Source organism: Sphingopyxis sp. 550B, assembly GCF_057401805.1.
The window spans coordinates 2,177,000-2,234,670 of the sequence record NZ_CM171610.1; the positions used below are offsets into that span (position 1 = coordinate 2,177,000).

At 61.7% G+C, this 57,671-nt stretch carries 45 protein-coding genes, 1 tRNA gene and 4 pseudogenes (2 of these 50 running past the window's edge); 29 read left to right on the top strand and 21 right to left on the bottom strand.

All coding sequences use genetic code 11. From position 1 onward, the window contains the following. From AC2S9W_RS10205 to AC2S9W_RS10220, 4 genes are all read left to right on the top strand, one after another. Positions 1-437 carry the 3' portion of an alpha/beta fold hydrolase gene (locus AC2S9W_RS10205; RefSeq protein ID WP_486570710.1) on the top strand. Its footprint begins 316 nt before the window's first position, so the window shows 437 of its 753 coding nt (coding positions 317-753); its start codon lies beyond the left edge, outside the window; its stop codon occupies positions 435-437. Positions 438-664: 227 nt separating this feature from the next. Next, on the top strand, positions 665-1,156 hold the full coding sequence (locus AC2S9W_RS10210; protein ID WP_486570711.1) for a 2'-5' RNA ligase family protein: 492 nt from the start codon (positions 665-667) through the stop codon (positions 1,154-1,156). Between the two features lie 53 nt (positions 1,157-1,209). Further along, positions 1,210-1,286 (top strand) — tRNA-Met (locus AC2S9W_RS10215). 177 nt (positions 1,287-1,463) lie between these two features. Then, positions 1,464-2,717, top strand: a complete 1,254-nt coding sequence (locus AC2S9W_RS10220) for a tyrosine-type recombinase/integrase (protein ID WP_486570712.1) — start codon at positions 1,464-1,466, stop codon at positions 2,715-2,717. 9 nt (positions 2,718-2,726) lie between these two features. Here the strand turns inward: AC2S9W_RS10220 and AC2S9W_RS10225 are convergent, their stop codons facing one another. Together AC2S9W_RS10225 and AC2S9W_RS10230 are read right to left on the bottom strand one after the other, a co-directional pair. Next, positions 2,727-2,924 carry a DUF5818 domain-containing protein gene (locus AC2S9W_RS10225; protein WP_486570713.1) on the bottom strand — a complete coding sequence of 66 codons (198 nt, stop codon included), beginning with the start codon at positions 2,922-2,924 and terminating at the stop codon, positions 2,727-2,729. 11 nt (positions 2,925-2,935) lie between these two features. Further along, positions 2,936-3,598, bottom strand: coding sequence for a lytic transglycosylase domain-containing protein (locus AC2S9W_RS10230; RefSeq protein WP_486570714.1), 663 nt, complete (start codon positions 3,596-3,598; stop codon positions 2,936-2,938). Between the two features lie 124 nt (positions 3,599-3,722). On the opposite strand from AC2S9W_RS10230, the gene AC2S9W_RS10235 reads away from it, so the two are divergent. The 8 genes and pseudogenes from AC2S9W_RS10235 to AC2S9W_RS10270 all read left to right on the top strand — a co-directional run bounded on the left by AC2S9W_RS10235 (position 3,723) and on the right by AC2S9W_RS10270 (position 13,851). Next, positions 3,723-4,652 carry a DUF7146 domain-containing protein gene (locus tag AC2S9W_RS10235; protein WP_486570715.1) on the top strand — a complete coding sequence of 310 codons (930 nt, stop codon included), beginning with the start codon at positions 3,723-3,725 and terminating at the stop codon, positions 4,650-4,652. A gap of 40 nt (positions 4,653-4,692) precedes the next feature. Continuing rightward, positions 4,693-7,164, top strand: coding sequence for a strawberry notch-like NTP hydrolase domain-containing protein (locus tag AC2S9W_RS10240; RefSeq protein ID WP_486570716.1), 2,472 nt, complete (start codon positions 4,693-4,695; stop codon positions 7,162-7,164). A 145-nt stretch (positions 7,165-7,309) separates the two neighbouring features. Next, positions 7,310-8,855 (top strand): annotated as a pseudogene (locus AC2S9W_RS10245) (tyrosine-type recombinase/integrase). Next, a complete protein-coding gene (locus tag AC2S9W_RS10250) occupies positions 8,849-9,763 on the top strand; it encodes a tyrosine-type recombinase/integrase (RefSeq protein ID WP_095687466.1) in 915 nt (304 codons plus the stop codon). Before AC2S9W_RS10245 ends, AC2S9W_RS10250 begins: the two are co-directional and overlap by 7 nt. After that, a complete protein-coding gene (locus tag AC2S9W_RS10255; protein WP_155188124.1) occupies positions 9,760-10,764 on the top strand; it encodes a tyrosine-type recombinase/integrase in 1,005 nt (334 codons plus the stop codon). Before AC2S9W_RS10250 ends, AC2S9W_RS10255 begins: the two co-directional genes overlap by 4 nt. Positions 10,765-10,967: 203 nt before the next feature. Then, a complete protein-coding gene (locus AC2S9W_RS10260; protein WP_486572075.1) occupies positions 10,968-12,659 on the top strand; it encodes a strawberry notch C-terminal domain-containing protein in 1,692 nt (563 codons plus the stop codon). A 53-nt stretch (positions 12,660-12,712) separates the two neighbouring features. After that, positions 12,713-13,126 carry an MbcA/ParS/Xre antitoxin family protein gene (locus tag AC2S9W_RS10265; protein WP_486570717.1) on the top strand — a complete coding sequence of 138 codons (414 nt, stop codon included), beginning with the start codon at positions 12,713-12,715 and terminating at the stop codon, positions 13,124-13,126. After that, on the top strand, positions 13,123-13,851 hold the full coding sequence (locus AC2S9W_RS10270) for an RES family NAD+ phosphorylase (RefSeq protein WP_120219138.1): 729 nt from the start codon (positions 13,123-13,125) through the stop codon (positions 13,849-13,851). Before AC2S9W_RS10265 ends, AC2S9W_RS10270 begins: the two co-directional genes overlap by 4 nt. Before the next feature lie 65 nt (positions 13,852-13,916). Here AC2S9W_RS10270 and AC2S9W_RS10275 read toward each other — a convergent pair whose 3' ends face one another. The 5 genes from AC2S9W_RS10275 to AC2S9W_RS10295 all read right to left on the bottom strand — a co-directional run bounded on the left by AC2S9W_RS10275 (position 13,917) and on the right by AC2S9W_RS10295 (position 22,376). Further along, positions 13,917-14,429 (bottom strand): DUF6933 domain-containing protein, encoded by a 513-nt coding sequence (locus AC2S9W_RS10275; protein ID WP_486570718.1) that lies wholly within the window; start codon positions 14,427-14,429, stop codon positions 13,917-13,919. 216 nt (positions 14,430-14,645) lie between these two features. Further along, on the bottom strand, positions 14,646-15,794 hold the full coding sequence (locus AC2S9W_RS10280; RefSeq protein WP_486570719.1) for a restriction endonuclease: 1,149 nt from the start codon (positions 15,792-15,794) through the stop codon (positions 14,646-14,648). Between the two features lie 99 nt (positions 15,795-15,893). Beyond that, positions 15,894-18,020 (bottom strand): hypothetical protein, encoded by a 2,127-nt coding sequence (locus tag AC2S9W_RS10285; RefSeq protein ID WP_486570720.1) that lies wholly within the window; start codon positions 18,018-18,020, stop codon positions 15,894-15,896. A 271-nt stretch (positions 18,021-18,291) separates the two neighbouring features. Beyond that, positions 18,292-20,286 (bottom strand): UvrD-helicase domain-containing protein, encoded by a 1,995-nt coding sequence (locus tag AC2S9W_RS10290; RefSeq protein ID WP_486570721.1) that lies wholly within the window; start codon positions 20,284-20,286, stop codon positions 18,292-18,294. Between the two features lie 5 nt (positions 20,287-20,291). Next, positions 20,292-22,376 (bottom strand): ATP-dependent nuclease, encoded by a 2,085-nt coding sequence (locus AC2S9W_RS10295; protein WP_486570722.1) that lies wholly within the window; start codon positions 22,374-22,376, stop codon positions 20,292-20,294. A gap of 362 nt (positions 22,377-22,738) precedes the next feature. Here AC2S9W_RS10295 and AC2S9W_RS10300 point away from each other — a divergent pair, with 362 nt between their 5' ends. From AC2S9W_RS10300 to AC2S9W_RS10330, 7 genes are all read left to right on the top strand, one after another. After that, positions 22,739-24,727, top strand: coding sequence for a ParB/RepB/Spo0J family partition protein (locus AC2S9W_RS10300; RefSeq protein WP_486570723.1), 1,989 nt, complete (start codon positions 22,739-22,741; stop codon positions 24,725-24,727). A 167-nt stretch (positions 24,728-24,894) separates the two neighbouring features. Beyond that, the gene (locus tag AC2S9W_RS10305; RefSeq protein ID WP_486570724.1) at positions 24,895-25,848 is read left to right on the top strand and encodes an ArdC family protein; all 954 of its coding nucleotides are present in this window, start codon (positions 24,895-24,897) and stop codon (positions 25,846-25,848) included. A gap of 11 nt (positions 25,849-25,859) precedes the next feature. After that, positions 25,860-26,282: a hypothetical protein gene (locus tag AC2S9W_RS10310; protein ID WP_486570725.1), complete on the top strand. Its 423-nt coding sequence runs from the start codon at positions 25,860-25,862 to the stop codon at positions 26,280-26,282. 303 nt (positions 26,283-26,585) lie between these two features. Then, positions 26,586-27,539 (top strand): DUF2493 domain-containing protein, encoded by a 954-nt coding sequence (locus AC2S9W_RS10315; RefSeq protein WP_486570726.1) that lies wholly within the window; start codon positions 26,586-26,588, stop codon positions 27,537-27,539. Between the two features lie 121 nt (positions 27,540-27,660). After that, positions 27,661-28,122: a DUF6878 family protein gene (locus AC2S9W_RS10320; RefSeq protein WP_486570727.1), complete on the top strand. Its 462-nt coding sequence runs from the start codon at positions 27,661-27,663 to the stop codon at positions 28,120-28,122. A 10-nt stretch (positions 28,123-28,132) separates the two neighbouring features. Continuing rightward, on the top strand, positions 28,133-28,561 hold the full coding sequence (locus tag AC2S9W_RS10325; RefSeq protein WP_486570728.1) for a DUF6915 family protein: 429 nt from the start codon (positions 28,133-28,135) through the stop codon (positions 28,559-28,561). A gap of 302 nt (positions 28,562-28,863) precedes the next feature. Continuing rightward, positions 28,864-29,253 carry a single-stranded DNA-binding protein gene (locus AC2S9W_RS10330; protein ID WP_007688363.1) on the top strand — a complete coding sequence of 130 codons (390 nt, stop codon included), beginning with the start codon at positions 28,864-28,866 and terminating at the stop codon, positions 29,251-29,253. A gap of 114 nt (positions 29,254-29,367) precedes the next feature. Here AC2S9W_RS10330 and AC2S9W_RS10335 read toward each other — a convergent pair whose 3' ends face one another. Then, on the bottom strand, positions 29,368-29,598 hold the full coding sequence (locus AC2S9W_RS10335) for a DUF6437 family protein (protein WP_231750040.1): 231 nt from the start codon (positions 29,596-29,598) through the stop codon (positions 29,368-29,370). A gap of 323 nt (positions 29,599-29,921) precedes the next feature. On the opposite strand from AC2S9W_RS10335, the gene AC2S9W_RS10340 reads away from it, so the two are divergent. Beyond that, positions 29,922-30,158, top strand: coding sequence for a hypothetical protein (locus tag AC2S9W_RS10340; protein ID WP_476231422.1), 237 nt, complete (start codon positions 29,922-29,924; stop codon positions 30,156-30,158). 102 nt (positions 30,159-30,260) lie between these two features. Here the strand turns inward: AC2S9W_RS10340 and AC2S9W_RS10345 are convergent, their stop codons facing one another. Next, a complete protein-coding gene (locus tag AC2S9W_RS10345) occupies positions 30,261-30,455 on the bottom strand; it encodes a hypothetical protein (protein ID WP_020820072.1) in 195 nt (64 codons plus the stop codon). Between the two features lie 443 nt (positions 30,456-30,898). Between AC2S9W_RS10345 and AC2S9W_RS10350 the strand changes: the two genes are divergently transcribed. From AC2S9W_RS10350 to mobF, 3 genes are read left to right on the top strand one after another with little or no spacing between them, the layout of a single operon-like run. Further along, positions 30,899-31,231 carry a hypothetical protein gene (locus AC2S9W_RS10350; RefSeq protein WP_486570729.1) on the top strand — a complete coding sequence of 111 codons (333 nt, stop codon included), beginning with the start codon at positions 30,899-30,901 and terminating at the stop codon, positions 31,229-31,231. Next, positions 31,221-33,617 (top strand): type IV secretion system DNA-binding domain-containing protein, encoded by a 2,397-nt coding sequence (locus AC2S9W_RS10355; RefSeq protein WP_486570730.1) that lies wholly within the window; start codon positions 31,221-31,223, stop codon positions 33,615-33,617. Before AC2S9W_RS10350 ends, AC2S9W_RS10355 begins: the two co-directional genes overlap by 11 nt. A 37-nt stretch (positions 33,618-33,654) precedes the next feature. Then, positions 33,655-36,582 (top strand): MobF family relaxase, encoded by a 2,928-nt coding sequence (gene mobF / locus AC2S9W_RS10360; RefSeq protein WP_486570731.1) that lies wholly within the window; start codon positions 33,655-33,657, stop codon positions 36,580-36,582. Positions 36,583-36,642: 60 nt separating this feature from the next. Here the strand turns inward: mobF and AC2S9W_RS10365 are convergent, their stop codons facing one another. The 6 genes from AC2S9W_RS10365 to AC2S9W_RS10390 all read right to left on the bottom strand — a co-directional run bounded on the left by AC2S9W_RS10365 (position 36,643) and on the right by AC2S9W_RS10390 (position 39,657). Beyond that, positions 36,643-36,789 (bottom strand): hypothetical protein, encoded by a 147-nt coding sequence (locus tag AC2S9W_RS10365; RefSeq protein WP_486570732.1) that lies wholly within the window; start codon positions 36,787-36,789, stop codon positions 36,643-36,645. A gap of 126 nt (positions 36,790-36,915) precedes the next feature. Further along, entirely contained in the window at positions 36,916-37,113 is a 198-nt protein-coding gene (locus AC2S9W_RS10370) for a DUF6961 family protein (RefSeq protein WP_486570733.1), read from the bottom strand. Beyond that, positions 37,113-37,448, bottom strand: coding sequence for a DUF5818 domain-containing protein (locus AC2S9W_RS10375; protein WP_486570734.1), 336 nt, complete (start codon positions 37,446-37,448; stop codon positions 37,113-37,115). The genes AC2S9W_RS10370 and AC2S9W_RS10375 overlap by 1 nt, the downstream gene beginning before the upstream one ends. After that, positions 37,412-37,837 carry a thermonuclease family protein gene (locus AC2S9W_RS10380; protein WP_486570735.1) on the bottom strand — a complete coding sequence of 142 codons (426 nt, stop codon included), beginning with the start codon at positions 37,835-37,837 and terminating at the stop codon, positions 37,412-37,414. The genes AC2S9W_RS10375 and AC2S9W_RS10380 overlap by 37 nt, the downstream gene beginning before the upstream one ends. 12 nt (positions 37,838-37,849) lie before the next feature. Further along, the gene (locus AC2S9W_RS10385; protein WP_031286149.1) at positions 37,850-38,491 is read right to left on the bottom strand and encodes a S24 family peptidase; all 642 of its coding nucleotides are present in this window, start codon (positions 38,489-38,491) and stop codon (positions 37,850-37,852) included. Between the two features lie 626 nt (positions 38,492-39,117). Next, the gene (locus AC2S9W_RS10390; protein WP_486570736.1) at positions 39,118-39,657 is read right to left on the bottom strand and encodes a hypothetical protein; all 540 of its coding nucleotides are present in this window, start codon (positions 39,655-39,657) and stop codon (positions 39,118-39,120) included. Between AC2S9W_RS10390 and AC2S9W_RS10395 the strand changes: the two genes are divergently transcribed. Continuing rightward, a complete protein-coding gene (locus AC2S9W_RS10395; protein ID WP_486570737.1) occupies positions 39,649-40,593 on the top strand; it encodes an IS630 family transposase in 945 nt (314 codons plus the stop codon). The genes AC2S9W_RS10390 and AC2S9W_RS10395 overlap by 9 nt on opposite strands. Here AC2S9W_RS10395 and AC2S9W_RS10400 read toward each other — a convergent pair. From AC2S9W_RS10400 to AC2S9W_RS10415, 4 genes are read right to left on the bottom strand one after another with little or no spacing between them, the layout of a single operon-like run. Continuing rightward, on the bottom strand, positions 40,578-43,265 hold the full coding sequence (locus tag AC2S9W_RS10400) for a helicase-related protein (protein WP_486570738.1): 2,688 nt from the start codon (positions 43,263-43,265) through the stop codon (positions 40,578-40,580). The genes AC2S9W_RS10395 and AC2S9W_RS10400 overlap by 16 nt on opposite strands. Before the next feature lies 1 nt (position 43,266). Next, a complete protein-coding gene (locus AC2S9W_RS10405) occupies positions 43,267-46,173 on the bottom strand; it encodes a DUF1156 domain-containing protein (RefSeq protein WP_486570739.1) in 2,907 nt (968 codons plus the stop codon). Positions 46,174-46,178: 5 nt separating this feature from the next. Then, positions 46,179-46,628, bottom strand: coding sequence for a DUF7680 family protein (locus AC2S9W_RS10410; RefSeq protein WP_486570740.1), 450 nt, complete (start codon positions 46,626-46,628; stop codon positions 46,179-46,181). 34 nt (positions 46,629-46,662) lie between these two features. Next, entirely contained in the window at positions 46,663-49,731 is a 3,069-nt protein-coding gene (locus AC2S9W_RS10415; protein ID WP_486570741.1) for an ATP-binding protein, read from the bottom strand. Between AC2S9W_RS10415 and AC2S9W_RS10420 the strand changes: the two genes are divergently transcribed. Further along, on the top strand, positions 49,730-50,017 hold the full coding sequence (locus tag AC2S9W_RS10420) for a hypothetical protein (RefSeq protein WP_486570742.1): 288 nt from the start codon (positions 49,730-49,732) through the stop codon (positions 50,015-50,017). The genes AC2S9W_RS10415 and AC2S9W_RS10420 overlap by 2 nt on opposite strands. A gap of 191 nt (positions 50,018-50,208) precedes the next feature. On the opposite strand, the gene AC2S9W_RS10425 is transcribed toward AC2S9W_RS10420, so the two are convergent. Next, a complete protein-coding gene (locus AC2S9W_RS10425) occupies positions 50,209-50,403 on the bottom strand; it encodes a hypothetical protein (protein ID WP_486570743.1) in 195 nt (64 codons plus the stop codon). A 210-nt stretch (positions 50,404-50,613) separates the two neighbouring features. Here AC2S9W_RS10425 and istA point away from each other — a divergent pair. Both istA and istB read left to right on the top strand, forming a co-directional pair. Beyond that, a pseudogene (gene istA, locus AC2S9W_RS10430) lies at positions 50,614-51,869 on the top strand (IS21 family transposase). Next, positions 51,866-52,722: pseudogene (istB, locus tag AC2S9W_RS10435) on the top strand (IS21-like element helper ATPase IstB). Before istA ends, istB begins: the two co-directional pseudogenes overlap by 4 nt. Before the next feature lie 81 nt (positions 52,723-52,803). Here istB and AC2S9W_RS10440 read toward each other — a convergent pair. Next, positions 52,804-52,959 carry a hypothetical protein gene (locus AC2S9W_RS10440; protein WP_486570744.1) on the bottom strand — a complete coding sequence of 52 codons (156 nt, stop codon included), beginning with the start codon at positions 52,957-52,959 and terminating at the stop codon, positions 52,804-52,806. Positions 52,960-53,205: 246 nt separating this feature from the next. On the opposite strand from AC2S9W_RS10440, the pseudogene AC2S9W_RS10445 reads away from it, so the two are divergent. Both AC2S9W_RS10445 and AC2S9W_RS10450 read left to right on the top strand, forming a co-directional pair. Next, a pseudogene (locus AC2S9W_RS10445) lies at positions 53,206-53,475 on the top strand (IS66 family transposase); the annotation flags it as partial. Positions 53,476-53,658: 183 nt separating this feature from the next. Beyond that, positions 53,659-57,671, top strand: the 5' portion of a protein-coding gene (locus tag AC2S9W_RS10450) for a sacsin N-terminal ATP-binding-like domain-containing protein (RefSeq protein ID WP_486570745.1). Its footprint extends 3,154 nt past the window's final position; 4,013 of the gene's 7,167 nt are visible here — the first part of the coding sequence; the start codon lies at positions 53,659-53,661; its stop codon lies beyond the right edge, outside the window.

Sequence of the window (57,671 nt, forward strand, 5' to 3'; positions counted from 1 at the left end):
TCGACCCCGATTATCGCGGCCACCGTATCGCGCGGGTCTGGAACACGCCGCTGCTCGGCGAAATCTTCATGGCGCTGAGCCGTCCGGCGGCGCTGGCGAAGGGACTCGTCGCGCAGGGGCTTCCCGCCGCCATTGCGGAGGAAGAGGCGCGGCAATGGGCGGGCAGGGACAAGCGCCGCGCGATCCTGCGCCTCTACCGCTCGGCGAAGGGGCTCAGCTTCCGGCACGACTGGGCGCGCGACCTTCCGGACCTGCGCGCGCGGGGCGCGCTGATCTGGGGCGCGAACGATCCCTATGTCGCTCTGGCGGTGGCGCAGCGCTACGCCGCCCGCACCGGCACGCCGCTGACGGTCATCAAAGATGCGGGGCATTGGGCGATCGCCGAACGCCCGCAAGCGGTCGCGGCGGCGCTGCATCGCTTCTGGAACACATTGTAACGGGGCGCTTTTTCGCTCTCATCGGCGCAGGCGATCATTGTGACCCAGGAAATCGATTGGATTGCCGCAAAGGATTGGCCGAAAGCGCCCGACATCGAGAAAGGGCGTCCCATGGACGATGGCCATCCCCCCTCCCGCCGCGCCCATCCCTTCTCTTGACTGGCGACCCGGGCAATCCCCCTCCCGTCCGGGCCTCTGGCGCCGCGCCCGTCGTCGTTACCGCAACGATGGGCGCGGCCGACCAGCGCTTCTTCGACGCGCTGCGGACCGCCCATTATCCGCCGGGACGCAACCGCGTAGCGGCGCATATCACGCTGTTCCATCATCTGCCGCCATCGGCCCTCGACGAACTCGCCCGGCTGATCCGCGCCATCGTCGCCGACACGCCGCCGCCGGTGGCGCGTGTTTCGGACATCTACCTGCTCGATCGCGGCGTCGCCTTTCGCGTCGAAAGCCCCGACCTGCTGGCGATCCGGGCGCGCATCGCGGACCGTTTCGCGGGCCTGCTCGCCGCGCAGGACCGCGGCACGCCGCGCCTGCACATCACGGTGCAGAACAAGGCCGATCCAGCAGCGGCGCGGGCGCTGCTCGCCGAACTGCGGCGCGATTTCCGCGCCCGGCCGCTGGCAATCGCGGGCCTCGCCGCCCACCATTACCGCGGCGGGCCGTGGGAAACGGCGTTCGAAAGGAATTTTCGCGGCATGCGCGGACGATATTGACCGGCGCAGACCGCCTGCTTATAGGCGCGGCTCGCCCACGGGCGGCCTTTCGGGGCGGAGTAGCTCAGCCGGTTAGAGCAGCGGAATCATAATCCGCGTGTCGGGGGTTCGAGTCCCTCCTCCGCTACCATCCCTTTATCCGGAAGCTTCCGACAGCTTCCGCATTTTTCCAAAAATCGAAAGAAAAGCAGAGGGTTGCGGGTGATTCGCGTCCGCATGCGCCCATGGCCTTCCACATGCAGCCAGATTTGGTGTGGGGGTATTTTGGGGGTAGTTTTGCGGAGTATCGGAAAGGAGCGATACCCCCATGCCTCTGACGGAGACTCAAGCCAAAAATGCCAAGCCCCGCGAGCGCGCTTATAAGCTTGCCGATAGCGAGGGTTTGTTCCTGCTCGTCCAGCCAAACGGCACGAGGCTTTGGCGGATGAAATACCGCTTTGCAGGTAAGGAAAAGCTGCTGTCGTTTGGAGCTTATCCGGCGCTGGGGATCGCAGCGGCCAGGGATAAGCGCAAAGCCGCTAAGGCGCTGCTTGCCGAGGGCAAGGATCCGATGAAGGCCAAGGGCGAGGTAATCTCGGAAAACGGCGACACCTTCTACATGGTGGCGAAACGCTGGCATGAGAACCGCCAGTCGGCATTGAATCCGGCCCATGCCGAACGTGTATGGTCGAGAATGGAGAGGGACGTATTCCCCGAGATCGGCCAGAAACTCATCCACGAGATTACAGCTCCTGATGTTCTGGAGATGATCCGCAAGATCGAGGGGCGCGGTGCCCTCGATATTAGTCGACGCGCCAAGCAAGGGGTGGGGCAGGTCTTTCAGTTCGCGATTGCGTGCGGGCTGGCATCCAGTGATCCCACAGCTCATCTCCGCGGCGCTCTAAAGCCCCGGCCCAGGGTGAAGCACATGAGCCGTCTCCCTTTGGTTGAATTACCTGCCTTCCTCGAAAAGCTGCGAGCCTACCAGGAGGAAGGTGACCGACGCTCGGCTATCACCCGCGATGCGGTACTGTTCGCCTTGCTGACTTGGGTCAGGACAAAGGAGCTTCGGCTTGCCGTCAAATCCGAGTTCGAAGATCTCGATGGGACGGACCCGGTTTGGCGCATTCCAGCTGCGCGCATGAAGATGGGGCGCGAACACCTTGTTCCACTTTCCGCTCAAGCCGCGCAAATTGCTAGAAACATGGTATCCAGGGCCACCGGTAATTACTTGTTTCCCGGGACCCACCCAGACAAGCCGTTGTCTGAAAATACGATGATCTATGCGCTGTACCGCCTCGGTTATCATAGCCGGCAGACCGTCCACGGCTTTCGAGGGCTCGCCAGCACTTGGGCGAACGAGCAGCTGGTTGAGTTTGGCAAGCCGGCGATGTGGATCCGGAAGTACCATGAGGATTGGGTTGAAATGCAGCTCGCTCATTCAGAGAAGAATGATGTCCGAGGTGCCTACAACGCTGCGGAGTATCTCGCCCCTCGTCGGCGGATGATGCAGGATTGGGCTGACTTTCTGGATGGAAGGAAGGTTGTGGACATCAGCAAGGGACGCAAGCGGGCTGCTTGAAGCACTTGGTCAGACAGGGCCGATCCAGTCGGCCCGCAAACGGTAAATACCTGACATGGCTCCATCCACGATGACGGTGGAGTCAATAAGTTCATCGCATGGCTCGTCGTACTCGATGACCCAGACCTCATTGATCTCTGTCGTAAGGATCAGGCCGCGCTGGGTCCGGCCCAGTAGCCCGGCAACGCGCCGTCGGCTCGTATTCACTGCTTTCCTCGCTAAAAGCGCCAATGGCGGAGGACATCGCGAACGTATCCTGGCGTCTCGTCGTTCCGCGGGATACCGCCCGCGCGTTCGACTGCACCTGGACCGGCATTGTAGGCCGCCACGGCCAAGTGGACCATGCCGAATTTGTCGAGCATCTGTCGCAGATATCGGGCAGCGCCGAAGATGTTAGCCATTGGGTCAAAACGGTTGGAAACACCGAGTTCCCGGGCCGTCGCCGGCATCAGCTGACCGAGGCCAGCTGCGCCCGCCTTGCTCACGGCGAGTGGATTGTATCGGGATTCTGTCCAGACAAGTGCATCGAGTAGGCCGGTGGGCAAAGAGTACTTTGCTTCAGCGGCATAGACGTGAGGCAGAAAGCTTGCTCGTCGAAAGCCGGATGGACCCGCGCCAGTCTTGGGTTGGTAGCGATAGGGAAGGTGGACCCGGCCTACAGCGCCGATCTCGGGATTCGATGGTGTCGAATTCAGCGCCGATTGCCAGAGTCCATGCTCGACCAACTGGAACCCGTTCGATGCCTCTGCAATCCGGATGCCATCGGAGCGGCTGTCACTTTCTTCGGGCATGTAAGGAGCCGGCAGGTCTTGCGCGCTGGCAGGAGTGGCAAACGCGATGGCGAGGCCAATGCTGCCGATCATCAGGGTTTTCAGTGGCATTTCTCGATCCTTCTATAGCCGAATCGAGACGGAACATATAAAGAACATAGGGCGTAGGAAAATGGTTTGGCGCTGGTGCAGAGCGGAGGCTGCACGGGCAGGGCACCTCAATCGGAGAAGGTCGATGCCCCAGATAAAGAATAGTCATCAACTCGAACGCCGCGCCCGCACGATTGTCGAACGCCTCAACGGAACATGGCGCCAGGGCAAGGGCATGTGCTGCTGTCCCGCCCACGACGACCGCACACCGTCGCTCAGCGTGACCTTGGGGCGAAAGGCCATCCTGTTCCATTGCTTCGCCGGATGCTCGAATGAGGACGTCATTGCAGCATTGGATCGCCAGGGCGTTCGCAGCCGCGAGCTCTTTGATGGTTCTGGCGCTGGGACAGCCAATCAGCAAAATCAGGGTGACTTCAGTCCCAATGCGCGACGCTTGTGGCAATCGGCCACGTTGATCTCCGACAGCCCCGTCGAACGATATCTCGCACAGCGTGGTCTCCAGCACGCATCTGACCGGCTCCGTTACCTGGAACGTACGCCGCTTGGGCCACGCGGGGCTGTCCAATTTCTCCCGGCGATGCTGGCGGCAGTCACAACCGACATCGGGATAATTGCGGTGCACAGGACGTTCCTTGACCGCGCCTCCGCAAGGTTGGCGGGCTTCGAGCGGCCCAAGCGCGCGCTGGGCAGCCTCGGCGTCGGTGCCGTCAGGCTTGCGCCGGCAGTGCAGGGGCGTCTGGGTCTTGCCGAAGGTATCGAGAGCGCTCTGTCAGCAATGCAGCTCTTCGGGATCCCGTGCTGGGCGACGCTTGGAAACGAGCGGTTTGGTCTCGTTTCGGTCCCGGAAAGCGTGCGCGAGCTCTACCTGTTCATCGACAATGATGCCGGAGGCGCTCTCGCCGAGGAGCGAGCGCTGAAGGCCTACGCTGCGCCTAATCGTGTCATCCACTCACGCGCACCAGCCTCGCCCGGTTTTGACTGGAACGACGAATTGAAGTCGCGGCTCGCCCGACAACCCGATCCGTCTAGCAGAGGGGAGGGTGCCTTCGGCTGATTGAGGCCTGCCCGACGCAGGACCTCGTCAGGAGGTTCCCATGTCCAATTCTTCCCTCGCCTTCGCATTCGATGAACCATCACCGCCCGCAGTTGTGATGGCGGCCCAGTCCATGGCTTCCGAGCTGGCGGCAGGCCGCGTGCTCTCGCGCAGTGACGTCACGCGCATTATGACCAATCACTTCGGGGGCAGCGATGCGTGCGGACGCTGGTCCGTCCGTGACGCTCATGCAGCCCTTGAGGTGGCACAGGTTCAGTACCTGAAAGCCTTCGATCAGATTTCGCTTTCGACTTCGGCCGACGATGCAGATCAGTTCTTCTGCTCTCTCGAAGCCCGGCTTCTGACCCAAAGCAATCGCAGTGACGAGCAGATCGAATGGCAGCAGTTCGCAACGCCGCCGCGCCTCGCTTGGCTTGCCGCCCGGGCTTGTGCGCTGGCCACCGGTGAGCTTGTGCTCGAACCCTCGGCCGGAACGGGGATCCTGGCAGTCTGGGCCGCCAAGGCTGGCTCACGATTAGCCCTCAACGAGATCTCGCCGCTCCGCCGTGATTGCCTGAATGTGGTGTTCCCGAGCGCGGGTGTGGCCGGCCACGACGCCGAGCTGATCGACGAACTGCTCGATCCCGCCATCAATCCGTCTGTGGTGTTGATGAATCCTCCCTATTCGCACGGCATCGAGCGAGGGCACGATAGTCGCACCGGTTCGCGCCACCTGCGATCGGCCTGGAACCGTCTCGCATCCGGTGGTCGCCTTGTCGCGATCATGCCCGAATGGTTCGATTGCGCGAAGTTCATGGCGGGGTTGAAGGGACCGGTGTCGCTGCGGCTCGATGCCGCGGTCGAACGTGCGTTCGTCAAGCATGGCACCGGCATCACCACGCGGCTGCTGGTCCTCGACAAGGTGGGCGGCTCCCATGAGCCTGTCGTTATCCGCACAAGCGACTTTTGCCAGCTGGTCGAGCTTGTCGATGCCTTGCCCGCTCGCAGCAGTCTGGACGCTGTTCCAGACCAGGCGAGCCTTCCGGCCCTTGCGCCGTTTCGCTTGGTGGCGGCACCGCGCAGGCCGCTGCCGATACCGAGCAGGGTCATTCCTGTAGCCACCGCTATCGGGTCGCTCACCTACCAGTCGCTCGAAACCCCTGCGCCGCTTGCCCCTCAGGTCGGCCACTATCTGCCCTATCGCCCGAGCAGGATCGTGATCGATGGCGCGGCCGAGCATCCGACGCCGCTCGTTGAGTCCGTCGCCATGGGGTCGATCGCCGCGCCGATGCCCGAAGCTGTGCCGCAGCTGCCCGACGGGCTGGTTGCCAAGGGGCTGCTGTCTGCTGCCCAGGCTGAGACCCTCATCTATGCTGCAAGCGCCCACGGGCGCGATCTTCCCGGCCGGTTCGAGCCAGAGGACAAGGGCTGTTCGCTCAAGGCATCGGCGGACGGTCTGACTTACCGGCAGGGCTATTTCCTCGGGGACGGAACGGGCGCCGGGAAGGGCCGTCAGGTTGCGAGCGTCATTCTCGACCGCTGGGTGCGCGGTGAACGCCGCCATATCTGGATCTCCAAGAATGAGGCGCTGCTGGAAGATGCCCGGCGCGACTGGGCTGCACTTGGCGGCCTTCCGATCGACATCCAGCCGCTTGCATCCTGGAAACTCGGCACCCCCATCGCCATGCGCGACGGCATCCTATTCGTGACCTACCCGACCCTGCGCTCAGGCCGAAGTGATGCGACCCGCCTCGACCAGATCCTCGCCTGGGCGGGCGATGACTTCGACGGCGTCATTGTGTTCGACGAGGCGCACGCCATGGCCAATGCCGCTGGCGGAGAAGGATCACGGGGCAAGGTCAAGGGCTCGGAGCAGGGTATCGCCGGTGTGCGCCTGCAAAACCTCCTGCCCCGCGCGCGGGTGCTCTATGCCTCGGCGACCGGCGCGTCCGACGTCAACAACCTGGCCTATGCGACGCGCCTTGGCCTGTGGGGACCTGAGACCGCCTTCGCCAATCGCGAGGCCTTCGTGGCCGACATTCGTGACGGCGGGATCGCAGCAATGGAACTGGTTGCGCGGGACCTCAAGTCGCTCGGCATCTACACCGCGCGCGCATTGTCCTTCGCCGGCGTCGAATACGAGATCCTCGAGCATCGCCTTAGCGAGGATCAGATCGCGGTCTATGATGCCTACGCTGAGGCCTGGGCGATCATTCACGCCAACCTGCGCGAAGCGCTGGAGGCCACGCGGATCGTCGATAGCGAAACTGGCGGGACGCTCAACTCGGGCGCCAAGTCCGCAGCAATGTCGATCTTCGAAGGAACCAAACAGCGCTTTTTCGCGCAGCTGCTTCTTTCGATGAAGCTGCCCAGCCTGTTGCCAGCCATCGACGCCGCGATTGCCGAGGGGAACGCCGTTGTCGTCCAGCTCGTCTCCACCGCAGAAGCCATGCTCAATCGTCGGCTTGCCGACCTGTCGGACGAGGAACGCGAAGCGCTGGAGATCGATCTGTCCCCGCGGGAACTGGTGTAATGTTGAGCTCAACATTACACCAGTTCTTTGCAGTCGCAGTTTATGTCGAGCGTGGCGGCAGGAGGCGCAGGTTTCCTTCGGTTTTCCATGATTTCACTCCAGATAATTACGGTTCCCTCGACCTCAACAAGTCGAAGGAACCAACATGCGATCAAGATCATCATTGCCGTTTCGAGCGGCCCCGCTCCGGGTCGACGACCCGCCCAGTCACGACGCTCTACTCACCGCATTCCTCTCCTCTCTGTCGCTCGACGAGAGGTCAGGCAGTGCGGTTCTGTTTGGCGCTGCGGCCCGTCATTTCCTGCATTGGATGGAACTGCACGGGATCGCGATCCGCACGATCGACGATCGGACCGTTCGGCGGTTCGAGAAGCATCGGTGCCGTTGCCACCGGTATTCGGCGCAGCAGCCAGTTTATAAGGCGGACATTGCAGCGCGGGTCAGGCGCTTCGTCCGCTTCCTGGAAGATCAAGGCTACGTCGATGTCGACGACGGGATGGACGATCTGCCACGGTACCTCGCCGACTATTTCGATGGGATCGATCGCTTGCAACTCGCGCAAGGACCGGCCCAGTCCTATCGATCCGAGGCCGAGCATTTCGCGGCCTGGCTTCGCATTGTGCGGCGGCGGTGGGCCGATATCGACGACACGATCATCGACCAGTACGGCGCGCATGTTTGTCGCTGTCCGGTCTGGCGCAAGCGAGGCAAGCTCGTTGCATCAGGTGCGAAGCGTCGACGGCGGTGCGCTCGGCACTTCGTCGAGTTTCTGCGGCGGCAGGGTGCCATCCCACCAGTCGAACCGGTGGCGGATGCTGACCCGCACATGGCGGCTTACCTTGCCTGGCTTCGGCAACATCGCGGCGCCACCGAAGAGACGATCCGCCGCTACCGGGCCGACATTCGTCGGCTCATGCCCATGCTGGGCGAGCCTTCGCAATGGGATGCGGCGGCGCTCAGGCGGGCGTTTGAACGACGAAGCAAGGAGACGCCGGGATCCGTCTCGCTGATCGTCACGATCATGCGGAGCTACATCCGCTTTTTGATTGGGCAAGGCGAGTGTCGACCGGCACTGTTGCACGCGATCCCTTCGGTCCAGCGATACCGCCTGTCGACGCTGCCCCGCCACGTCGACCCGGCAACGGTCGAGCAGATCATCGACGCCTGTCCGACAGGCCGCCCAGTGGAAGTTCGGGACAAGGCCATCATTCTTCTGCTCGCCGGCTCGGCCTGCGTGCCGGCGATATTCAGGATATGCACCTCGAAGACATCGACTGGCGGTCCGGTCATCTGACGGTCAAGGGCAAGACCAGACGGCCAGACCGGCTGCCGTTACCCCAGGATGTTGGCGACGCGATCCTGGACTACATTGCCACGGCCCGTCCCAAGGCCGCCGATCCGCACTTGTTCGTACGCGCGCAAGCCCCGTTCCGGCCATTCCGTTCGTCCGCCGAGATTGCCGGCATAGTTGCGCGCACGCGTGAACGCGGCGGGATCCGGGCGTGCCGACCGGATCGCACATCTTCCGGCATTCGCTTGCCACCAACTTGCTGCGCGCAGGCGCGGGGCTGGAGTCCGTCGGGACCATCCTGCGCCACAGCTCACCCGAGACCACCGCCATCTACGCCAAGGTCGATCTGCCGATGCTCATGAAGATCGCCCAGCCATGGCCAGGAGAACCGTCATGCTGAACACGCACATTTCCCGCTACGTTGCACTGCACCGCAGTCTTGGCCGGAAGTATGACGAACAGGATCGGCTGCTCCGCCTCTATGCAGCCTACGCAGGGCATTTCGGTGACCAACACACCCAGGTCCAGCGCATCTACGACTGGTGCCACACGGCGAGCTCGCAATATGTGGCACAGACCCGCTTCGACACCGTTCGCAACTTCAGCCTTTTCGCCCATGCCGAGGAACCCGCCCACGAAGTGCCTCCTGCTGGCGTCTTCGGCCGGGGTAAGCGTCCACGCCCGACCCCGTATATCATCGAGCCCGAACAGATCCGCGCCATCATGGCCGCGGCGCTGGACCTGCCGCCCAAAGGCACAATCAGCCCCCACACCTACCATTGCCTGTTCGGATTGCTGGCAGCGACTGGCCTGAGGATTTCCGAAGCCCTCGCGCTACAGTGTGACGATCTGGGCGAAGACGGGTTGATCATTCGCAATGGCAAGTTCGGCAAGCAGCGCCTCGTCGCGTTGCAACCGTCGACCCGGCAGGCGCTCGAAGCATATCTCGCGACCCGAGCGAGGCTCGGCGCCACGGGCAATGACCTGTTCGTCACCATCCGAGGACGGGCACCCCACAAGGTTCGCGCCCACATCGTGTTCGTCCGGTTGGCACGACAGCTTGGATACCGCGGACCGACCGGAACAGCGGGTATGCGGATGCACGATTTGCGCCATACCTTCGCCGTGCGCTCGCTGGAGTCCTGTCCGCCGGACAGGGAGGCCGTGGCACATCACATGGCCGGCCTCAGCGTCTATCTGGGACACGCGTCGGTCGCCAACACCTACTGGTATGTCGAGGCCACCCCGGTGTTGCTGCGCGACATCGCGGTCGCCAGCGAACACCTTTACCTGGGAGAAGCGGCATGACGGCACTCGCCCCTTATCTCTCGGCGTACCTGCGCGAACATCTTCCGCGCGACCGCGCCGTCAGCCCGCACACGGTGAAGACCTACGCCAACTGCTTCGTGCTGCTGGTCCGGTTCGCTGCCGACCGGTTGAAGCGTCGGCCAACCGATCTTGAGGTCGAGGATCTCGGCACGGACCTCATCCTGGCCTTCCTCGACCATGTTGAGAACGGACGCGGCAGCTGCGTGAGGACCCGCAATGGCCGATTGGCAGCGATCCGATCATTCTTCCGGTACATCGAGTATCGCGTGCCTGCCTGTCTCGATCAGGCCCTGCGCATTCGTGCGATTCCAACCAAGAAGACCGACAAGGCACTGATCGACTACCTCGACCGGGCAGAGATCAAGGCTTTGCTTGATGCACCTGATCCCCGGACCCGCCTCGGCACTCGTGACCGCGCTATGTTGCACCTGGCCTATGCTGGCGGGCTCAGGGTGTCGGAACTCGTATCGCTGCAACAGCGCGATTTCCCGGACCGTTCGCTGTCCACCATGCACATCATGGGAAAGGGCCGCCGCGAACGGGTCTTGCCGCTCTGGAAAGAGACCCAGATCGCATTGCGCGCATGGCTTGCGATCCGCCCCGAAGCGCAGGTTTCCGAGATATTTCTCAACGCGAACGGGCAGCCCATGACGCGTGACGGGTTCGCATTCCGACTGGCCGAACACGTTAAGATTGCCGGAATCAAGCAGCCTTCGATCCTCGGAAAACGGGTCACGCCGCACGTGCTGCGCCATTCCTGCGCCATGCACACGTTGGCGGCGACAGGTGACATTCGCAAAGTCGCGCTGTGGCTCGGCCACGCCAGCATCCAAAGTACCGAGGCCTATCTGCGCGCCGATCCCGAGGAGAAGCTGCAGATTCTCGCGGCCCACGGCGCCCCCGCCATCATGCCCGGACGCTTCAAGCCGCCATCCGACGCTCTGATCACCATGCTTACCGACGTTCGAAGACTGGCCTGACCCGTCCCCAGACATTCCCCTGATCCTCATATATTATCTGGAGTGAAATCATGGAAAACCGAAGGAAACCTGCGCCTCCTGCCGCCACGCTCGACATAAACTGCGACTGCAAAGAATATGTGATCGACTATCTCGCCAAGAGCTTTCCTGTCCGGCTGATGGCCGTCTTTACCGATGAAAACGGCAATCCTCGCTCCGAGCCGATGAGCGACGAACACGGCGCGCCGGTACTTTGCCGATCGGCACTCGCCGCGCGCGACCGGATGATCGAGCAGCTTTGCGCTTTGCCGCCCATCGCGACCGCGCTTGATGCCATCATCGAACGCTTCGGCGTGGACCAGGTGGCGGAAGTGACCGGCCGGACACGCCGGCTCATCGTCGGCCGCGATGGCTGTCAGAAACTCCAATCCCGGTCGCCGCGCGCCAATGTCGCTGAAACCCAGGCCTTCATGGACGGCAACAAACGCATCCTCGTCTTTTCCGATGCCGGAGGAACCGGACGCAGCTACCATGCCGATCTGGCCGCCAAGAACCAGGCTCGCCGCGTTCACTTCCTGCTCGAACCGGGCTGGCGCGCTGATGCCGCAATCCAGGGGTTAGGGCGGACCAATCGTACCAATCAGGCATCAGCCCCGCTGTTCAGGCCAGTGACGAGCGATGTGCGCGGTGAGCGCCGGTTCATCTCGACGATTGCTCGGCGGCTCGACAGCCTCGGAGCTCTGACGCGCGGGCAGCGCCAGACCGGCGGACAGAACCTGTTCGACCCGGCCGACAATCTCGAAAGCATCTACGCCAAGGAGGCGCTCCACCGCTGGTTCGGGCTTTTGTTCACCGGCAAGCTCGAAGCGGTCAGCCTCGGACGCTTTCAAGAACTGACAGGTCTCAGGATCGAAGCCCCTGACGGGTCGATGGTCGATGACCTGCCATCGATCCAGCGCTGGCTCAATCGCATCCTCGCGTTGCCGATCGCCCTGCAGAACGCGATCTTCGATGAGTTCATGGGGCTGGTTGAGGCGCGTATTGATGCCGCCCGCCGGGCCGGGACGCTCGATCTCGGCCTTGAAACCATCGCGGTCGAGGACTTCACAGTCCTGTCGGACACGCTGCTACGCACCGATCCTGCCTCGGGCGCAACAACCCATCTGCTGGAACTGGAAATCGCCCGGGCCGTGAAGCCGTTTACGCTGAAGCGACTCGAGGAGCTCCACGGCCTCGCTGGGCAACGGCAGCGAACTGTTCGGAACGCCCGCTCGGGCCGGGTCGCCTTGCTCGTGCCCGCCCGCAGCATTCTTGCCGATGACGGCACCCGCGTGTCCCGCTTCGAATTGCTGCGCCCGCTGAAGCGCAGCCACATCACCGAGGATCAGCTGGCTGAGAGCAGCTGGGAAGGCATTTCGGTCGACGCTTTCCGCGAAGCCTGGGTAGCCGAAGTCGAGGAGGCGCGGTCCAGCCACAAGCGCGAGCGCCTCTATCTCGCGACGGGCCTCCTGCTCCCGGTCTGGGACAAGCTCCCTTCGGATTTCGTGAGGGTGAGCCGCATCTCGGCGGCGGATGGCCGGTCGCTCCTTGGCCGGGAGGTTCCTGCCCATTGTGTTCCGGAACTGTGCCGGGCGCTGGGTCTGGAACGCGAGCAAACGCTTTCCGCCGAAGACATCGTCCAGACCGTCCTGGCGACCGGCCGAGCCATGGAATTCGCCGGCCGTGAGCGGCTTGTGGTGAAGCGCAGCCTGGTCAATGGCTCACAGCGAATTGAATTGACCGGATGGAGCGTAGCCCGCCTTCACTGGTACAAGGCCCAAGGCTGCTTTACGGAAATCATCCGCTACCAGACGCGGCTGTTTGTGCCGATCGAGGGCGCGGCGAGCGTGGTTGCCAGATTGGCATCATCCGCATAGGCGATTGCCAAATGGCATTGAGTGGCATATATGATGCCATATGGAGATTTGCCATGCTGGCTCTGCAACCCGTTGATACTGCCGTTGCCGCTTTCCGTCCCGATCCGATTACCCAGGACGAGGCAGCTGCCATGTTCCGGGCAGTCCTCAATCTGTTCGGCAAATGGGAGCTGACCGACGACCAGGCGGCAACGCTGCTCGACATGCCATTGCGCTCCTATCGCCGCTGGAAGGCTGAAGGTGCCGGGCGCGTTTCGCGCGACGGACGCGCTCGTCTTTCTAACCTGATGGGCATCCACAAGGCGCTCCGGACCATCTACTCGGAGGCGACGCGGGGATATGCCTGGATCAGGGCAGCCAATGACGCGTTCGGTGGAGCCAGTGCGCTCGATGTGATGCTCGGAGGCGAACTCACCGACATCATGCGGGTGCGTCGCTACCTCGACGCCGAGCGTGGTGGCTGGTGAGCAAAACCGCGGATGTCCCGGTTTCTCGAGTTGAGTGGAGGGGCGCTGTCAGGATCATCCGCAGCGCCTTTCCGCCGATCGACCTGTTCGAGGACATCGCTGATCCAGCCGACTGGCCGCTGCTGATCTCGGCAGAGCAGAAGACCAATCCCCGCATCATGGCGACGATTGGCAATCTCGACCTCGTTCCAGTCGACCGACGCGTCGGCGGCAATGGGGCATCCTACCTCATGGCGCCATTCACTCATGTCAGCACTGACCGGCCGAGCCGATTTACCGATGGCAGCTATGGTGTTCTCTATGTCGGGGACCGGTTTGAAACCGCGTTGTTCGAGACGATCCACCACCATGCCCGCTTCATGGCACGGACAAAGGAAGCGCCTGGCTGGACCTCGCAGTTCCGGGAGATCGTTATGTCAGTCGATGCTGACCTCCATGATCTCAGAGATGTAGAACTCGCGCCGGCCCTGGATCCTGAAAGTTACGCAGCATCCCAAGCTCTGGCTGCGAATCTCAGGGGTGCGGAATCCGACGGCATTGTCTACCCGAGCATCCGACATCCTGGCGGGGAGTGCGTCGCACTCTTCTACCCGGACTGCGCGTCAAATCCTTTGCAGGGGCGCCACCTCGACTATCACTGGGATGGCGAGCGGGTTGACCTTGTCCGCGATGCCGGTTCGGGAGCTGTTTTCCGCATCGTCGATTTGCCCATCGATCCTGTCTGACCGCATGAGTTGGGCTTCCAGCGGAGTGCTGTAGGATCTCCGAGCACAGTTGCCGGCCAGCAGACTCATGTCTGCGCACCAGCCTTCACGAGTTCATGAAGGGCTTTGTCCGGCGAAACCGGACCCTTGTACAGCGGTCCACACGGTGTCTCCGCTAGCTTGGCGGAAATCGCTAGGAGGTCGTCATCATCACCCTTTTCATAGGCATAAGCGGCCAGCCAGAATTCGGTCTGCTTGACGAACTCATTGATGATGCCCACGACGCTCCGGTTCGCAGTCTTTGCGTACTGGACCTTGTCCATCCGCCAGATTTCCTGAGCGACGAATTCGCTTGGGACGCCGTGCTCCTTCAGAACCAGCGCCAAATGTGCCGGGAACCGTCGAGCAAGCGTGGCCGCTGGGGCTAGCGGCATAAGCACGGGAAGCAGCGTGCGCTCAGAAACCAGCAAAGCGACTTGCGGCTTCCAGAACAGCACCGTGGCATACCAATTGCCCAGCGCGGTGTCGCTTTGTCCGGGCTCAGCGATCTCGGGTTTGATCCGATCTAGCAGTTTCTTGGTGCAGAGGAGGTGAAACATGGCGGCTTAGGATAGTGCTCGCTGTCAAGCGCGTCCACTGACGCTACCGGCCAGGCCGCTGGAATGGTTGGAATTGAAGGGACCGACCAGGTCAAGACATTCAACATCGTGAATATGAGCGTCAGCTTTTGCTGAAATCCGTCATTCGGGTCGCTTACACCCTCCGGTCATTTTGTCACACAAGCGGCGTGCGGGAATCGAACGGTCTTGGCCGCCTCAATCGCAGAGGTCGAAGTAGGCTGGCACCCCGTTCCAAGGCGAGAACAGGGTGCTACCCGTCCAGTAGCTGACTTCGCCGTTGCGAACGGATCGCTTTGCACGAAAGACCGTTTCCGCCGTAAGTCGATCAAGGCAGGCGGGACCAATGTCGGGAACTTCCAGACCCCTCTGGCCATAGCCATCGTCCGATATCGTTCGAGCGGGTATGGCCATCAGAAGCGCCGCGTGCTTAGTCTGCTTCAGCACGATCGCGAATTGGTTCATGATTGCCGAGTAGCCTGTATTCGCTTGAACGATGCGGGGATCGTTCGCTGCTAGGTCCTGGATCAAACGTGAGACCGTTTCGGGCGAGATCAGCTTAGATTTGTCGCGGATGATCCCGTCGCTCGCGTTCCGGCACCAGTCCCGCACATGCTCGGACGTCGCGAGCGTCATCGGGATCTTGGTTCTGCTGGCGAATTTTCGCGCTGACGGCAGATAGTCGGAGGTCGTGACGAAGATGCTTCTCTGCGCGGCCTCTACATCAGCGACACCGTGAAGTGCCGCTACGGCGGAGAGGTCGATCTTATTCTTTGGCGCGTAGTGCTTGGCCTGGACGAGGGTTAATATGTCGCCAAGCGGATCACGCTGCAGGATCCGAATGTCGACGCCACCGTCGTTAGTGCCTGGGCCGAGTTCACAGGCGAACCCCTGGCTCTGGAAGATCCTGAAGAGAAGTATCTCATACTCTCTCCATGTCAGGCGCTCGAGATCAGCCGGACGCTTCGCGAAATGAGAGTACAGCTCCTCGTAAACGTCTGCCACGTCCTGCTGGACGAGGCTGCAGACCCACTGCCAGTTCGCCTGGTCGAGGAACGGCTGGAGCAGCGGGCTTTCGTCCGCGGGATATATGTGTGCGCTGACAGCGTCGTTTCGCTCATACCAGAAGCCATGGCGCTCGAGCAGCTCGTGGAATTCGACGTCGAGGCCATCGAATTCGCCGTCGAGCGCTCGGCCTAGGTCGCCGTCGAAGTGGAGGATCGTGACGACGGGCGTGTTTCCGGGTTCTCCGTCGATCCGTTCCGCGTAGGACTGGAAGCCGCAGTCAAACCAGAGTTCGTGCCGGGAGGCCCACTCTTGGACCGAGCGCTGGAGATTTGCGACCACGGCGTCGAGCTCCCCGTCGGACGGTAGTCGCGGCACACCGGTATTTTCGGCTTGCCTGGGCTTCATAGATCACATCGCTTGTTGGAAGTGGACGACATGCTACTTCTTTGAGAAGTCGATCTGTAGCTTTTCCCGGTACACCCCGATACGCTTGCTCGCCCGATCCACGATGTCCTCGTAAAGGAGGGTTTCGGCGTACAGCTCGCCCAGCATGCGTCCGGTGTCCGGATCTTCTAGAGCGCTAGTGTGGAAGAAGCTGCGACCGGACGCGAACTTCTTCCAGCCGATCATTCCCAGCGGATCGAGCGTATCTCCGACCAGATAGCCGTAGAACTTCTTGAGCCGTCCGTTCGACTTCGCTGCAAGTAGGTGCGCGTAGCGCGACAGGTCGCCGATGTGCTCGTCTAATGGAACGCCCGGCGCCTTGAATTCTATGATGATAGCCGAGCCCTCCTCTCCGAAGATCGCGATGTCGGGCCGCTTGGCGGAATGATCCTTGGTCCGGCGGCGCAGGGTTTCCGCTAGCTCGGTGTCGATGGTCGGATCGAACAGCTTCTCTCCGTCGTCCCATTCGATCTGGGAGAGCGGTTTATCGGACGCGATGTATTCGTAATATTGATACTCTTCGCTCAGGAGCCAGATGTCGTGGTCGGTCGTCTCACGGCTGTCCTTTCGCATCGGGAAGAAGATGCTGTGGATGATCTGCTCGTCCTTGCGACGCTGGCCATCTTCGACGGCCTGCACGGCGAGGCCCCGTCCGCAGGCGAGCTTTAGGACTTCGACGATCGCTGCCCGACGGACGACGAGCTGGGAGAGGTTCGCCATGTCGAACGTCTTGAGGTACGAAGTATACTTCCACGACAGCTCGTTAATCTTGTGGCGGAAGTCGGCGGTGTGCGGCTCAGCTGCCTCGATCTCCGCGCGCAGGTCGAAGATCTCGGCGGTGTCGGCGACGATGCGTTCCTGGTACTTCTTCAGCACGCGCTCGGCGACGGACTTTGCAGTGTCGCCGTAGATGACCCGCGTGTCGGTGTCGGTAAGCATCGCCTGGATCACGCCGAACTTGTCAGCTACGTCCCTGATGACGTCGTCCTTGCTCCAGCCGGAGGGGGTGACCATCTCCGCAATGATAGGATCTATTTGTTCGTAGATGTCGGCGAATGCGACGGTCGCGTCGGTGAAGAGGTCGCAGACCGGCAGTTCGTCAGGAATCTCGTGGAATCCGTCGCGCTGCTCGTTGACGCGCCGGTCGAGGAGGTCGGCCTCGATCAGCACGATGTGGTGGAAGCCTTCGACCGGGCGGTTCTGCTCGGCAACCGTCTTCAGGTATCTCTTGGTTATGTCGAGCACCGGCGAGGATCTGGCGCAGAACGAGATCGCGTTGCGAGGAAGGTCGTAGGTCTGGGCGTCAAGCCGGTAGTGCGAGAGGGTGAAGGTCTGCGTCGTCCCCAACAGGTCGCCGGACTTGGGATCGCGTTCGGCGACCTCGGTCGACCTGACCACTGTCACTTCCGGCAGATCCGCCGCTGTCAGGCTGCTCCGTTCGACGCCACCATTGGAATGTCGGGTCTCAAACGCGATGACGAAGTCACCCAACTGCGACTTGAGGCTCACAAGGCGCTGCAGGAACGCGATCAGCATGTTGCGGCGCATGTTCGCCGCCGAGAAGACGTCGGACAAGGCTTCGGTCCTGAAGAGCTTTGCCCGCGTCGCGTCCCTGAGTCCCTCGAGCCTGATCGCGGTGCCTATCTGTCGTTCGTCGCCGTTGGTGCTGATGAAGTCGGCGACGTCGATCTTCTTGCGTGCAGCGTCGGGCACGAGTGTGCGGGTGGCGACCCCCGTCTCGTTGCGAAACGTGCTCTGCACCCCCACGCGCTCGAAGTGGTGAAAGTACTGAATGCGGCCCGAACCCTTGCACTTGCCGATCCCGGCGATGGCGAGGTCATCCTTGTACGAAGTGTCCTTGGTCACGAAGGCGTCGGCCTGGTCGTTACCGAAGCCGCAGCCATTGTCTTTGCAGGTGATCGATATGTCTGTGCCATCGGCAAGCAGACCAGACGAAGTGATGTCGGCCTCGATCGAGACCGCAAGACTCCGCGCCCCTGGATCGGTGTGCTGCCGGATCAGGAAGGCGTCGATCGAGTTCGAGATGAGTTCTTCGAGGACAACGTATCTGTCCGAACTTATCTTGGTGTTTTTCAGACTTCCACGAATATCGAGCGTCATTTTGAATCCGTCGGAAGGCTTACTTTAATGAGGCAGTCTTGCGGGCGCGGATGGCCCGAAGTCAAGTGTCTTGGGGAGCCGGGGCGGCTCCCAAGTTCGGTCTCATAGATCAGTCGCGGGTTCTGCTAAGGGAGCCTTATGCCGGGGAATCCCGATCAGCGGCCGGGGAAGATCTTGTTCTGATGGTCCACCGGGTCCGCGTTGGGGGCGACGATCACTGTCGGTCATTCGACCTAACAGTCGACAACCCTGAAAGCTGTCATCCGGATGCTCAGGTCTGCGTAGGCGCGCAGCAATCGATGACCATCCAGCCGCGCCCGGTGAGAATGTCGAGTTCTCCCGCGGCAAAGACATCCTTGCGCATCGCTAGGCACAGGAGATGGGTGGGGCGCGTCATCGCGACATAGTGCAGTCGCAGCCTACCGAGCATTCGCGAACCTTCGGTGACCACGTTGCCTCGGCCATTCAGGCGCGACCCGCCCGCCTTAGCACCGAGGAGCCAGGGTTTGAGCTCGCTCAGGTGATGCGCGAAGTAGAAGCTGTCAAGCACCAGTGTCGCAGTGTGGGACTCGCCCTTCACCGAATGGATGGATCCCAGCCGGACGTGGACCTGCGGAGCGCCCTCGGGATAGGCGAACAGATTGTCGGTTCGCGCGATAGCCGCAGCCCCGGCGTGGAGCGCGGGTTTGCCTTCCGGCCATGCGAGGAATGCTGCCGCATTGCCGAGCGCCTCGGCGCCGCTCAGCTGAAAGACGATCGTCTCCGAGTGCAAACGTACTGCCGCCTGCCAATCGGCTTCCGCGATCTCGCCGCGGCTCGCGAGTATGCGCTCAACCAGGGCGAGATATGCGGGGTAAGCCTCGGTGCCGGTGAGGAGATCGACTACGCGGCGATGCGGCGACTTGCGCGCCATGCGCCCGTGCGTCCCGCCGGCCAGTTCGCTCGCTGCGAGCAGCGCCGATGCCGCCGCATTAACCAACTTGTCGCTGTTGCCGCTGCCTGCCATCTCGAACCGCGCGCGTGCCAGATATTGCCTGAAGCTGGCTGGCGCCGCTTCCTTGCGCGCGCAGGCCGGATCATAGGTCGGGGCGTAATGGCCCATCGCGTGCGGCACCCGACCAGCTTCGTCGAGATCGTGCACTCCCGCCACCGCGGTGAATACGCCGCGTTCGAGCACATGGGCGTCGAAGGTCGCGAGCAGATGCGCGCCATAGCGGGGCAGCACCGACTGCACGCTGGCGTCGTCGAACAGGAACAGCGTGGGCGACTGGTGCGCGACGCCGTGCTCGGGTGGCGGCCCCGCACCGACCAGGTCCTGGGGCGCGACTCCGAGCGCCTTCACTTCATCGGCGAGCGGCTGCGCGAAACGGTAGCTGCGTGGTATCGCCTGGACCTCGGCGCCGGGAAAGGGATCGGTCGCAGCGCCCTCGGCGCCGGCGCGTGCATAGATCGCTTGGTTCGAGTCACCGAAGCGCTGCCGGCGCGACGGCGCGTCACCCGCGCAAAAGATCCGGTGCAGGAGCGCGGACTGCTCCTCGCTATTGTCCTGCGCTTCGTCGATGAAAACCAAGGGGAAGCGTTGCCGGAGGTCCGCTGCGGCCTCGGGCCGCTTGTCGAGCAATTCGTTCGCCCAGACGAACATCTCGTCGAAGCAGAAATAACCCTGTTCGCTGCCCGTGCGGCGCGCTTCGAGGAGCGCCTGGTAGGTCGGCGTCTGCGGCCCGAACTTGCCGGTGCTGCCGCCCGTATAGTCGGGGCAGGTGTAGATCAGGCATCCTTCGCTGAGCCGTGCCTTTTGGATTGCCCAGCGTGTATTTCGGGGCAGAAGCCCCCAGCGCTTGGCGAGCGCGATTTGCGTATCGATACACCGGACCTCGAGACCCTTGGAGCGCAGCCAGGGTAGCGCCAGATACTCGTTCACGAACGCGTGGATCGTGCCGACGAAATGCGGGTAGCGAGTCAGCGACATTCCCGCAGCGGAATTGCCGAGCTTGGCACCGATCTCGTTGCGCGCTGCATTGGTGTGCGAGAGCACGCAGATGCCTTGCTGCCGCTGAGACCAGCGCGTTGCCAACACGGCGAGCTTGGCGACGAGCAGCGTGGTCTTGCCGCTCCCGGGGCAGGCCTCGAAATCGACCGTGTTGAGATTGAGCATCGCCCGGAGTCGGCTGTCGTCATTACCGACCGGCGCGAAGCCGTCCGGTCCCAGTCCCATGAGCGCTGCCGCCCAAGCGACGTCCTGCTCCCGGATAAGATCGTCGAACATTGGCTTCAGGCCGCTGCCGCCGGCCCCGGCGCCCCGGCGCCGTTCGGTTCAGGCGCTGGGAAGGGCGCGGTGACGTGCGCAATTGCCGCTACGACATAGGGCGGCAGTAGCTGCCGCAACGCTAGAGCAGTGAGCGTTCCGGCTTTCACCTCCTTCTCGAGCAGTTCGGCGAGATATTGGGCGGCGATCGCCTTCGATGCGCCCTCGGCCTCGAACAGCGCATAGATGTGAGAGCTGAGCGTCTCCCGATCATGACCCGCTTCGGCCAAAGCCTGATAGGCCGCATCGGCCGCTGCGACCACCTCTGCCTGTACTGCGCTGCCGCCGTTGAGTGCGTCGTCTGCCAGCGCCAGCGAAGCGCCGCGATAGACCTGCCTGCCGAGCCCGTGAAACGCGAGGTCGTATTCAAGCGTCCATTCGTCGGAGACGAAGGTCTCGACCCGCTGGCCCGACGCCTTCGCGCGGCGTTCGGCACGGCGCTGGGCAAGTTTCTCACCGGGAAGGTCCGCCTTGATCCGCCATTGCCGCCGCGAGGGCGGTCGTGCTGGTACCGGCTGGCCTGGTTCGAGCTTGCCGACGATCCACGGCGCCATGTCGGGCATCACGTCCATGTCGGTCACGCAAGCGACGGGAATACCGATTTCGCCATCGCTTTCCGGGTTCTCGCGCATGAAGATACGCGCATAACGGCCAAGCCCGACGCCACCGACATTGACCAGCGACACGCCATATTCGTGGAAATCGCGCTTGAGCAGCTTGGCGACGACTGGCATCAGGATCGTCTCGGCATCGCCTTCGACGATCATCACCGCGCGCGCGAAGAACAGGTTCGCCTTGGTCACGTCGAGGAAGCGCTCGAGAAATCGATAGTCGGAGGCGCTGAGCTGAGTCTTGCCGCGGCACAACGGAAATGCCCGCCCGCCCTCGATCAGCGCCAGATTGTCCAGCTGCAGGTCAGAAGCGAGGTTCGGGCTGTGCGTCGTGACAATGATCTGGATCTTCTGGCCATCGGCGCGGGGCTTGCTTGCCTGGGCCTGCAGGAACGACATGAGACGTAGCTGACGCTGCGGATGGAGATGCGCCTCAGGCTCCTCGATCAGCAGAAGCGGGAAGCCGTCGTTTTCAGCTGCGAGGAGCAACAGCTCGCAGGCCATGTACAGCAAATTGTTCGACCCGAGCCCGCGGTTGTGTGTGCTGTCCGCATCGGCCGACGCAGTCAAGGCCAGTTCCAGCTTTTCGAGAAGCTGGCGCAGCCTGAGATTGTCCTCCTGTGCTCCAGCAACGCCGATGCGGGCAATAAGCAGATCATCCGCAAACGACAGGGGCGCGAGATATTCCTCGTTGAGCCGCGTGCGCGCCTGCTTGATGCCCTCGCTTTCACCGAATAGGTAGCTGGCATAGTCGCCGAGCCCGAGAACACTGAGGTCTTTGGGCTCGACCGGCGGGTTGGCGTTGCGATCGAAGCCGACGCCGGTGTTTCGAATCTCGGCAGTGTGCTGGAGGATCTGCGACAGTCGCGATCCGCGTCCGGCGCGCATCGCGCGCTCCGCATCGCGCAACGGGCGCAGATAGGTCGCGGTTAAAAGCGAGCGCGCCCCCAGGTCCATCAAGGGACCATCGCCTTTGGCACCGGTGCGCCATTCGGGCGGAAGCACCCGCCGCGAGCTGCCTTCCTTCACGTTGCGTTTGGCGATCCAAGTGACGATCAGCGCGGTCTCGAGCTGTTCGCCGACGCTCTCATAGGTGAGGAACTCGGCAAAGGCGCCACGATCGGCAACGGTTAGGCCGCGGAAGGTCAGGCGGATGGCGATCTGGTCGGCGCGCTCCGCATCGGGCGCGCTCTGGTGAAAATCTACCGGATCGACGCGCAGCATATCCTGGTCGCGCGTACCGAGCACTAGGCGGAGCGCGTCGATTATCGCGGTCTTGCCCGCGTCATTCTCGCCGACCAGTGCCGTCAGCCCGGGATTGAGCGGAAGATGGAAGGCGCGCGCGGCCGATCCGAACAGCCGGAAGTTCTCGATCCTGATCTCAGCAATATACACGCAAGGCCCCTCCAGTAGCGAGACTAGCACCCAAGTCCGCGCCACGAAACAGGTTCTCAATCATGAGAACGGGATGATATTTCTGCGAAGACCTTTGCCGAGGCGTATGTGCGGCGGTGCCGGTACACTCGCGCAGCTCTCGGGACTGGTCGTGAGTTTTGCGCACAATTTAGTCATCCAGCAGGGGCTGCGCCCTGGCAGATGGCGAATGACCGCTGCTGGTTATCCCTGCCGTCCTGTGGGTGTTCTGGGAGCGGCTGCTTCGTCCTAAGCATCGCCATTCGTCATTGTCCATGCCTACCGAGAGATCCACAGAGAACGCATGAGAGGGGAGTGGGCTTTGTCCTGATTGAGCCATTTGGGCGTCGATGGTCGATGCGCTGGGCTCACAATCAGGAGTGTGCCCCATGATCAAGTCGATCCCGCTGAACAAGCTCGTCCAGTCTCCCCGCAATGTCCGCCGTCACGGCGATCCAGCCGCCGATGCCGAGCTCAAGGCCAGCATCGCTGCCCATGGGCTGCTGCAGAATCTCATTGTCCGGCCTGCCGCGAAGGGCAAGTTCGAGGTCGAAGCCGGCGAGCGCCGCCGCCGCGCAATGCTTGCACTCGCAGACGAAAAGATCCTCGCTCGTGATCACGAAGTCACGTGCCTCGTCCTCGAGGACAGTGCTGAGGCGGCAGTCGAGACCAGTCTCGCGGAGAACTTCCACCGCCTTGCCATGAACCCTGCCGATGAAGCAAAAGCCTTTGCTGCTCTCGTCTCAGGCGGTGCAACTGTCGAGGATGTTGCGCGCCGCTTCGGCCTGACGGTCCGCTTCGTCGAGGGCCGTCTGCGTCTCGCGACGCTTGCGCCGGTTGTGTTCGAGGCCCTTGCATCCGGTCAAATCACTCTCGACATCGCCAAGGCCTTCGGTGCGACCTCGGACCAGGAGATCCAGGCTCGCGTCTTCGAACAGGTTTCCTCGGCCTACTATGCGCCCAATCCCGACAGCATCCGACGCATGGTCCTCTCCGGGACCGTCCGGGGCAGCGATCCGCGCGCCCGGCTCGTTGGTCGCGATGCCTACATCGCCGCCGGCGGCCGGATCGAACGCGAACTGTTCGATGATGACGACAGCGAATCCTGGGTCGATGTCGCTTTGCTCGAGAGCCTCGCCGCAGCGAAAATGGAAGAGCAGGCAAAGGCGCTCGCAGCCGAGCAGGGTCTCGCCTGGGTCAAGCCCACGCTCGATCCCTATGCCAGCCACGATCTGGTCGAAGGGCTGGTCCGGCTTCCTGCCGAACCGGCGCCGCTCACCGAAGCGGAACTGGCGAAGCTCGACGAACTCGATGCCTCCTATGATGAGCATGCAGCGATCCTGGAAGATGAGGACAGCGCCGAGGAAGCCGTGGCGGCGGCCGAAGCGGCTATCGAGGCCATCGAACGCGAATGCCAGGAAATCCGCGCACGCCCGCCAGTCATCGCGGCCGAACTCAAGGCCGAAGCGGGCATGATCCTGGTCCTCTCGCGCGATGGCACGCCGGTTCTCCAGCCCGTGTTCTACGGCGAGCGACAGGCTGAACCTGCCGAAGCCGACAGCGGGATCGAAGTCGTTCCGGCTGACGATGGCTCGGACAAGCGCCGGACCACCTTGTCCAAGCGCCTGGTCGACGAGCTGGCCATGCAGCGCCGTGATGTCCTGGCCCTGCATGTTGCCTCTGATCCCGGGCTTGCGCTCGACGTCATGGTCTTCACGCTGGCTGATGCCGATACGCACGACTGGCGGGCGCGGGCCGCAACCACACTGCGTGCGCCTCTTCCGGCAGGGCCGATCATTGGCTTCGAAGCCAAGGATGCTCCGGCCAGCAGCGCGCTCGCTGAGCTCAGGTCCAATCTCGACGAAAGCTGGCGAGCTGGCACCGATGCGACTTCCCGCTTCGACCTGTTTCGCGCGCTGTCCGATGACAGCCGCGCCGCATGGCTTGGCTATGTCGTAGCCCGGTCGCTCGAGGCGAGCCTCAACATGACGGGCGAGCGTCAGATGCCGTTCCAGGATCACCTTGGCAGCCTGATCGGCATCAACATGGCGCAGTGGTGGCGACCGACTGCGGCCAATTACTTCGACCGGGTGTCGAAGCAGGTGATCCTCGACGCGCTGACCGATGTCGGCGGTCTTGAGCTTTCCTTGCGCTTTGCCTCGGTCAAGAAGGGTGATCTCGCGATGAGCGCCGAGCGTGTCTTCGCCGGCACCTACATCACCGAAGTCGAAGTACGCGAGAAGGCTCTGGCCTGGGTGCCTGAGGTCATGCGCTTCGCTTCCGCTGCGCCAGAGGCTGGCGAGCCGGAGATTGACGCCACTGACGCTGAGCCAGGCGTCGATACCGAACATCAGTCTCCCCGCGAGTTGGCCGCCTGACCTCCTCCTGACAGGTAAGGCCACTCGCAACTTGTGAAGCGGTCCTTCGGCTCACGCCGGAGGGCCGCTTCCTTTTTGGCGAGAGAGCAGAGGGGGCTCGGGAACCTGTGGCACTGACCGGCGAACCCGTCGCCGACTGTCCAAATGCCTCAATCAGGAGAACCATCATGGCCTATCGCAAGGGACAGGGCAGCGGCTTGTCGCCCGCTACCCGCATTACCCAGGAAATCATCGCGCGCCTGGAAGCTGGCACGAAGCCGTGGATCAAGCCGTGGCGCGGCGTGCCCGTTTCCCGGCCCCTCCGGGCTTGCGGGATTCCCTACCGCGGCATGAATGTGTTCTGGCTGTGGATGGTCGCTGACATGTGCGGCTACGCCTCGCCGTTCTGGATGACCTACAACCAGGCCAAATCGCTCGGCGCCCAGGTCCGCAAGGGCGAGAAGTCGACGATTGCGATCTTCTACAAGAGCTACACCAAGGAGGTTGAAGCCCCCGATACCGGCGAAAAGACCGACGAGGCCCGCCGGGTGCTCAAGGCCTATCCAGTCTTCAATGCCGATCAGGTCGAAGGTCTGCCCGAGCGCTTTCATCCGGCGGTGACGCTGGAACTGGTCGAGCCTGAAGGGCGCGAGGCCGAACTCGACGCCTTCTTCGCCGCCATCCCCGTCAATCTCCGTCACCAGGGTTCTGAAGCCTATTACGAACCCACTGCTGATCGTGTCACGATGCCGCCGACGAGCCTGTTTTCAGGCTTCGACCACTACTATGCGACGCTCGCCCACGAGCTGTCGCACTGGACCGGCCATGCCAGCCGCCTGGGACGCGCCCTCAAGAACCGCTTCGGTACGTCAGCCTATGCCGCCGAGGAACTGGTCGCGGAACTTTCCAGCGCGATGCTGGGCGCTGAGCTGGGGCTGCCGGTCACGCATCTCGACAGCCATGCGAGCTATATCGAGCATTGGCTCAAGCTGCTGAAGGATGACGACCGCGCCATTCTGACCGCTGCGGCCAAGGCCGAGGAGGCTTCGACCCTGCTGCTGAAGCTTGGCGGAAGGGTCACACCCGAACAGTTTGACGACGCGTCTGACGACGCGTCTGACGACGCTGCGCTCGCTGCCTGAGGGAGGATATCATGGGCCGATCGGTCAGCTATCCCAGCGGCGCAGTCGTCGCATTCACGGTGCTCGAGGTCGAAGCCGAGGACGACTGGGAATTTGAATATGAGTGGCTGCGCGAAGACTTGCGCGAGCGGGCCGGCCGAGCCTTCCCTTCGCTGATCCCACATGACGGCTGGCGCGGCCGGGAGGATTGGATCCTCATGCGCAATGCCTATGCGGATTTCGGCGTATCGGTCTACGGTGGGCTGGTGGCCGTCTGGATCGTCGAACGCGATGACGGCGCCTATTGGGACGCCGATTGGCGCACGGCTCGCTCACCGCGGGCACAGCGCTGGCTGTCCCAGATCGCATCCCGCTTCGATGCCGTGTTCGGCGACTATGACTGTCTCGGGCATATGTCGAACGGAGAGGGTGTCTACGCCAAGCGTGCGGCTTGAGCCGAGCCGGGGCGGTGTATGGATGAAGCATAGGGCGTGCCCTGCCTATGCTATGTTCCGACCGCCCATGGACTGACGCCATGCGAGAGAGGCCCTGGGCCAGCCGCCAGTCTTGCGCAACCCGGCTTGGTCGGGCCCGTGTTGGCCTTCGCCCTTCGGGCTCAAGGCCTGCCCGCGCCAGCCCGCCAAGCCAGGTGTCCCCTGAAGGGTGCGCAACCCTGCCTGAATGCTGGCCCTGACGGGCTCTCGCTGGCGCAGCCATGAACGGGTGCGTCGGCCTCACGTCAGTCAGGAGGACATCCCATGCACACATCATTCGCCGACCAACTCGCCGGGCTCGATCTCGCCGGCTTCTCGATTGGACCTGCTCCCGTATCGACAAGCGACTTCCCAGTCCGGGAGGCGGTCGTCCAAACCCTCGAAGCGGTCTGGTCCGATCTCTTCGCCATGGTGTCCGGGACCGCTCTTGAAGCCGACGCCGAGGATCTCGGCTGGGCTTTCGTCAACATCTTTCACCGATCCGCCGAGCGCAAGTCGACAGCCCTTGACCGGGCGACCGACGAGGTCCGCGCGCTGATTGCTACGGCTGATGGATCCGAGGTCCACACCCATGAACTCGAGACCCAGGTCGAGCGGGCGCAGTGCGCCGAGGGCGCGATGCTGGCGCTCGAAGAAATGCGCGAAGTCGCAGCGGCGCTCTACCTCAACGAGTTCGGTTCCTCCTGGAAGCCAGTCTCCAGTTCGCGCTTCAATCACAGTGCCATGCTGACGTCGGCACTCGTCGAAGGTCGCGACTTCCTGCGCGCCCGTGCCGAGGCCAAGCGCCGTGCGGCGATGCCCGAAGGAACCCCCGTAGTATTCGCCGGAGGGCGCACCCGTCATGCTACCGAAGACGATGCGCTGACCTTCGGCAACAATGTCTGGGCTACGCTCGACAAGGTCCGCGACCGCGTGCCGGACATGGTCCTCATCCACGGCGGCGACACCAAGGGCGTCGACCGTCTGGCATCGAGCTGGGCTGAACGTCGAGGCATTCCGCAGGTGACGTTCTCGCTCGATATGCGGCTGGGCGCCCGTGCTGGCTTCAAGCGCAACGAGCGGATGCTCTCCCTCGATCCGCGCTACGTCATCGCGTTCCCGGGTAATGGCGTACTCGAACGCCTGGTGATCGACGCCAAGTCTCGGCGGATCACCGTGGTCGATCGCCGCGGGCCCCTCGGCACCAATCCGAAGAACACTTCGGCCAGGACCGACTAAGGCCCTATCGGTCTTCGCGCCAGCGCCGGATCGGCGCTGGCGTCGTCCATTAGAGGAAAGGCGTGCGCCGGTCGGTTGGAGCCAGCGATGGTCGTTGGCTCCTTTCTACAGGAGGCATTCCATGATCGATATCGAGGCCGTGATGGCCGACTTTGCCGTTCGCCAGGCTGAGCGGCAGACCCAGGTGGTCGAAGAGATTCAGCAGCTCAAGACCGTCATTCTCCCGCGCTTGAAGGAAGCCGGCATCGCCCGCGTCGAAATCCGCTTTGACGGTTGCGGCGACAGCGGTGCGGTCGAGGAATGTGTCTGCCTGGATGCAGCCGGTGCGGCGATGACGTGCCCTGATGCTACCCTGCAGGAAGGCGAAACACATACGGCGGATGGTGCCGGTTCCGAGCAGCCGCCGTCGCTTGGGCAAGCTCTCGAGCAGCTGACCTATCTAGCACTCGAACGTCACCATCCTGGCTGGGAGATCAACGACGGTGCCTGCGGCGAACTCGTGATCGATGTGCCTGAAGGGACCTTCGTGCTCGACTGCAGCCTGCGCTTCACCGCAACCGATGATCATTCGACCGAGCTCTAGGAGACCCGGCATGGCCCACTGCTACTACCACGCCCTTTCGTCGGTCCGGAAATGGGGCGGCGCGGTCGATGACTATCTCCCGCTGCACCAGTGGTTCGACCAGTCCAAGGCAATCCTGGCAGACCCTCGGCACCGCGCGCTGCGGCACCATGCCGAGGGGATATTCATGCTGGAGGCGATCTTCGGCGAGACCCTCGTCAATGCCGATGGCCGGGTCGTTCCGGTGCGTCTGGTCGGCGAGCAGCACGTGCGCGAAGACTTGGGCTCGATCCCCTCCTTTGCTGACTGGGCGCGCTTGATCACGCCGCAGGCATGGATGTTGCGAGGCAATCCTCTGGACGGCGCTGAAGGGGTGACGATCGATATGCCTGTCCCCGGCGAAGCAGTTGCGTCCAGGACTAGGCCACCTGCTGGAGGAGAGGTCCGTACCGTAATCTAGGAAGGGGTTCTCCGGTGGAGGGCTAGCGGGGGAATGATCCGGCCAAGACCGGAGAGAAACGAGGCAGGGCAAACCTGTCCACGGCATCCAGCTCCACCCGGCTTCGATACAAACCTGTCCCTGAATCACCCCCGTCGAGACGCGCAACCCGGATCAGGTCCGGCCGAGTTGCCGGGCTGTGCCCGGCTGCCCGCACCACCCGGCCCAGTTCCGGGTTCCCCTTCGGTGCGCTTCGCCGCGGGGCGCTTCTGCTCGGGTTTGCAGCCGGGATGGACCCGGAATGCTCGATCAGGAGAAAGCCCATGACTAATCTCGTTATCCTCGTTGGCCGCATCGCTCGCGACCCCGAAACCCGCACCACCCAGGGTGGAACCAGCATCACCTCGATCTCGGTCGTGACCGACCGGCCCGCCCGCAAGGATGGCAAGACCTACAAGGACGAGAACGGCTACACCGCCAAGGACAGCGAATTCCACCGGATCACCTGCTTCAACGGCCTGGGCCAGAACGTCGCCAAGTACTGCACCAAGGGCCAGCTCGTGACGGTCGAAGGGCGGATCCACTACACCCAGTGGGAGGATCAGAGCGGCACCAAGCGCTACGGCTGCGAGATCATCGCCGACAAGGTCGACTTCCTCACCAAGGGCCGTTCGGGCAGCAACGAGGGAGCACCCGATATCGACGAGGACTGAATGTCCTTACCCCACGAAAAGGCCCCGTTGGCAGACGCCATCGGGGCCTTTTCTTTTGCTCGGGGGCTGTGCGGCGGCGCGGGGCATCGAACCCCTTGCCGCCGCTGGGTGGGGCTACGCAGGCGCGATCCGCTTCAGCGTTTCCTCGATGCCAAGCGCCATCGATGCGCGCACGATCTGACGCAGTTGTGCCGGTTCGATCGTCTCGGCGCCGCACTCGATCAACACCTTGCCGAGTTCGGTCGCTGCCTCTTGGCGAAGACGAGCTTCCTCGCTTTCGAGTTGGGCACGCTGTTCACGCAGCTTCTTCAGCGCATCGCGCGCAGTGGGTTTGGACCTGGCCATAGGTTTTCCTTCTTGCTGGCCGTTGGTCCCCTCCGCTGACGATATTGGCATTCCGGACGCGTGTAGGAAAATGGTTTGTGGGGCGATTGGTGCGCTTTCCCGCTGACGTTGGAGAGGTCTCTCTCGCAGACAGACCAAGTCTGATGCGGGCTTTGGGGCTGCGTCAAGGACGACGGGGCCCCACCATTTTTACCGGGCAAGCCCGGCAAAAATCGTTACCCCCATCGCCGCTTCGCGGCCGCTGACGCGGTCCCTGACCCAGCCCGTCGCCCACATCTTTCGCAATCCCTGATGCGACGCATCGAACATCAGGAGGAAAGATCATGTACGCTTCGCTGAACATTGCCGATGCCGGTCTCAAGGCAGATCAGGCCGCTTTCGTTGCCGCACTGGATCAGGCCCATGCCCGGTCCTTTCACAGCTACTTCACGCAGTACATTCTGAGCGATGAAGAGGCAGGCTACATCGCAGTCGATGAAGGGGATTACGGTGCGCTGCCCAAGGCCTTGCTGGACCGTGTCATTGAGACGGTGCCGGGCCGGCTCAGCGATGAATTCTGACCCACCGGTTTGGGAGGAAGTCCGTCTGGGCTTCCTCCTTTCTTTTTGCTCGCAGCCCTTTGCAGACCGCGTCAGACCAGGCGCAATTGTCGATGGCCGACATCAATCCTGGGCATCGGGCTTGTCCAGGTCAGCAAGTCGCTCTGGCATTTCCAGGACCTTCAAAGCCGCCGCCTCGATCGCCTCTGCCTGTGTGGGGAAAGCCTCGGCCGAACTGATTGACACCCCGTTTGAATAGGTGATCGTCGCCTGGAAGCCGTTGCCCTTGGGTGTCGCGCTCAGTGTGACCTGGGTCATGCTTCAGGCTCCTCGTTGCCTGCTTTCAGCCCACCGTCATAGGCCCTGATCCGTTCTGTGACTATCGGGATCCGGGCGACGGCAGCCCCACGAGACATCTCGAGAAATCGGCATCGCAAAACGCATCGTCCGTTACAGGCTCAATAGCTGGTTCCTGACCTTGCAGCTGGGGACTGGGGAGCACACCGTACGCGACAGGTCGCAGGAAAGTAGGGCGAACAAAGCGCGATAATACAGTGGCATATGCGGATTTTGCTGCAATGGCAGCTTCTCCGTCAAAAATGACTTGGGCGGAAGTGATCCCGTGGATTTGACCAAAGCCAGATTGAGAATGGCGGAATTCCACCAGGTTGCGATGTTCTTGACATGTTCTTGAATCTGACTTAGTGTCGCTCCTGCCTTTCGCAGTGTGAACCGGGCTCCTGACCATGAGGAGTCCGTGCATGACACGGCCAATCTGTCTCCAGGTTTACATCTCCAGCGAGCTTAGCTCGCTGATCCGCAAGGCCGCCAAGGCCAAGGGGATCAGCATGAGCGAATGGGTTCGCGCCTTGCTCGCCAATGCCTGCACCGAGGACGATCTTGCCTCGCGCCTCGACACTTCCATCGAGCGCATCTCGCGCCGCTCGGTATTCCTCATGGTCGGCGTTGATGCGCTGCTGGCAGGGCACCCCGATCACGCTCTGCGCGGTCGGGCTCATCAGGCCTATGCGCGCAAGTGCAAGGAGCTCGGTCTCTCCACGTCCGCCGGCGAGGGAGGTTCCGATGAAGCGTAACCTCGTCAATTTCACGCGCGGCAGCCAGCTGCTCGGCCATTTCAGCTTCATGTTCGCTGCCGGCCTGAAAGGCCCCCTGATTGTCGCCGCGCTCGTGATCTCATGGACCTCGTGGTGGACCATTTCGGCAGGTCTCACCGATCACGAAGTCTACCTGGTCTGGATGCGGATTTATGCCGCCATCTACAGCTTCATGGAGTTCGATCCCGCCAAGCGGATCACGCTGGAGACAGCCTTTGGCGCGACCATTCAGTTTCCGATTTCGCAGCTCGACCATTATCCGCCGGTCGTCCATGCGTGGGAGAAGCTCACGGCGCTTCTGAGCAGTGCCTTGTGGCGTTCCGGCTTCCTGCTCGTACCAGCCTTTGCCGTATTCTACTGGTTCGCCGAGCGGTTCGGTGGCCGCTCCAAGGAGCGCAAGCACGAGCGCGGCGCGATGCTTGTCACGCTTCCCGAGCTCGTCGATGAACTGACGACCCACAACCGGCGCGAGCGCACCCGTGAGCTCGATCAGGCTATGGGCTGGAAGTGGCGGCTCAGCCTGCCGCGAGAGATCACCCGGGTCTTTCCCTACCGGCCATCGCATATCGCCACGGTCACCTATCCATGGCGCCTCGAGCAGAGCCACGCGATGCTCATTGGTACCACCGGCATGGGGAAGACCGTCGCGATCTCGGACATGATCGCCGAGGCCAGAGCCAAGGGCCAGCGCTGCATCGTCTTCGATCTGACCGGTGCCTTTATCGAACATTTCCATACGGCCCACTGCGACATCATCCTGAACCCGCTCGATGCGCGCTGCCCTCAGTGGAGTCTCTTCGACGAATGCCGTACCGAAGGCGAATTCTGGGCAGCCGCTGATGCCCTTGTGCCCCATGACGGGGGCGGTGAAGCCCAATTCTGGGTGATCGCTGCCCGCGCCCTGTTCGTCGAATTCTGCCTCAAACTCGTGGCCGATGGCAGGGCGAGCAACGAAGCTCTTGCCCGCGAGCTCATGACTGCGGACCTGTCGCGCGTTCATGCCATGATGCGCGGCACGATCGCCGATCCACTGACCGCACCGGAAGCCGCCCGCATGGCGGAATCGATCCGGGCCGTGTTCAACGTCAATGCCAAGGCGCTCAAGTTGTTGCCGACTACCGGGCCTCGCTTCTCGGTCCGAAAGTGGATCGAGGAGGGCGCAGATGGAGTCCAGGAGCAGGGCTCAATCCTGTTCATATCCGCCCGCTACGTCGACATGAGCGTTTGCGCGCAGCTGCTCACGCTCTGGCTCGATACAGCGATGAATACGCTCATGACTGGCCCACGCACGCGCGATCTCAAGTGCTGGTTCTTCGTCGACGAACTGGGGGCATTGCACCGCCTGCCAGCCCTCGAGAAAGGACTGCAGACAGCGCGCAATTTCGGCGGCGCCATTGTCCTCGGCATCCACGCCTACGCCAAACTCAAGGAAGTCTACGGCGAGAACATGGCGATGACCCTGTCATCGCTGGCCCGGACGAAACTGATCCTCGGCACCGCCGACCGGGAAACGGCCACCTGGTGCTCCGACTTCATTGGCCATCGCCAGGTGCGCGACATGGAGGAGGGCTATACATACGGATACAACAATGCCCGTGATGCGGTGAGCCTCACCCCGCGCAAGCACATCGAGCCGCTGCTGCTGCCCGACCAGTTGATGAACCTGCCGCGGCTGTCCGGGTACATCAAGTTTCCCGATGGCTTCCCCGCCGCGCCCGTCAGGCTCACCCCGGTCAACCGGCCCAAGAGAGCAGAGACGTTCATCGCCCGGGTGAAGGATGCCCCAAAGGCACCGGTTCCCGAGCCTCAGCTGCCGGCACAGCAGGCGCGGCAGTCGACAGCATCAACGGGCAATGAGCATCCCTCGTCCAACGACGATGGGGCGGGCAAGCCGGTCGTGCCCAAGCAGGGAGAACTGGCCCTCGACCAGAGGCTGCAATCCGAGCCGAAACAGAAGCCTGACGCGCACGTAAAGGATTCGCATCGGGCCGTTGAAAGCACACCGGGGAAGACGCCGAAGCAACAGGAACGGGCAGCCCAATCCGGAAAAGATAAGGTGGGCAACGCCAAGCGGGAGAGTTCGAACACCCGAACTGAAGCTAGGCCGAGAAAGGCTGGCCCCTCCGCCCGCCCGCTCCTCCCGACCGGCGAGACCGCCGCAACGCAGGATCAATCAGCCACGCCCAAGGGCACTGCCCGGGCCGGAACGCCGGAAGCGAAGCCGCCGCAAGAGGGTAAGCCAGACAATTCTAAAAGCACCGGCTCCAGCGATGCCGCAGCGCGTAAGCTGATGCTCGAGGATGGTCTGCGCGAGCAAGAGCCGCCGCCGATCACGGGGCCTGACCTCGGCGACATGGAGATGTGAGCATGTCACCGATTGCCACAGCAACGGGAGACGGTCGATGCTGTCGGTAGCCAATGTCCGCACCGCAGGCGGCGCGGCCAACTACTTTGCTGCCGACAACTATTACACGCGGGCCGATGCCGATCGCTCCGGCGAATGGCTCGGGAAGGGCGCTGCCGCCATGGGCCTAAACGGGACGGTAGACGCGCGGCAGTTCGAGGCAATCCTCAAAGGCATGCTGCCCGATGGCAGCCGGGTTGGCAGTGACAATCGGGCGCATCGGGCAGGGTCCGATCTCACCTTTTCAATGCCGAAAAGTTGGTCGGTCCTCGCGCTGGTGGGCGGCGACAAACGGATCCTCGATGCCTACGCTGCGGCCGTCCGGGAAACTCTGCGCTGGGCCGAGAAGAACCTCGCCGAGACCCGGATGGAGGTCCGGGGCAGGGAGCGCGTCGTGCAGACCGGCAACCTTGCGATCGCGCTCTTCCAGCACGACACCAACCGCAACCAGGAGCCCAATGCGCATTTCCATGCCGTCATTGCCAATGTGACCCAAGGGCCAGACGGCAAATGGCGGGCGCTGCGCAACGACAAGCTCTGGCAGCACAACACCTTGCTTAATGCGATGACCATGGCCCGGTTTCGTCTGGACGTGGAGAAGCTCGGCTACGAGGTTGGGGAGTTCGGCAAGCACGGCAATTTCGAGGCCGTGGGGGTACCCAAGACCGTGCGCGATGCCTTCAGTTCCCGGCGTGCAGAAATCCTGGACCGTCTGGCAACCATGGAGGGAAAGGGGCTCGCCGCGCGCAACGCAGCGAACCTCATGACGCGTGCCGACAAGGGGCGGATCGAGGATCGCGATGCGCTGACGCAGCAGTGGCAGGAAACGTCCGCGAAGCTGGGCTTTGATCCCGCCACGGTCATTGCCAGAGCCAATGCTCGCAGCGCGCAGGACCTCGGAAACGTGACGGGCTTTGGCCCCTCCGTGCGAGCGCTTGTCCGCCAAGGGCAAGCCATTGCAGCCGCCTTTGCCGAGCGGCTGGGCCTGCGTGAAGGCGATCCGCTGATACCCGCACGTATGGGTAACCGCAGCGTGGAGCAGGTCGCCGCGATCCATGCGGTTGCCTCGGCTGTCCGTCATCTGGGCGAGCGGGAAGCAGCCTTTACCCGCTCGGCGATCTATCGCGCGGCGCTTGGCTTTGCGCTGCCGACCTCGCTCGCCGAGATCGAGCACCGGGTCGACCAGCTCGTGCGTCAGGGGCATCTGGAACGGGGCAGGGGAGGCGACCGGGACCTCCTGACAACGCGTGATGCAATCAGCCTTGAGCAACGTATCATTGCGGCGGTCGAAAGTGGGCGCGGTGTGGCCCCGGCGATCATTGCACCGGAACTCGCGGGGACACGGCTGCAGGCCCTCTCCCAGATCAAATACGGCCTGACCCTCAACCCTGGGCAGGAAGGGGCAGGGCGCTTGCTGCTTGGATCGCATAACCGCATCGTCGCGATCCAGGGCGTTGCCGGTGCGGGCAAGAGCACGGTCCTGAAGCCCGTCGCCGATATCCTGCGGGAAGAAGGCAGGGCAGTGCTGGGCCTCGCGGTTCAGAACACGCTGGTCCAGATGCTCGAGCGCGAGACGGGCATCCCGTCGATGACCGTCTCGCGGTTTTTGGGCCAGCACCGCGACCTGCTCGAAGGGGCTGATGCGGCTCGCCTTGCCGAGGCGAGAGCCGCGATGCGCGGTACGGTCGTGCTGCTCGACGAAGCCTCCATGGTCGGCAATGCCGACAAGGAAAAGCTGGTGCGGCTGGCCAACCTTCTCGAACTCGGGCGCTTTGCCAGCATTGGCGACCGCAAACAGCTGGGCGCTGTCGATGCCGGCAAGCCCTTCGACGTGATGCAGCAGGCCGGAATCGAGACGGCAGTGATGGACACTAACCTCAGGGCGCGGACCGAAGTGCTGCGTGATGCCCAGCAGGCTGCCCAAGAGGGACGGATCGAGGACGCCATGCGTCATCTGGCCCCCCAGGTGATCGAAGTGGGAAACGGAGCTGCCGTCGAGGCTGCTGCGGCATGGTTGTCGCTCCCATCAGGGGAGCGCGAGGCAACCGCAATTTACGCTTCAGGCCGGGCCCTGCGCAGCGCTGTGAACGAAGCCGTACAGACGGGCCTGAAGGCGAACGGGGAATTGGGACCTGGGGCGATGCGCCTCAGTACCCTCTCGCGCGTCAACGTCACCCGCGAAGAGCTGCGTTATGCCAGCACCTATGCGCCCGGCATGGTGGTCGAGGTCGCGCGCCGCCAACGAGGGCAGGGCCTTTCTCCCGGCGAGTATCGCGTGGTCTCGGCCGACATCGCGCGCGAGCGGGTCACACTCGAAAACGAGCGGGGGCGCCAGTTCGAGCTTCGTCCGGGCAAGTTCCGGCCCCAAGGTGAGCAGGATGCACTGCGGCTCTTCGAGGTGCGCGAAATCGACATCCACACTCATGACCGGATTCGATGGACCGAGACCGATCACAAGCGGGGCCTGCTTAATGCCGACCAGGCTCGGATTGTAGCAGTCGACAGCGCCGGGGTCGTTGTGAAGACATCTCTCGGCGCAGAGCACAGACTGGAGCGTGATGATCCAATGCTCCGCCGTCTCGATCTCGCCTATGCGCTCAATGCCCATATGGCTCAGGGGCTCACCTCCGATCGCGGCATCGCGGTCATGGACAGCCGTGAACGCAATCTGGCCAACCAGCAGACGTTCCTGGTGACGATCACGCGTCTGCGCGATGGCCTCACCCTGTTTGTCGATAATACCGGCAAGCTCGAAGCGGCGGTCGAGCGCAACGCCGGCATGAAGCGTTCGGCTCTGGAGACGGTCGATCTGCTGCGCGATGCAGCCGCCAAAGGGCAGGCCAAGGATCGCTTGGCACCTGCGCCTGAACGCAATCCGCCAGAGCTTGATCGGACGATCACCAGACCGTTCGAGATCGGCCTATAGTGTTCCGCCTTCCACACCTCTCCGATCGCCGTCGGTTGACTAAAAGTTCTTTATTTGTTCTCATGGGGCATGCGCCGAATCTCTGACGACCTCCTTCTGACCCATCTCGAAGTCGCCCTGGCCGTTGCGCCAGAGCACACCCTCGTTCGCCTCAATGCCGATGATCCGCGTGTGCAGCGCGGTGCCCGTGTCGATCTTGCCCGCCATCTGGTGGAGCGCATGCGTGGTTTCAAGATCGAAGGCGATGCCAGTGGCCCATCCAGCGCGCAGGCATGTCTGTTTCCAGGCGATCTATCACCGATCGGATGAACGAGACGGTAGCATCGAAGACGGCTACTGCAGCCGGGCGCCATCACGGTTGGCGGTCAGCTGGACAATCCGCTCAGCGATGGCCTGCCACGCACGAATTCCAGCCTGGTCATTCGCGAGAGCGAGAGCGCCAATCTGCTCGGCGACGTGCAACGGTGCCTTGTCGCCATGCGTTTGCAGAACATGGTTGGCACAGGCCCAGAGTTCCCAATCGCTGAGCATCAAGAGAGCTGCCCCGCAAGGCCGGCCAAGGTCGCCAGAAGTCCGTAAATCACGAAGCCACCAACGAGCAGGCGTTCGATTGGACGCTGCATTCGGCGAGGTTGGGCTGTGCCTGCCGGCCAGACTTGCTTGCAGATCAAGCCGTTGAAGCCTGCACGGTGGCCAGTGACCTCGACCTCGCGGCCGACAAGGCGTCGAGCCGACCTCGGCGCATCCAGTTCCCAGTGGCCGCCGCCTGCCTGGAGCACGAGTCCAAGCGGCCCTTCGACCAGCTCGCCACGAAGGTGTAGGTCGGGGCTTACCGGCACGCTGGCCCTTTCCAGTAACGGTCCCATCGCAGCACCGTTCGCGTACGGATCATTGCGCAGGAGAGATCTGCGCCGGAGGGCAGGCGGCACCAGGCAGCCGTGCGGCTTCCGCCTGCGGAACCTTCCGAGCGGCACGACAGCCGCGGCCCTCGAACCACAATGTGACCGGTCGGGATCGTCCCGCGCGCGCCGCCCATCAGCTGGACGAGCGCATCGCGCGCCTCAATCGCCGTGGCATCGGGGCAGGGCTGATTGGTGCGGCAGCTGCCATCAATTTCCCGGGCAGCGATGCCAGCAATGCGAATGCGGGGGCCTTCCGCACACCAGACCGGGCCATCGCCATCCCAGACATGGGTTGGTGTGCAGGTGAAGGTCTGACTGGAGGCGACGATCGAGGCGGCAAGGAGGGAAAGCAACAGATGACCTCCTTACAGCGCCCGTCCGAACCAGAGAACCCGCCCGACGATGTTGAGCGTCCGCTTTTCCAGGCCGCGCCAGCTCGGATAGGCCGGGTTGTCGCTCAGAACAGAAGCGCGCTTGCCCTGCGGTTCGAGGGCAATCCGCTTGACGCTCAGCATGTCATCCATCCGCAGGACATAGATGCCGTCTCTTAGGCGCGCCTGGCCATCGGCAAGATCGACCATGACCTCGTCGCCATCGTGGAGGGTGGGCTCCATCGAGTCGCCATGCACGGCGATGATCGACAGGCTCGATGCCTTGCTGGCGGTCAGCCGACGCAGCCACTTCTCATCGAAGCCGAATTGCGCCGATTTGGATTCCATTTCGGCCAGAGCACCGTGGCCAGCCGATGCCTCGACATTGAGAACGGGAACATGGACCAGTTCGACGACCGGACCTGAGCGACGGGCAGGGGCACCAAGTACCTTCTCGTCCACCCCGAAAAAGCGGGCGAGCACCGAGCGATCCTGCTCGTCCAGATGTCTCGGGCTACCGCGGCGAATGTACTGCTGGATATAGGCTGCGTTGCGCCCGAGCAGTCGCGAAACCGAGGAATAATTGCAGCCTCGTTGCTGGATCAGTTCGTCCAGGGCTCTGCGTGCGTCGTCCATGACTGCCAGTCCTATCGCGGGCGTTTAGGAAAATCGATCCTAGACTCTAGGAAGCCTTCCTAGTAAGAACATACCAAGAACGCAAGTGCGAAGCGAGTCTGGAATCATGGAGCTTCTGGAGCAGATCGAGGAATATCTGGCGCGAACCCAGACGTCGCCAAGCACCTTCGGCAGGTTGGCGGTTGGAGACCCAAGGCTGGTCACCGATCTGAAGTCCGGCAGGCGGCCGCGTCGACGGACCGAAGAGCGCTTGCGCGGTTATCTGAATGAAGTCGGAGCAATTGCTGAAATTTGCCGAACTGGCCATAGCGTTCGCAACCCAATGGGATCGCATGAGGTTAGTAGGATGAACGGGTGATTGAAGACTGTCCGTTGTCAGAACATTCGGCACAACTCGTGGCGTAAATTAGCGGATTGTGGGTCTCGGCGTCTCGCCGAAGCTGGGGATTTTTCATCCCTAAGAAGGGCGATCTAATTGATTAGTAATAAGATAGTGGCGGTGGGAGGGATTCTGCGAACAAACTCGCTCCGCAGCCACAGCCATTTAAATGATGGGCATGCCATTTTGGCTCACCATTTTGCCAAAATCACCTAAGAGTCGGCAAATCCAAACCGTGGCACATAGTTCATGCCAGAGGTTGCTCTGGCCAGCCTTCGACCGGGAACGAGGCGCTACCGGGCGTCCAAAAGTCTGTGTGATCGAAGTGGTTTGAGTAGAATTCGCGCGACAGCGTGGCGCGGCGCCGATGTCGGGAAATTGGCTCCTCAACTGCAAAGTCATCGCCATCGAGGCGCTGCAACTCATAACCGTTTGGCAGGAGGCGCGGTTGTTCGACGATTGCCTTCAAGTCCTCGAGTGAGAGCGCTGGGCGTCCCATCTCAGGCATCTCGCCGAGATCGTCGACATCGTCGATGTCGACCTTTGGGACGTCAATCGAGCTGATCGTCGAGGCGACCATTGCATCGACGTCGACATGTGCGCCGGCAAGAGCAAGTGACCCGATCTCCCGGCTGATAGCCGATAGGATCGGCTGGAGCCCACCTACCATGTCCTCGAACAGTTTAGAGCGGTTTTCGACCGTTTTGAATCGCTGAGGGATTTCCCTCTGGTCTGATTTGTGATTCAGAATCTGTGCTGGTGAAGGAGGCCGGCATGGATGGGTCACGCTCTGTCGATGGATTTGCGCACGCGGCTTCTGGCGGCGATTGATGGCGGGCTGAGTTGCCGAGGAGCGGCGGCGCGCTTTGGGGTTGCGCCATCGACAGCCATTCGCTGGCAGGCGCAGCGTCTGGAAACCGGCAGCTTCGCTCCCAAGCCGCAAGGCGGCGACATGCGATCCCGCCGAGTGGAGGAGCGGGCGGTCGACATTCTGGCCTTGTGGGAGGCGCGCAAGGACATCTCGCTCGAAGAGCTGCGCATTGCCTTGTCCGAAGCGGGCCTGACAGTGTCAGTTGCCGGACTGCACCGCTTCTTCGCGCGGCGGGGCATGACGCGCAAAAAGACTGGGCATGCCATCGAGCAAGACCGCCCCGACGTCCTGAGGCAGCGCCACGACTGGTTCGAGAACCAGGTCGATCTGGAGCCGGAACGCCTAGTGTTCATCGACGAGACGTGGACCGCCACCAACATGACCCGCAGCCACGGCCGTTGCGCTAGAGGCGAGCGGTTGCGGATGGGATACCCGCATGGCCATCGCAAGACCACCACGCTCGTCGCGGGCCTCCGCATGAGCGGCATGGTCGCGCCGATGGTGCTGGACGGCCCGATCAACGGGGACTGGTTCGAAGCCTATGTTGCGCAGGTTCTCGTGCCGGAACTGCGGCCTGGGGACATCGTCATCATGGACAATCTCTCGAGCCACAAGCGACCTGCGGTCCGTGAGCGGATCGAGGCGGCAGGGGCAACGTTGCGCTTCCTGCCGCCCTATAGTCCCGACTTCAACCCGATCGAGAAGGCCTTTTCCCGCCTCAAGGCCATGCTCCGAAAAGCAGGCGAGCGCACCGTTAGCGGCCTGTGGGGCCTCATCGGCAGGCTCGTCGACATCTTCCAGCCCGCCGAATGTGCCAACTACTTCAGCTCGTGCGGCTATGATCCAGACTGATCGAAAACCGCTCTAATGCGACCTGATAGCGCGAGGTAAACCTCAGTTTCGACTGTATCGTGATAGTGTAGGTTGACGATCTTGATGCTCTCGAACTTCTGTCCCAGGCGGTCGATACGACCAATTCGTTGCTCCACGCGCATTGGATTCCATGGCATGTCGTAATTGATTAGCGATCCACAAAACTGGAAGTTCAGACCTTCAGCGGCGGCGTCGGTGCATAGCAGAATATCGCCACGACCTTCGCGGAAGCGCTTCTTGATCTCCGCACGTGACACCAGCTTCCACGACCCGTCGGGAAGTCGTATCTCACCTCCACGGCCCGAAAAGCAGATAACCTCGCGCCCGGTTTGGTCTGCGAGCCAGCCCCGCAGGCCATCCATTGTGTCAGTGTAGCCGGTAAAAACCATCGTCTGCTGGTAGCCTTCGGCAGCTAGCCGCGTGAGTTCGTCCCTAAGCGCTTGCGCCTTGGTATCGATGGGCAGGGTTTCCAGGTCAGCGAGGATGTCGCGGATCGCGGTGCTCTCCAGCAACCGACGGGCAATGTCTTCATTGCCCTTGACCTCGTCCGCATCGACCTCTTCGCCGCTTTCCTCCAGGTCAAACTGGTCATCGTCTACCTGACGGTCCAGCCGCCCCTGAAGACTACGAGTCAGAGCCGCAAAGCTTGATGATAGGCGCTTGCGATATATCGTCAGGACGAAGCCAATTGCGGTCCGCTTTGCCTGGTCGGCGTTCTGATAGGCCGACCGGATGAAGTCCTCCACTCTCTCGTAAATATCGCGCTCGGCTGGCAGCATGTTGATGAAGCGGTCTTGCACGTCGCGGACGGCGATGCGGGTATGGAGCTTGCCTTCGGCCTGATAGCGGCGGAGCAGCGAGCGAGTATGGCGCGACATTAGCGCCGCCACGGGGGTCCATCGCTTCATGATACGGACGGCAGCCGCACGATCTTCCCCGTTCAACTGTCGGCGTGGGATCGAAGCGGCGCCGCGTAGTGCGCCCAGAATCCTGCGAGTGCGGATGGTGGAAAGTGGTTGCCCGGCAGTTCCACCGCTCCGGGCTGCGCGCTCTGCCGGGAGCTCACCGAAGAATGCCTCGGTGGCCCGGTATAGCCCCGCACAGTCTTCCATCTTCTCGACCGAGAAATGGGGGGCGGCAAGTGCCTCGAAATAGCGCTCATATGCGACGGCGTCCCACTCGGGCGGAAGGCCGAGCAGCGACAGGAGGTCGTACAGTTCCATCGCGTGTGTCTGGAGCGGCGTGGCAGAGAGGAGGATCAGGCCAGATGTGCGGTTACGAAGGTCCCGTAATAGGCGCATCAGCATATTAGGATCGACCCGGCCGCTAGTGCGCTTCTGGCGGGCGTGGTGAGCCTCGTCTACGATCACCAGATCATAGGGTTCGGCCTCGAGCAACTCCGGCCGCCGGTCACGGCGCCGTGCCAGATGGCTCGACATGATGACGAACGGTTCAGAGGACCAGGCATCCCTTGTTACCGTCGTGTCGACGATCGACTGCGTGGCAGGATCGTAACGGCGGAAGCACCTTCCGTCGTAGATCGGCCAGTCCAGCGCGAATTTCTCGCGCATTTCGGCCTGCCACTGACTGCAAACGTTTGCCGGTGCTAGGATCATCCCGCGCCGCAGGCGTCCCGCCAACCATGTCTGGCGGATTAGCAGGCCGGCCTGAACAGTCTTGCCGAGGCCAACTTCGTCCGCAATGAGAAGTCGGGGTATGTGATCCGTGCGCTCGCCGTACATGCGAAGAAATGCGCGGCGCTGATGCGGCCATGCTTCGACTGGCGAGGTTGCCTCGCCAACCCAAATGCCTCCGTCGGTGTCGCGAGCGGCGGTCCGCACCCGGTGCCACAGATCGCTGCGCATCTGATCCCAATCTTGCGCAGGGATGACCGGCGCCTCGGGCGCTGACTGGATAATAGGTTCTGGCTGGGGCTTCTCTCGAAGGCGTGTAGGCAGCTGGTCGTCTGATGGAAGGAATTTCAACAGGTCAAGTCGCACTGCCGTTGGCACGTCGTATGTCCGGATACGGTCGGCCCGGTCAGCCCAGTAGGTCGCAAAGGAGCGATCCTCTTCGTCGACGTATTCAACAGCGGGTGTCCACGACTTGAAGACGGTGAAAGTCTCGCCGTTGTTCATCCACCCCTGGACCGTCTCGTTGATTGATCCAGTGAAGGCGATGCGGTCGCCCACTTTGTCCTCAATGATCCCGGTTTTCTCGTGGAAGATCGCGCTGCCGCTCACTGGCTCGCGTGTGACTGGATTGCAGGGAAGTGCAACACGCACCTCGAGCATTCCGCGCGCGACGAGCCAGGCGAGCAGTTCAAGCGCTTCCCGCTCACTAGCCGAAACCGTATCAGGCAAGCTGAGGTCCGTCTTGGCAGCGACCACGTCTGCCATAGCCATGCCGCGTTCGATTGCCTCGACTTCGTTATCGTCCAGGGTGCATCCGACCAGCAGGCGCATCTTGCCGTTGTTCAGGGCGAGATGCTCGATTCCGCGTGCGGCAAGCGCCAAGCTGCCCGCCCGGAAGTATCCGGTCGTCCGGTCATAGCGGATCGCGGAGGACAGGGCCGGAATCCAGAACCGCGACACCAAATCGCCGTCCTCGCGGCTGTATTTCAGCTTCCAGGTGCGGTCTTGCAGTAGCATCCTACTCGGCCGCAATCAGCTCGCGGTAGAGTTCCAGCTGCTGAGGTTCACCGATCTCGCCTTCATAGGCGATGCGGCGCAGCTTCTCGAGCGCGTCGAAGTCGTCTGCTGCTGGTTTCACGGCCTTGTCGGCGTCAATGCCGGAGAACGTCTTGGATGGCGGGAGAACCTCCAGCAGGGCCTCAAGCGCCACCTTGAATTCGTCCTCCTGCGCGACGCCAGCATCCTTCAGCATTTCCTGTGCCGCTTCTGCGCCGCGCGTCCGCATCACGTGGGCAGCGTGATGGAGCGCGTCGATCATCCCGCGTGAGCCGTCTGCTGCTCCAATCGCGCCCTTGGCAATGCGGGTGGCAGAGTCCCACAGCTTGATCTCAGCTGCCTTTTTCTCAGCCAGCCTACCGATGACCTGTGTTTCCAGATCGACGCCGACGGCGCGGGCAAGGCGCAAGGCTTCATCATAGGGGAAACTGACCGCCTTAAAGGCGTCCCAGGCCAGCACGTAAAATGCTGTTGGCCCGTCCATGTCGGCCTGGGCCTTGGTTGAGGCAAGCTGGGCAAGTCGCCACGCTTTCACCTCGCGTCGCGCAGCGTTGAGTGCATCTTCCGGACGCACGGCATAAGGATCGAACTCTTCGAACAGGTCACCTTGACTGCGCCGCTTCTTCTTTGGCTCCGGAGCAGGGGTGCCACGAGTAAGTGGCCAGTGACGTGAAAACGCCTCAAGTGCCGGTCCAAAGCTGGCGAGATAGAGGTCGACGCCCTGAATGCCCGCCGCCTGAAATTCGCCAACCCGCGAGCGGACGGCCTTAGCCACTTCTGGCTCAACATCCTCCCAGTACATCGTATCGCCATGCGCCTCCTCACGGGGGCGGCAAACTAGGAAAATGGTTGAATTGGCGGCAGCCTTGTCCTTGATGTGCAGCGATCCAGACGCCTCGGTGTTCACCGGCCAAGACGCAGTAATGACAAAACCTGCGTCCATTAGTGACATGGCCAGCGCATCCCAAGCGCCCGTGTCCTTGTGCGTGAACATGACGGTCATGATACCATCTCTCTTCAGCACGCGTCGGCATTCTGTAAATATTGCGGCCATTTTCTGCTGGTAGTCGCTATTTGCGAGTATGCCTGGGTTTGCCAGCCCTTTGAATAAAGCTTTGTTGGCAACTGCTTCAGAGGCTTTATCGGCAGAAACTCTCGTAAAGAGGTTGGGCTCCACCAAGCCAGCAGTTCGCTTCAGCCAAACATAAAAAAAGTCTGATAATTCTGCATACATAACGTTCGCGCCGTACGGCGGATCCATCACGATTGCGTCGACCGAATTGCTCCCGATTGAATTCAGGTCTGAACCTGATCCGTTCGTTATCAAAATTTCACCCTTTGGCTGAACGCCATCGAGCAAAGACTCTTGTTTGCTGATGCCCACCAGCGCTGTCAGTTCTTTGACACATTTCGACATCTGGCGGATGGCCCAATCGGGGCCCAAACCATCCACCATTGGCGCCATTTCACAATACGACCATTTAACGGCGAAGTTATGACTGTCGAATGTGTTTGCCATGACTTCGCGTTGAACTATCCATCTCGTCATACGAGAATTGTAATCGCGCAACTTATCCAGCGCAAAAGCAATATAAACGAAAGAGGCCTTTCTAACTTCAGAAAGGTTTCCTAAGGTAATATCCTCATCGATCATTTCTCTGTAAATTTCACTGCAGTAACCATGCATGATCAATTGGCGATCTGAGAAAAGATCAATCCATTTATTCATTCCGTACATGCGGTGGCCACGGTCATAATTGGATATTTGATCGATAAACTCGCTGGGAATGATATCTCGGGCGCTCCACTCATCCATTTTTTCATCAAGATGAGTCGAAACAATCTGAGAAATATCGTCATCGGGCGTTGGAGCTCGATATTCTCGAACCCATGCTTGGGTTGCCCTTCCGCCCTTTGTCAACGCGTCTACACGGCGCTTTAACACCACAGCGAAAAGTTGATCTCCCATTCCCTGGGCCTGAGCTTGCCTCTTGATCTCATCGCCATCGACAGCACGCCCACAATCAGGAAACGGACACAAGGCATCGCCACCGGAAACGGTACCAACCGACTGCTGCTCCGCTGAATGTACGATCTCAAATTCGCAAACTCTCCCGGCACTGCCAGCTCCTTTGCTGACCAATGGCTTTAGGCGCACCCCGGTACCGTTAGGTGTTAGGCGCCAATTGGGTGAGAGTGGAATGACCCCGCTGCAATAGGGGCAGACAACTGTCCGCGCCCAGAGGTAGCCGTCCGATCTGCAGTTCGAGGACTTTTCAGCAGGAAAGAAAGTAGCAATCCGCTCGCGAAGTCTCCTGGTAAACTCACGACCAATATCCGTAATATCGTCTGGCAAAATTTCGCCAAATCGCGCTGGGAAATCAACAGTTGCCTTCTCAATTATTGATGCAACTGGATTGAGGTCATTCGCGTGTGTTTTAAAACCAAGTCGAAATGATTCAAAAGGTATAGCGCCCCCGCCAGCCGTAGGATCGAGAACTACCAAATTCTTCGCGCCGGGGAGGATTTTTTCCATTTCCTCTTGGGTTGGATTGTATCCGAATGCGCGAGGATAGCCGTAAGCATTGGGACCAACGCGCTCTCCCCTGCGGTCAGCCATGTCGATTCTACGCTTCGCCGCGACTGGATCACCGTGGATTCCAAGAGCGTGAAGAAAGGCCCCGTCCTCTGTATCTTCAGGCAATAGCGAAGCCAAAATAGCGGCTCGCGATGCAACCAGTGGACGCCGCGCCCACCAAACATGCAAATAATAGATTGGCGGTAGCGCTGTCATAGACCGGCGCTCCCTGACACTTTCCTCGCTAATAGCTGCGATAGGAATATAACGCTCGATCAATCGCTTGTTCATAAATATCAATTCTGAGATGAAGTAAGAAGTATGCGGAGGGCAGTCAGCACACGTCGCGGATTCTTGCGGTGGACGGCCATGCCGAGCCAGTAGGCAGCCTCCTGCCGAGCCATTGCTTCGACGCCTTCAGCCACCGCGACCATCGCTGCACGCGAACGCATCGGGGCGAGCACGCGGAACAGGAGCGCCAGCCGCAGCGCTGCATCTTCGCGGATCGCTGTGCGCAGTCCATCAACCGGCATTACCTCGAGTCGGATGCCAGCCTCCTTTAGCTTCTTCAGAATGCGGATCTGATTGATCTCAAGATTTCGGCCGGCCAGGCCTGCAACACGGATAGGAACGTGAATGTGGGGTGATGCTGGCGACGGCAATTGCCAGATCTCGACCTGCAGTTCGTTGCCGGCGATCCGACGCGCCCGAACCTCGTACGATGGTTCGATTGTGGGGAGCGTCACGCCCTCGGCCCTTGCTGATCTGGATGCCATTCTCTCATGCCTCTGCAGTGACTTCGACGAAGGCGGCGGACGCACCGAACTTCGTCAGACGTTCTATGATCTTGTCCGGCTCGTCCCCGCCCAGCGCGAGGCCGTCAGCAAAGTCGAGCTGGATTGTGGCGGACACGTTCTTTTCAGTCGCGGCCCGCAGCTGTGGCTCCACATATTCGCGGGTCTGTTTCGCATCACTGATCGCGCCTTCGATCGTCATCGTAATGATCGATTTGGCTGCTGTCTCGAACTCGATTGTCGCTTTCGCCGTCTTCGTGGCGCCCGGTACACTCTCAACGACATTGAGAAGCGTGAAAAAGTGCCCGACCTCGAAAGGAGTCAGCGCAAGGCGTGAAACCTTCTCGATTTTGGCTGCACGCGCGCGCTGGAAAACGGTAGAAAGTGCATCCTTGAGCACGCCCTCGCCCGAGAAAGTTTGGGCCGTGGAAACAGGCGCGACTGTGCTGGCACCGGGTTGCCCCGCAAACGGCCTCGTCACGCCGGTGGCAGCGTTTTCGCCCCCGGTCGAGGGTGCCTCGCCGTGGCCGCCCTGACCGAGGCCGGGATCGGCTGGATCCCCAGTGGCGGGTTCAGTGGACTCCGAAGACTTGATTGGCCGGGGGAAAATGCCGTGGTCGCGGGCATAGTCGGCAGTCGAAATGATCGAACTTCCATCAATGACGATGGACGGTACGGGGTCACCCTTGCCTGCGGTCAGGCCTTCACGCTGATAGACGAAGATGCCGTCGTTAATGCCTTTGATGACGAGCTTCTTGAACGGATCGTCGCCGACATGCATCGGCAGCGACGGATCGCGGCGGAATTCGGCGCGCAGGTCCGCGGCTGTCATCTGGCCGGTGCGCTTAAGCGGGGTACGGTCGCGCACGAACTGGGGCAGATCGGGCTGGTCCTCGGGTGTGCGCAGTTTGCCGATTTCGGTTAGCTGGCGGACAATCTGCGTCTGGCCGGAACCAGGACGCTCCGATGCCGAATGCTGGTCGATCGTTGCAAGATCGAGCGAGACGCTGCCCCCGCCAAGCGCTGTGCGCGAGGGATAGAACAGGTGTCGATAGCATTGCTGAATGGCGACGGCGATGTCAGTCTGAGAGCGCTGAGTCAGTTCGATAACCTGCGCTTTCTGATGGTCGGCAAGTTCGCTTAAGCGATCCGGTCGCTTCAATTCCTGTAGCGCAAGGTGTCGGGAAACGGTCGCTGTCAGGTGATGCACGTGTCGTTCGTCCGCGACAAGGAAAACGACGTTATTGCGCAGTTGGCGCAAACCGGCACCGTCTTGGCCCTTGCGTTGGTAGATCGTCGAAATCAGTTCCGGCACCTCATCTACGACATTGCCGATGCTGAGAGCTTGGTGATGAATGATGGCAAGCCGTGGCTTTCCGTCGCCAATGTCGTCGGGGACATCGAATGCGCCTGCTGGGAAGGGGATTGCCTCGAACGATCCGTTGCCACCAAAGATTTCCTTGATCCGGCTGTCGGTCTCAACCCGCATCGCTTCGATATCAACGCCACGCTCTTCGCGCGCGATGATCTGGGTAAGGTTCGCCTCCGCGTTGAACCGGAGGGGTACACCTGGGCGGTCATCAAGATATGCCGAACCCTGGATGAATGCCGCCTCTGCGTCAGCCACGAAGCTAAGATCCGCGCTTGGCGACAAGACGGAGTAGCGCAGGTGCGCGGGCGTGAGGCCACGTAGCTCGTTGTTGTAAGCCATTGTGTGGATGAAGATCGTACGCGCGACATAGCTGGCATAGGGGAGCAGGCCATTAAACCTATCCGCGTCGATGCCGGCTGCTAGAGCGGCACGTCCAGCCTTGCCGTCAATGTCATTGAGGATCGCGGAATCGTAGGCGCTCTGGTTAAGGCGCGTGGTGAACTCGCGACGGATACCCTCATCGCCAAGATCGACATGATGAGTATGAATCAGCGCCGCGTCCTTGGGGCGCTTCGCCCAGACATTGGCTACGGTCTTAGCCAGGATGCGCAGCATGCCGCGAACGCGTTGGAAGTCCGCCAGCGTGGCAGTCTTGCCCGTCAGTGTGTCTAATAGGTCGGGGTGGAACGGATAGCTCGCTTCCAGCGCGGTGCGGGCTTCGGCACCTTGGTGGCCGGCGTCAATGCGGTCGCGGTACTGCGTCCACAAGTGGCAATATTCGTCGATCGTGGACTGCGATACATCGACGCGTTCGAACAGGCGACGCTTCAATACCGCCGCTGTTTCATCGTCGCTGGTCGGGTTGAGGATGGTCGCCTTGCGGCCTGAGACGCTCTCGAGTTCGCTGACAATCCGCGAAATTTCTTCGTTTTCGCGAGCGAATGCATCAGTAGCTTTTCCATCAGAACGCACTGCCAAGGTGAATACCACGGCTGCACGCGGGCGGCTTTCGACGGCCGCGAATAAGGCCTTCAGGAACGCGGAGATTTGGTCGCGACCATGCGCGTCGGGGCACTTCCGTAGATACTCACCGAGTTCGTCGAGGACCACGAGAACGGTGCGATCACCGAACACTTCGGCCAGCGTGTCGGCTCCTGGAGCGCGCCGCATCTCATCGGATTTGCGAACGATCTCGTATCCAGCCGCGCCCCCGATTTGGTAGGCAATTTCGCCCCAGGGCGTGAACGCTCGGATGTCGTCACCCATTGTGCGCCCGTTGGAGGGATCCGATGCCTCTCCATCAAACGCGGCTACAGACGCGCCAGTCGGCATCGACGGCAGCGACACGAATTCGCCCATGTTCGGCACCAACGCGCCCTCGCGTGCACCGTGGATTAGCGCGATTAGGCCATGCGTCTTGCCGCCGCCGAAGCTGGTGTCGAGCCGGAACACCGCTGAGGAAGATCCAAGTCCAGAGAGGCGCCCGAGAACTTGCCCAAGGAGTTCCTTCAATCCCGCAGTCGGGTAAGTGTTGGCGAAGAAAAGGCGTGCATCAACATAGTCAGCAGGCCCTTGGCCCGAAAGCACTGGACCAAGACGGGCCGCAAACTCAGCTTCCGACATCGTGCCGTTGAGGATATCATGCCGAGGCTGGCAGCTGTCGAAGATCGTCGTCGAGGCCATGCAATTACCTGTTCTGAAGGCGCTCGGCGAGCGCAATGACATGTTGGAGCTGCTTCTGGCGAGCCCGCAACAATGGCAGGATGCGGTCTGCCAAGTCGACAGGGCGCCCGACGCCCGCTGCCCAGTTCCTGATAGTGCGATCGGTGATTTGAAGATCGCGGGAAAGCGGCGTCTGCCATTGGCGCCCATAGAGCGCCTCTCCCATAACCTGCAGAATGTCTTCCTCACCGCCCATGTTCCGGGTTTTAGGAAACGCACTCATTTTGCGCAAGCGATTCAAGCATGACCAGGGCGATGTGACATATTTATTGGAAATTTTTGCAGCATGACAAAATAACGAAATATTTTGCGATCTGATTGCAAATAAGATCTGCGCTAATAAGATGAATGATTTCGATCTTTAAGTATTATGAGCCCCCATCAGTGCCTGTTATTTTTTCAGCAGAGCAGGCAATGGAATTCTGCCGCCGCGTGGGATCATTCAATTCGAGCCTTCGCCGTCTTCCGGAACACCACGCTGGCAATGCCGGTCAGCGCCAGAACCACGGTCAGGACGTCAGCCTGCGTCAGCCCCTCGGGTAGGATTTCGAGCGCCGCGGCAACGCACCATAGGCTGCCGATGACGCCTGTCCAGATGGCCTTGGACGCCCACCAGGGTTTCAGTTCTTCCATGTCGTTTCTCCACAAAAAGCCCGCTGGCACAGCTGGCGGACAGGTCGGTAATGATCTTGGCAGATGTCAGAGGGCGTGTAATTCTCCGCAAAAGTGGGCTTTGAAAATTCCCTGATTGTTGGACGAGGTTCCCCAATGAGCCGGGGTTAACCCCGGCTCATTGGGGAACGCCAAAATCGGCGCGATGACCTCCCGGAGGAGGCGGCGCTGATGATCCGACTTGGAGAAGCCATGATGATATTGGAGCTACACCGGCAGGGGCTGTCGGTAACGGCGATTGCGCGCCGGACGGGGCGCGACCCCAAGACCGTTCGCAAATATATCGAGCGCGGCGTGGAGGTGCCGGCGTATGGCCCGCGCAAGGTGGGGCGGCCGTGCAAGATCGCGCCCTATATGGAGTTCCTGCGTGAGCGTGTGACGGCGTTCCCCGAGTTGACGGCATCGCGGCTGACCCGCGAGATCAGGGAGATGGGCTATGCTGGTGCCTATACGGCGGTGAAGCGCTATCTGGCGGCGATCCGTCCCGAGCATGATCCCAAGCCCTATGAGGTCCGCTTCGAGACGAAGGCGGGCGTGCAGGGCCAGGTCGACTTCGCGCGGTTCGTTGTCGAATTTACCGACGAGCCGGGAGCGGTGCGCATCGTCTGGCTGTTCAGCCTGGTTCTCGGCTACTCGCGGTTCCTCTTCGCCCGCTATGTGCTGCACCAGGATCTGCAGACGCTGCTGCGTTGCCATATGCAGGCCTTCGAGTTGCTGGACGGCGTGCCGATCGAAATCCTCTACGACCGGATGAAGACGGCGGTGACCGGCGAGGACGATCAGGGCCATATCATCTACAATCCCTCGCTGCTGGCGCTGGCGAAGCACTACCGCTTCCAGCCCGGGCGTGCCGCCCCTATCGTGCTAAAACGAAAGGAAAAGTCGAGCGGCCGTTCCGCTATATCCGCGAGGACTTCTTCCTGGGCCGATCCTTCCGCAATATGGAGGACCTCAACGCCCAGCTCATCGCCTGGCTCGACACCGTCGCCAACGTTCGGGTGCACGGCACGACGCAGCGCGTGGTCGCGGAGGCCTTCGCCGAGGAGCAGGGGGAACTGCAACGCCTGCCCGATCACCGCTTCAACGCTGTTCTGAAGCTTGAGCGGCGGGTTACCCATGACGGCTTCGTATCGGTTGGCGGCAATTTTTACAGCGTGCCCGACCGGACCCGCCGGATCGTGGAGGTCGAACAGCTGCCGGACCTGGTCCGCATCATCGATCGCGGCATCGTTGTTGCCGAGCACCCTGTGCTCGAAGGGCGCCGGCAATATCGTATCGACCGGCGCCATCGCACCGGACGGCCGCATCCGCGCACGCCGGATCGGCCGACCATGATGATCGGCCGGATCGGCGATCATGTGCCGCTGCGATCGCTGGCGGTGTACGAAGCCATCGGCGCGAGCCTTGCGATGGAGGGACGGCCATGAACGGGACGGCTCCATCCTCGCGCGTGGACTCGATCCGCCGGAGCACGGTGAACCTCAAGATGCCGCGCGCGCTCGAGATCCTCGACGCGACCCTGCGGCGCATCGAGCAGGGCCAGATCGACGGCATCGAGGCGCTCGACGAGCTCTTGGGCGAAGAACTGTCGCTGCGCGAGAACCGGCGGATCAAGGCTGCCCTGCGCATGGCCCGGCTGCCCGTGGTCAAGACGCTCGCCGGCTACGACTTCTCGTTCCAGCCCTCGCTCGACAAGAACCGCATCCTGGCGCTGGCCGGCCTCGACTTCATCGAACGCGCCGAGGTCGTCCATCTGCTGGGGCCGCCCGGCACCGGAAAGAGCCACATTGCCACGGCGCTTGCGGTCGAGGCTGTCCGTGCTGGCAAAGCGGTCTATTTTATCCCGCTCGCCGATCTGATCGCCCAGCTTGCCAAGGCCGAACGTGAAGGCACGCTCAGGGAGAAGATCCGCTTCCTCACCGGGCGTCGCTGCTGGTCGTCGACGAGATCGGATACCTGCCCGTCACGCCGGGCGGCGCGAACCTGTTCTTCCAGCTCGTCAACGCCCGCTACGAAAAGGGTGCCATGATCCTGACATCCAATCGCGGCTTCGCCGAATGGGGCGAGGTCTTCGGAGATCCCGTCGTCGCGACCGCGCTGCTCGACAGGCTCCTCCACCATGCCGTCGTCATCCAGATCGAGGGCTCAAGCTACCGCATGCGGGAGCACGCTGCGCTCATCCCCGAAAACCTGCGCAGCGCCGCCTCGTTCAATCCGCCCACGCCGAAGCGTCGAGGCCGCCCGCCAATGAAGGGAAATCAAGATCCAGCTCACGGCTGATCACCGAAACATCGCAACCACCAACATAGGGAATTTTAACCGCCCACATCTGCGGAAACTTCGGTGCCCATTGACAGCAGATCAGGCCTCGTCGACGGACGGGATGCCGCTGGCAGCGAGCTGGACCGGCTTCACGGTCGCAGGCGCCTTGCGATAGGCCGGCCGGCGAATGGCGACGCAGCGTTCCCGGGCGATCCGGGTGATAGTGCCCCCGTCGGACTGGTTGCCGCCGAGCACGTGGAATGCGCCGTAGTCCTCGCCAACATAGAGCCGACATGGCCGGAACCCTGTGCACGACGGAACACCAAGATGTCGCCGAGCTGGGCCCGATCAGCGGCTTTCCCGAACGTCGCCCAGTTGCGCGCCAGAGCGGACCTTCCACGACCGGCTTGCCGGCGCGTTTGGCGACCACGGCCATGAACAGTCCACACCACGGAATGCCGTCGTCATTGTCGACCTTAGTGAGGCCCGTCTCTTTCGCCCAAGCGACGAGGCAGTCTAAAGGATACAACGTTGGCGGCCTATGCCGCATTCCTGACCATCGCGAGGATCCCCTCTACCTACAACATTTCCGCGCGGGAAATCCGCCCCTCGGGTGTGCTCCCCAAGGTCACAAACGGTTTCGGTTCCGGCTGGGGCGCCCAAATCCATGCTGGATACCGCTCGGTCACCGGCACCGCGCGCTTCTCGGGCCAGTCCGCCCTGCAAGCAATCCGAGACCTCGTCGATGGCAAATTCGCAGTCGCCTGCTAAGGTCATTGTAAGCCATCCCGCTGAGCATTTAATTCCTTGGGACAAACTTCGTTGCTTTTAACGTATTATGCGCACGTTAATGTCAGTAGTTCACGGCGAAAATCGGATTGAGCTGCTGAAGGGGGGCGTGTGACTGAGGGGGATGCGACCGGTTCTGACGTACTCGGATCTTATCCAACGGAGATGGAGATCAGATCTAGCGGGTTAGTGCATTCAGCGGAAAGCGACATTCTTCGCCTGCAGCAGATTTTGCGGGAGGGGTATGCCTCGGGCTTCACGATCTTCAAGGAGCTGCTCCAGAACGCCGAAGACGCGGGTGCTCGCCGGATGGTCGTGGCCGGTCACGCTGGGTTCGATGAAGCGACCAACCCGCTGATGCGAACCCCTGGGCTGATTATCGCAAATGATGGTCCCGTCCTTGCCCGGCATATGGATGCGATCACCCGCGCCAGCGGCGGGAGCAAAGCGGATGAACGGTCGGCAGTAGGGCGGTTCGGTCTTGGGCAAAAATCAGTCTATCATCTGTGCGACGCATTCATTGCGCTTGGTCGGGTGGAGGATCGCAAAGGCCGACCACAAACGCTGATCATGAACCCATGGGAACAGGTTGCTGAAGCCGATGCGGCACATCGCGACTGGCCGCAGCTTTCTGCCACCGAAGCGAAGATGCTACTCGATAAGGCTGCGGCGCTCGGCATGGAGCGGGGCATGGCGCTGTTCCTGCCGCTGCGCACCCCACATCTGCGTCCCGGGCCCGCGCTGTGCCTGTCAGATACGAACTGGTACCCCGACGGTGCGATCTCAGATATCCTCGATGGTGAGGAATTGGCCGCCACATTGTGCTGTCTCCGCAATCTGGAGAGCGTGGAGATCATACCAGTCGCGGGCGAGGTGCGCCGGATCTCCCTGCGTAGCGGTGCCCGGCGCTTATCTGGCCCGGGTGTGGAGAGCGGGGCCCCGAGTATTGACGGTAACGTCGAGGGAGCGGGCTTCGAGCTCTCGTTCAGCGGACGCCAGCAATGGAAGCATGATGGACAAGCTGCGCAACTGTTGACGGCCGACGGATGGGACAAGGTGTTCGACATCCACGGTAAGCTCATTCCGCCCAAGGCAAATCCGCATGGTGCAGTTATCTTGTGCCGATCTGCCGCCCGTGAAGGTATGGGCCACTTGCGGTTGCGTTCTGCCGTTTACTTGCCGCTGGGTGACCCTCTGTTTTCCGAACCACTCGAACGCGGAACGGACAATGTCGATCTGCTCGTGCACGGCTATTTCTTCGTGTCGAGTGACCGGCGAAAACTGCGTGAAGACGATCATATCGAAACCCGTTGGAACCAGGCGCTCCGCCGCGAGGCGGCGCTGCCGCTGCTGCTCGATGCGATTGCAGATATCTTGCCCAGCTTACCCAGCGATGCAGAGCGTCATGCGCTGATCCGAGCATTACAGCGTACGCGATGGTGGAATGAGCACCGTGTGGAATCCTGCCAGGGCAGGGCTCTTGCCCGATGCTGGACGGGCGACAAGGCGGAAAGCTGGCGGGTTTGCGCCGGTGACTCACTGCGTCCGGTGACGAGAGGCGATGCAACCTCGATTGCCCGCCTTAAGGCCGCTTTTCCTAGACTCGAGGAGTGGTGCAGCGAAAATGGCATCGTTTTGGCATTCGGCACGGTCTTGGCTGATGCTGATCCACACTGGCCTGATGCGCAGCTTGCTGACCTGGTGCGCCTTGCCGGGCCCGCTGCCTTCCAAAAAGGGCAGATCGCCGAAACGCTGGCGACGGTGCTCGAGGGCGCGCAGCCCGGCGAAGCAACACGGATGGCGTTGGTCGAAACTTGCCGCAGCGCCATCGCCATGGTCGAGCAAAGTTTCGCTACTGCTGACAAGCTAAGGCCGCTTGTCCGACGCCTCCCGCAGGATCGCATCTTTGTTCTTCCGCCGAGCGTAGAAAATCGTGAGCTCCTAAAAGCCTTGGCTGCCGCTGGAGGTAGCATTCCGGTTAAAGCTGCGTGGTCGGAGCAGGGTGGGGCGATGTCCCGGCAATTGGGGCTGAACGAAACAATCGAACTGTTGACCGCCGCCGAACCCTTTTTGTCATCTCGAGGAACCGTAGCGCAGGAAGCCTCGACGCTGATATCGCATCTCTTGAGAAACGGTCCATCGCTCGACGCATTGGCGGCGGATCGTCGGGGTAGCGAATTGCAGGTCATTCCGGCGCGCATGATGCAAGCCGAAGAGGAAGTGCGGCTATCTTTGGGCGCCATCGCGGGATTGAAGCGAAAGGGTTTGCTGTTCGATGCGGCACCAAATCGGGAGCTGGTCGTGCTCGCTGGCGCAGTCCTGTCACCCCCGATTTACCGGGTTACATTGAAAGATGGCGGGTTGGGGGATTTGGCCTCGGCCAAGAAGGCCGATTGCCTCCTGGCAGTCTTGCGACAGGTTGATCGCTTCGGGGATCCAGGCAAGTGTGGCGAGCTTGCTGAACTGCTCGGTGCCGATGCTCCACGCGAGGAGTTGCGGCGCCTTGTTGCGCGAGATCAGGCTTTGCCTTCGCACGTCAATCTGATTGAGCTCGATGAGCTCGGTGGGATACTCGATGATCTGGTACTGGCGCTGTTGCAGGACAGGGAAGATCGCCTCGTATCGTCCGCGACTGCGGCGGAATTGAAAAGGGCATTGCGCGATCACATCGACCTGCGACGGATCGATCTTGCCGAATTAGGCGCATGGCTTCGCGATGCGCAGTGTGCCGGCACCATGCCGCCGATGGACGACTCCAAGGCTATGGCATTGCTCAAGTCAGGGATCGATGACGATATTTTGAAGTCGCTGCCCTTGCACCGATCCGACCAGAATGAACCCCTTCTTCCGGCCACTGATCTGTTCAGCGGTCGTGTTTCGGATGTTGCACCTGCGCTGTTGCCATTTACCCGTCTGGTCGAGCTTTGGGGCGATCCATTAGCAGCGGCGGTTCAAAACAGGCTTATCGGGCGGTGGGGGCCTGAAGCCGCGATCCGCACAGCATTGTCCGCGCCAAACCCCCATCAGTTTACCTCGGAAATTGCTGTAGCATTGAGCAAAATCGAGCAACAACTGCCTGACGATCTGATAGAAAAGCTTCAGGAGATCGCCTGGATTGCTGCAGGCGGGAATGCTTGGACACCGACCAAAGTCCTCGACCTGCCTCTGGATGCTGAACATGCGCTCGAGGAGCTAATTATCGACCAAGGCGGACTTCTGTTCGCCAGCATGCTTCCCGGCTCCCTTCGCGAAGAAAGTGTGCAGCGGCACTTGGCGAGGCTAAGGCCCGATCGATCCAAGTCATTTCTCTTTGCCGCCCGCCTTGCCGCTGACCACGGAGCCACCGGCCTTTGCCTCGATGTCGTCGAGCACCTAGATGAGCTAGCGAAGCTGGCGGCCTCGAATGTTGGCCTTGACGCAGAAGCGTGGCCTCTGATCTCTGCGGCTCTTCGCGACGGCGTGACCGATGAGGTCATTGCGGGAATGGCTGAGGTTTTGATCGCGCCCTCTCTTGCCGACACCGTTGCTCAAATGAATGCAATGGCTGCACTGAGCGGGCTCGGTACGAATGCTGAAGCAGCACGGCGCCTTTACCGCTCAACATTCGCCCGAAATCTGCGTGCTTTGACGCATGCGTCCAGCTATCTGCCTCCCGATCTCCTTGTGCCGACCGAAGCAGGTGGTTTCAGCAGGGCAGACAGGGTTGCGCTAGGAGCAGCAGGTATCGACCCTGCGGCGCTCCTCGCACACGATTATGCGGGCAAACTGGAACAGCCCGACGATCAAAAGACAGGCACCATTCCAGCAAGCAAGTCTGCGAAGGTGGACTGGCTCGAGAGTGTCGAGCGCGCCTTCACTCCAGTCAGCCAGTACGATGTGCATGATGGGATTCTGCTAGCTCTGGCGATGCTTGGTCGTGATGACAGGATCCAGTCGCTCGCAGCCAGATGGGAAGGGCAGCGATCATTCCACCGCATTTGCGATGATCTTGACAGTTTGGCCGACGAACACCGTGGCTTGACTAACGCAAATTTGGACCGGCTTGCTGAACTGCGTTTTGCAGTCGAGCTGCCGGAACATGGGCAGGTCACGGTGCGGTCAGCTGCTGGAACGGACTGCACAGTTCCACTGTCTGGCAAAGACGATGCGCTGCTGCTGGATTGTATTCAGAGAGGAAT

Bases quoted from the DNA above. Each gene is read 5' to 3' on its own strand.
- AC2S9W_RS10350 (WP_486570729.1), top strand. From the start codon at position 30,899: ATGACACGGCCAATCTGTCTCCAGGTTTACATCTCCAGCGAGCTTAGC.
- AC2S9W_RS10375 (WP_486570734.1), bottom strand. From the start codon at position 37,448: ATGGGACCGTTACTGGAAAGGGCCAGCGTGCCGGTAAGCCCCGACCTA.
- AC2S9W_RS10365 (WP_486570732.1), bottom strand. From the start codon at position 36,789: ATGGCGGGCAAGATCGACACGGGCACCGCGCTGCACACGCGGATCATC.
- AC2S9W_RS10400 (WP_486570738.1), bottom strand. From the start codon at position 43,265: ATGCTACTGCAAGACCGCACCTGGAAGCTGAAATACAGCCGCGAGGAC.
- AC2S9W_RS10395 (WP_486570737.1), top strand. From the start codon at position 39,649: ATGGGTCACGCTCTGTCGATGGATTTGCGCACGCGGCTTCTGGCGGCG.
- AC2S9W_RS10250 (WP_095687466.1), top strand. From the start codon at position 8,849: ATGCTGAACACGCACATTTCCCGCTACGTTGCACTGCACCGCAGTCTT.
- AC2S9W_RS10300 (WP_486570723.1), top strand. From the start codon at position 22,739: ATGATCAAGTCGATCCCGCTGAACAAGCTCGTCCAGTCTCCCCGCAAT.
- AC2S9W_RS10345 (WP_020820072.1), bottom strand. From the start codon at position 30,455: ATGACCCAGGTCACACTGAGCGCGACACCCAAGGGCAACGGCTTCCAG.
- AC2S9W_RS10370 (WP_486570733.1), bottom strand. From the start codon at position 37,113: ATGCTCAGCGATTGGGAACTCTGGGCCTGTGCCAACCATGTTCTGCAA.
- AC2S9W_RS10235 (WP_486570715.1), top strand. From the start codon at position 3,723: ATGCCCCAGATAAAGAATAGTCATCAACTCGAACGCCGCGCCCGCACG.
- AC2S9W_RS10310 (WP_486570725.1), top strand. From the start codon at position 25,860: ATGGGCCGATCGGTCAGCTATCCCAGCGGCGCAGTCGTCGCATTCACG.
- AC2S9W_RS10240 (WP_486570716.1), top strand. From the start codon at position 4,693: ATGTCCAATTCTTCCCTCGCCTTCGCATTCGATGAACCATCACCGCCC.
- AC2S9W_RS10320 (WP_486570727.1), top strand. From the start codon at position 27,661: ATGATCGATATCGAGGCCGTGATGGCCGACTTTGCCGTTCGCCAGGCT.
- AC2S9W_RS10330 (WP_007688363.1), top strand. From the start codon at position 28,864: ATGACTAATCTCGTTATCCTCGTTGGCCGCATCGCTCGCGACCCCGAA.
- AC2S9W_RS10315 (WP_486570726.1), top strand. From the start codon at position 26,586: ATGCACACATCATTCGCCGACCAACTCGCCGGGCTCGATCTCGCCGGC.
- AC2S9W_RS10260 (WP_486572075.1), top strand. From the start codon at position 10,968: ATGAGCGACGAACACGGCGCGCCGGTACTTTGCCGATCGGCACTCGCC.
- AC2S9W_RS10325 (WP_486570728.1), top strand. From the start codon at position 28,133: ATGGCCCACTGCTACTACCACGCCCTTTCGTCGGTCCGGAAATGGGGC.
- AC2S9W_RS10285 (WP_486570720.1), bottom strand. From the start codon at position 18,020: ATGACGCTCGATATTCGTGGAAGTCTGAAAAACACCAAGATAAGTTCG.
- AC2S9W_RS10210 (WP_486570711.1), top strand. From the start codon at position 665: ATGGGCGCGGCCGACCAGCGCTTCTTCGACGCGCTGCGGACCGCCCAT.
- AC2S9W_RS10220 (WP_486570712.1), top strand. From the start codon at position 1,464: ATGCCTCTGACGGAGACTCAAGCCAAAAATGCCAAGCCCCGCGAGCGC.
- AC2S9W_RS10385 (WP_031286149.1), bottom strand. From the start codon at position 38,491: ATGGACGACGCACGCAGAGCCCTGGACGAACTGATCCAGCAACGAGGC.
- AC2S9W_RS10425 (WP_486570743.1), bottom strand. From the start codon at position 50,403: ATGGAAGAACTGAAACCCTGGTGGGCGTCCAAGGCCATCTGGACAGGC.
- AC2S9W_RS10275 (WP_486570718.1), bottom strand. From the start codon at position 14,429: ATGTTTCACCTCCTCTGCACCAAGAAACTGCTAGATCGGATCAAACCC.
- AC2S9W_RS10405 (WP_486570739.1), bottom strand. From the start codon at position 46,173: ATGAACAAGCGATTGATCGAGCGTTATATTCCTATCGCAGCTATTAGC.
- AC2S9W_RS10415 (WP_486570741.1), bottom strand. From the start codon at position 49,731: ATGGCCTCGACGACGATCTTCGACAGCTGCCAGCCTCGGCATGATATC.
- AC2S9W_RS10230 (WP_486570714.1), bottom strand. From the start codon at position 3,598: ATGCCACTGAAAACCCTGATGATCGGCAGCATTGGCCTCGCCATCGCG.
- AC2S9W_RS10290 (WP_486570721.1), bottom strand. From the start codon at position 20,286: ATGTTCGACGATCTTATCCGGGAGCAGGACGTCGCTTGGGCGGCAGCG.
- AC2S9W_RS10355 (WP_486570730.1), top strand. From the start codon at position 31,221: ATGAAGCGTAACCTCGTCAATTTCACGCGCGGCAGCCAGCTGCTCGGC.
- AC2S9W_RS10340 (WP_476231422.1), top strand. From the start codon at position 29,922: ATGTACGCTTCGCTGAACATTGCCGATGCCGGTCTCAAGGCAGATCAG.
- AC2S9W_RS10265 (WP_486570717.1), top strand. From the start codon at position 12,713: ATGCTGGCTCTGCAACCCGTTGATACTGCCGTTGCCGCTTTCCGTCCC.
- AC2S9W_RS10335 (WP_231750040.1), bottom strand. From the start codon at position 29,598: ATGGCCAGGTCCAAACCCACTGCGCGCGATGCGCTGAAGAAGCTGCGT.
- AC2S9W_RS10420 (WP_486570742.1), top strand. From the start codon at position 49,730: ATGCAATTACCTGTTCTGAAGGCGCTCGGCGAGCGCAATGACATGTTG.
- AC2S9W_RS10305 (WP_486570724.1), top strand. From the start codon at position 24,895: ATGGCCTATCGCAAGGGACAGGGCAGCGGCTTGTCGCCCGCTACCCGC.
- mobF (WP_486570731.1), top strand. From the start codon at position 33,655: ATGCTGTCGGTAGCCAATGTCCGCACCGCAGGCGGCGCGGCCAACTAC.
- AC2S9W_RS10255 (WP_155188124.1), top strand. From the start codon at position 9,760: ATGACGGCACTCGCCCCTTATCTCTCGGCGTACCTGCGCGAACATCTT.